The organism is Nitrospirillum karajorum, from assembly GCF_036348415.1.
In the GTDB taxonomy this organism is placed as follows: Bacteria; Pseudomonadota; Alphaproteobacteria; order Azospirillales; family Azospirillaceae; genus Nitrospirillum; species Nitrospirillum amazonense_B.
Genome location: NZ_JAZBQB010000003.1, coordinates 600,007 through 656,209 on the forward strand (window position 1 = coordinate 600,007; position 56,203 = coordinate 656,209).

At 68.0% G+C, this 56,203-nt stretch carries 53 protein-coding genes and 1 pseudogene (2 of these 54 running past the window's edge); 20 read left to right on the top strand and 34 right to left on the bottom strand.

The window, feature by feature from the left end; translation table 11 throughout:
• From UCD39_RS16380 to UCD39_RS16395, 4 genes are all read right to left on the bottom strand, one after another.
• Positions 1-166: the start of an AtpZ/AtpI family protein gene (locus UCD39_RS16380; protein WP_330496999.1), read on the bottom strand. The gene continues 212 nt to the left of window position 1, outside the view; only the first 166 of its 378 coding nucleotides appear in the window; the start codon lies at positions 164-166; the stop codon falls past the left edge of the window.
• Positions 167-373: 207 nt separating this feature from the next.
• Positions 374-892 carry a copper chaperone PCu(A)C gene (locus UCD39_RS16385; RefSeq protein ID WP_330497000.1) on the bottom strand — a complete coding sequence of 173 codons (519 nt, stop codon included), beginning with the start codon at positions 890-892 and terminating at the stop codon, positions 374-376.
• Positions 893-982: 90 nt separating this feature from the next.
• Positions 983-1,654: an SCO family protein gene (locus tag UCD39_RS16390; protein WP_330497001.1), complete on the bottom strand. Its 672-nt coding sequence runs from the start codon at positions 1,652-1,654 to the stop codon at positions 983-985.
• A gap of 127 nt (positions 1,655-1,781) precedes the next feature.
• A complete protein-coding gene (locus UCD39_RS16395) occupies positions 1,782-2,561 on the bottom strand; it encodes a PhoH family protein (RefSeq protein ID WP_186456035.1) in 780 nt (259 codons plus the stop codon).
• Positions 2,562-3,562: 1,001 nt separating this feature from the next.
• On the opposite strand from UCD39_RS16395, the gene minC reads away from it, so the two are divergent.
• From minC to minE, 3 genes are read left to right on the top strand one after another with little or no spacing between them, the layout of a single operon-like run.
• On the top strand, positions 3,563-4,327 hold the full coding sequence (gene minC, locus UCD39_RS16400) for a septum site-determining protein MinC (protein ID WP_330497002.1): 765 nt from the start codon (positions 3,563-3,565) through the stop codon (positions 4,325-4,327).
• Between the two features lie 47 nt (positions 4,328-4,374).
• Positions 4,375-5,190 carry a septum site-determining protein MinD gene (gene minD, locus UCD39_RS16405; RefSeq protein WP_145735995.1) on the top strand — a complete coding sequence of 272 codons (816 nt, stop codon included), beginning with the start codon at positions 4,375-4,377 and terminating at the stop codon, positions 5,188-5,190.
• Positions 5,187-5,495 carry a cell division topological specificity factor MinE gene (minE, locus tag UCD39_RS16410; protein ID WP_330497003.1) on the top strand — a complete coding sequence of 103 codons (309 nt, stop codon included), beginning with the start codon at positions 5,187-5,189 and terminating at the stop codon, positions 5,493-5,495. The genes minD and minE overlap by 4 nt, the downstream gene beginning before the upstream one ends.
• A 154-nt stretch (positions 5,496-5,649) precedes the next feature.
• On the opposite strand, the gene UCD39_RS16415 is transcribed toward minE, so the two are convergent.
• Together UCD39_RS16415 and panB are read right to left on the bottom strand one after the other, a co-directional pair.
• Positions 5,650-6,537 (bottom strand): hypothetical protein, encoded by an 888-nt coding sequence (locus tag UCD39_RS16415; RefSeq protein WP_330497004.1) that lies wholly within the window; start codon positions 6,535-6,537, stop codon positions 5,650-5,652.
• Between the two features lie 75 nt (positions 6,538-6,612).
• Positions 6,613-7,442, bottom strand: a pseudogene (gene panB / locus UCD39_RS16420) (3-methyl-2-oxobutanoate hydroxymethyltransferase).
• Positions 7,443-7,629: 187 nt separating this feature from the next.
• Here panB and UCD39_RS16425 point away from each other — a divergent pair.
• Positions 7,630-8,943, top strand: coding sequence for an Nramp family divalent metal transporter (locus UCD39_RS16425; protein WP_330497005.1), 1,314 nt, complete (start codon positions 7,630-7,632; stop codon positions 8,941-8,943).
• 3 nt (positions 8,944-8,946) lie between these two features.
• Here UCD39_RS16425 and UCD39_RS16430 read toward each other — a convergent pair whose 3' ends face one another.
• From UCD39_RS16430 to UCD39_RS16445, 4 genes are all read right to left on the bottom strand, one after another.
• Positions 8,947-11,112 (bottom strand): tetratricopeptide repeat protein, encoded by a 2,166-nt coding sequence (locus UCD39_RS16430; RefSeq protein WP_330497006.1) that lies wholly within the window; start codon positions 11,110-11,112, stop codon positions 8,947-8,949.
• A gap of 110 nt (positions 11,113-11,222) precedes the next feature.
• Complete coding sequence (locus UCD39_RS16435; RefSeq protein WP_145735985.1) at positions 11,223-12,188, bottom strand: ribonucleotide-diphosphate reductase subunit beta; 966 nt, start codon at positions 12,186-12,188, stop codon at positions 11,223-11,225.
• A gap of 39 nt (positions 12,189-12,227) precedes the next feature.
• Positions 12,228-12,881 (bottom strand): EF-hand domain-containing protein, encoded by a 654-nt coding sequence (locus UCD39_RS16440; protein ID WP_330497007.1) that lies wholly within the window; start codon positions 12,879-12,881, stop codon positions 12,228-12,230.
• 71 nt (positions 12,882-12,952) lie between these two features.
• On the bottom strand, positions 12,953-14,794 hold the full coding sequence (locus UCD39_RS16445; RefSeq protein WP_145735981.1) for a ribonucleoside-diphosphate reductase subunit alpha: 1,842 nt from the start codon (positions 14,792-14,794) through the stop codon (positions 12,953-12,955).
• A gap of 368 nt (positions 14,795-15,162) precedes the next feature.
• On the opposite strand from UCD39_RS16445, the gene UCD39_RS16450 reads away from it, so the two are divergent.
• Positions 15,163-16,494, top strand: a complete 1,332-nt coding sequence (locus UCD39_RS16450; protein WP_330497008.1) for a CRTAC1 family protein — start codon at positions 15,163-15,165, stop codon at positions 16,492-16,494.
• Between the two features lie 23 nt (positions 16,495-16,517).
• Here UCD39_RS16450 and UCD39_RS16455 read toward each other — a convergent pair whose 3' ends face one another.
• Positions 16,518-17,345 carry a hypothetical protein gene (locus UCD39_RS16455; protein ID WP_330497009.1) on the bottom strand — a complete coding sequence of 276 codons (828 nt, stop codon included), beginning with the start codon at positions 17,343-17,345 and terminating at the stop codon, positions 16,518-16,520.
• Between the two features lie 119 nt (positions 17,346-17,464).
• On the opposite strand from UCD39_RS16455, the gene dgcA reads away from it, so the two are divergent.
• Together dgcA and UCD39_RS16465 are read left to right on the top strand one after the other, a co-directional pair.
• Complete coding sequence (gene dgcA / locus UCD39_RS16460; protein WP_330497010.1) at positions 17,465-18,466, top strand: N-acetyl-D-Glu racemase DgcA; 1,002 nt, start codon at positions 17,465-17,467, stop codon at positions 18,464-18,466.
• A 161-nt stretch (positions 18,467-18,627) separates the two neighbouring features.
• Positions 18,628-20,568, top strand: a complete 1,941-nt coding sequence (locus UCD39_RS16465; protein ID WP_330497011.1) for a hybrid sensor histidine kinase/response regulator — start codon at positions 18,628-18,630, stop codon at positions 20,566-20,568.
• Here the strand turns inward: UCD39_RS16465 and UCD39_RS16470 are convergent.
• Positions 20,525-21,010, bottom strand: a complete 486-nt coding sequence (locus tag UCD39_RS16470; protein ID WP_330497012.1) for a YajQ family cyclic di-GMP-binding protein — start codon at positions 21,008-21,010, stop codon at positions 20,525-20,527. The genes UCD39_RS16465 and UCD39_RS16470 overlap by 44 nt on opposite strands.
• A 347-nt stretch (positions 21,011-21,357) precedes the next feature.
• Here UCD39_RS16470 and UCD39_RS16475 point away from each other — a divergent pair, with 347 nt between their 5' ends.
• The 3 genes from UCD39_RS16475 to UCD39_RS16485 are packed head-to-tail and all read left to right on the top strand — an operon-like array spanning position 21,358 to position 24,247.
• Entirely contained in the window at positions 21,358-22,176 is an 819-nt protein-coding gene (locus tag UCD39_RS16475; protein ID WP_145735969.1) for an N-acetylmuramoyl-L-alanine amidase family protein, read from the top strand.
• 57 nt (positions 22,177-22,233) lie between these two features.
• A complete protein-coding gene (locus UCD39_RS16480; protein WP_330497013.1) occupies positions 22,234-22,833 on the top strand; it encodes a BON domain-containing protein in 600 nt (199 codons plus the stop codon).
• Positions 22,820-24,247, top strand: coding sequence for a tetratricopeptide repeat protein (locus tag UCD39_RS16485; protein WP_246130865.1), 1,428 nt, complete (start codon positions 22,820-22,822; stop codon positions 24,245-24,247). The genes UCD39_RS16480 and UCD39_RS16485 overlap by 14 nt, the downstream gene beginning before the upstream one ends.
• A gap of 141 nt (positions 24,248-24,388) precedes the next feature.
• On the opposite strand, the gene panE is transcribed toward UCD39_RS16485, so the two are convergent.
• Both panE and UCD39_RS16495 read right to left on the bottom strand, forming a co-directional pair.
• A complete protein-coding gene (gene panE / locus UCD39_RS16490; protein WP_330497014.1) occupies positions 24,389-25,312 on the bottom strand; it encodes a 2-dehydropantoate 2-reductase in 924 nt (307 codons plus the stop codon).
• Between the two features lie 39 nt (positions 25,313-25,351).
• A complete protein-coding gene (locus UCD39_RS16495; RefSeq protein WP_330497015.1) occupies positions 25,352-26,266 on the bottom strand; it encodes a LytTR family DNA-binding domain-containing protein in 915 nt (304 codons plus the stop codon).
• Between the two features lie 159 nt (positions 26,267-26,425).
• Here UCD39_RS16495 and UCD39_RS16500 point away from each other — a divergent pair, with 159 nt between their 5' ends.
• Positions 26,426-26,935, top strand: coding sequence for a DUF6622 family protein (locus UCD39_RS16500; RefSeq protein ID WP_330497016.1), 510 nt, complete (start codon positions 26,426-26,428; stop codon positions 26,933-26,935).
• Positions 26,936-27,013: 78 nt separating this feature from the next.
• Here UCD39_RS16500 and UCD39_RS16505 read toward each other — a convergent pair whose 3' ends face one another.
• Both UCD39_RS16505 and UCD39_RS16510 read right to left on the bottom strand, forming a co-directional pair.
• The gene (locus UCD39_RS16505; RefSeq protein ID WP_330497017.1) at positions 27,014-28,138 is read right to left on the bottom strand and encodes a CobW family GTP-binding protein; all 1,125 of its coding nucleotides are present in this window, start codon (positions 28,136-28,138) and stop codon (positions 27,014-27,016) included.
• A 77-nt stretch (positions 28,139-28,215) separates the two neighbouring features.
• Positions 28,216-28,650 carry a Fur family transcriptional regulator gene (locus tag UCD39_RS16510; protein WP_246130863.1) on the bottom strand — a complete coding sequence of 145 codons (435 nt, stop codon included), beginning with the start codon at positions 28,648-28,650 and terminating at the stop codon, positions 28,216-28,218.
• 359 nt (positions 28,651-29,009) lie between these two features.
• Here UCD39_RS16510 and UCD39_RS16515 point away from each other — a divergent pair, with 359 nt between their 5' ends.
• Both UCD39_RS16515 and panC read left to right on the top strand, forming a co-directional pair.
• Complete coding sequence (locus tag UCD39_RS16515; RefSeq protein ID WP_330497018.1) at positions 29,010-29,801, top strand: DUF6134 family protein; 792 nt, start codon at positions 29,010-29,012, stop codon at positions 29,799-29,801.
• Positions 29,802-29,861: 60 nt separating this feature from the next.
• Complete coding sequence (gene panC / locus UCD39_RS16520; protein ID WP_330497019.1) at positions 29,862-30,761, top strand: pantoate--beta-alanine ligase; 900 nt, start codon at positions 29,862-29,864, stop codon at positions 30,759-30,761.
• 450 nt (positions 30,762-31,211) lie between these two features.
• Here the strand turns inward: panC and UCD39_RS16525 are convergent, their stop codons facing one another.
• The 5 genes from UCD39_RS16525 to pdxH form a co-directional block, all read right to left on the bottom strand.
• A complete protein-coding gene (locus UCD39_RS16525; RefSeq protein ID WP_330497020.1) occupies positions 31,212-31,520 on the bottom strand; it encodes a hypothetical protein in 309 nt (102 codons plus the stop codon).
• Between the two features lie 34 nt (positions 31,521-31,554).
• A complete protein-coding gene (locus UCD39_RS16530) occupies positions 31,555-32,808 on the bottom strand; it encodes an ArsB/NhaD family transporter (protein ID WP_330497021.1) in 1,254 nt (417 codons plus the stop codon).
• A gap of 72 nt (positions 32,809-32,880) precedes the next feature.
• The gene (locus tag UCD39_RS16535; RefSeq protein WP_330497022.1) at positions 32,881-33,801 is read right to left on the bottom strand and encodes an MBL fold metallo-hydrolase; all 921 of its coding nucleotides are present in this window, start codon (positions 33,799-33,801) and stop codon (positions 32,881-32,883) included.
• Positions 33,802-34,006: 205 nt separating this feature from the next.
• Entirely contained in the window at positions 34,007-34,987 is a 981-nt protein-coding gene (locus tag UCD39_RS16540) for a cation diffusion facilitator family transporter (protein WP_330497023.1), read from the bottom strand.
• A complete protein-coding gene (gene pdxH / locus UCD39_RS16545) occupies positions 34,984-35,580 on the bottom strand; it encodes a pyridoxamine 5'-phosphate oxidase (protein WP_145735954.1) in 597 nt (198 codons plus the stop codon). The genes UCD39_RS16540 and pdxH overlap by 4 nt, the downstream gene beginning before the upstream one ends.
• Positions 35,581-35,834: 254 nt before the next feature.
• Between pdxH and UCD39_RS16550 the strand changes: the two genes are divergently transcribed.
• Together UCD39_RS16550 and UCD39_RS16555 are read left to right on the top strand one after the other, a co-directional pair.
• A complete protein-coding gene (locus tag UCD39_RS16550; RefSeq protein ID WP_040842529.1) occupies positions 35,835-36,305 on the top strand; it encodes an RT0821/Lpp0805 family surface protein in 471 nt (156 codons plus the stop codon).
• 156 nt (positions 36,306-36,461) lie between these two features.
• Positions 36,462-37,352, top strand: coding sequence for a DnaJ C-terminal domain-containing protein (locus tag UCD39_RS16555; RefSeq protein WP_330497024.1), 891 nt, complete (start codon positions 36,462-36,464; stop codon positions 37,350-37,352).
• Between the two features lie 113 nt (positions 37,353-37,465).
• On the opposite strand, the gene UCD39_RS16560 is transcribed toward UCD39_RS16555, so the two are convergent.
• From UCD39_RS16560 to UCD39_RS16570, 3 genes are read right to left on the bottom strand one after another with little or no spacing between them, the layout of a single operon-like run.
• On the bottom strand, positions 37,466-38,461 hold the full coding sequence (locus tag UCD39_RS16560) for an aldo/keto reductase (RefSeq protein WP_330497025.1): 996 nt from the start codon (positions 38,459-38,461) through the stop codon (positions 37,466-37,468).
• A gap of 57 nt (positions 38,462-38,518) precedes the next feature.
• Complete coding sequence (locus UCD39_RS16565) at positions 38,519-39,196, bottom strand: dienelactone hydrolase family protein (RefSeq protein ID WP_330497026.1); 678 nt, start codon at positions 39,194-39,196, stop codon at positions 38,519-38,521.
• A gap of 37 nt (positions 39,197-39,233) precedes the next feature.
• Positions 39,234-40,625 (bottom strand): YihY family inner membrane protein, encoded by a 1,392-nt coding sequence (locus tag UCD39_RS16570; protein WP_330497027.1) that lies wholly within the window; start codon positions 40,623-40,625, stop codon positions 39,234-39,236.
• Positions 40,626-40,750: 125 nt separating this feature from the next.
• Here UCD39_RS16570 and fabI point away from each other — a divergent pair, with 125 nt between their 5' ends.
• Positions 40,751-41,623: an enoyl-ACP reductase FabI gene (gene fabI / locus UCD39_RS16575; RefSeq protein ID WP_330497028.1), complete on the top strand. Its 873-nt coding sequence runs from the start codon at positions 40,751-40,753 to the stop codon at positions 41,621-41,623.
• Positions 41,624-41,629: 6 nt separating this feature from the next.
• Positions 41,630-42,709 (top strand): chorismate synthase, encoded by a 1,080-nt coding sequence (aroC, locus tag UCD39_RS16580; RefSeq protein ID WP_330497029.1) that lies wholly within the window; start codon positions 41,630-41,632, stop codon positions 42,707-42,709.
• Between the two features lie 95 nt (positions 42,710-42,804).
• Here the strand turns inward: aroC and UCD39_RS16585 are convergent, their stop codons facing one another.
• From UCD39_RS16585 to pabB, 4 genes are all read right to left on the bottom strand, one after another.
• Positions 42,805-43,266, bottom strand: coding sequence for a spore coat protein U domain-containing protein (locus UCD39_RS16585; protein WP_330494960.1), 462 nt, complete (start codon positions 43,264-43,266; stop codon positions 42,805-42,807).
• 314 nt (positions 43,267-43,580) lie between these two features.
• Positions 43,581-44,057, bottom strand: a complete 477-nt coding sequence (locus tag UCD39_RS16590) for a Csu type fimbrial protein (RefSeq protein WP_330497030.1) — start codon at positions 44,055-44,057, stop codon at positions 43,581-43,583.
• 269 nt (positions 44,058-44,326) lie between these two features.
• Positions 44,327-45,130: an aminotransferase class IV gene (locus tag UCD39_RS16595; protein ID WP_330497031.1), complete on the bottom strand. Its 804-nt coding sequence runs from the start codon at positions 45,128-45,130 to the stop codon at positions 44,327-44,329.
• Positions 45,127-46,230, bottom strand: a complete 1,104-nt coding sequence (pabB, locus tag UCD39_RS16600; protein WP_330497032.1) for an aminodeoxychorismate synthase component I — start codon at positions 46,228-46,230, stop codon at positions 45,127-45,129. The genes UCD39_RS16595 and pabB overlap by 4 nt, the downstream gene beginning before the upstream one ends.
• A gap of 597 nt (positions 46,231-46,827) precedes the next feature.
• Between pabB and sppA the strand changes: the two genes are divergently transcribed.
• From sppA to UCD39_RS16620, 3 genes are all read left to right on the top strand, one after another.
• Positions 46,828-48,630 (top strand): signal peptide peptidase SppA, encoded by a 1,803-nt coding sequence (gene sppA, locus UCD39_RS16610; protein ID WP_330497033.1) that lies wholly within the window; start codon positions 46,828-46,830, stop codon positions 48,628-48,630.
• 132 nt (positions 48,631-48,762) lie between these two features.
• Positions 48,763-49,869 carry a TerC family protein gene (locus tag UCD39_RS16615; protein WP_330497034.1) on the top strand — a complete coding sequence of 369 codons (1,107 nt, stop codon included), beginning with the start codon at positions 48,763-48,765 and terminating at the stop codon, positions 49,867-49,869.
• A gap of 122 nt (positions 49,870-49,991) precedes the next feature.
• Positions 49,992-50,945, top strand: coding sequence for an IS481 family transposase (locus tag UCD39_RS16620; RefSeq protein WP_330497035.1), 954 nt, complete (start codon positions 49,992-49,994; stop codon positions 50,943-50,945).
• A gap of 26 nt (positions 50,946-50,971) precedes the next feature.
• Here UCD39_RS16620 and UCD39_RS16625 read toward each other — a convergent pair whose 3' ends face one another.
• The 6 genes from UCD39_RS16625 to UCD39_RS16650 form a co-directional block, all read right to left on the bottom strand.
• Positions 50,972-51,766 carry a TlyA family RNA methyltransferase gene (locus UCD39_RS16625; RefSeq protein WP_330497036.1) on the bottom strand — a complete coding sequence of 265 codons (795 nt, stop codon included), beginning with the start codon at positions 51,764-51,766 and terminating at the stop codon, positions 50,972-50,974.
• Positions 51,766-53,682, bottom strand: a complete 1,917-nt coding sequence (gene dxs, locus UCD39_RS16630) for a 1-deoxy-D-xylulose-5-phosphate synthase (protein ID WP_330497037.1) — start codon at positions 53,680-53,682, stop codon at positions 51,766-51,768. Before dxs ends, UCD39_RS16625 begins: the two co-directional genes overlap by 1 nt.
• Positions 53,683-53,707: 25 nt before the next feature.
• Complete coding sequence (locus tag UCD39_RS16635) at positions 53,708-54,607, bottom strand: polyprenyl synthetase family protein (RefSeq protein WP_330497038.1); 900 nt, start codon at positions 54,605-54,607, stop codon at positions 53,708-53,710.
• A 31-nt stretch (positions 54,608-54,638) separates the two neighbouring features.
• Positions 54,639-54,890, bottom strand: a complete 252-nt coding sequence (locus UCD39_RS16640; protein WP_145613231.1) for an exodeoxyribonuclease VII small subunit — start codon at positions 54,888-54,890, stop codon at positions 54,639-54,641.
• A gap of 174 nt (positions 54,891-55,064) precedes the next feature.
• Positions 55,065-55,994, bottom strand: a complete 930-nt coding sequence (locus UCD39_RS16645; RefSeq protein WP_330497039.1) for a histone deacetylase family protein — start codon at positions 55,992-55,994, stop codon at positions 55,065-55,067.
• A gap of 115 nt (positions 55,995-56,109) precedes the next feature.
• A protein-coding gene (locus UCD39_RS16650) for a sulfurtransferase TusA family protein (protein ID WP_330497040.1) crosses the window boundary here: on the bottom strand, positions 56,110-56,203 show its end. Its footprint extends 134 nt past the window's final position; the window shows 94 of its 228 coding nt (coding positions 135-228); the start codon falls outside the window, past its right edge; its stop codon occupies positions 56,110-56,112.

Sequence of the window (56,203 nt, forward strand, 5' to 3'; positions counted from 1 at the left end):
AACCGCCACCGACGCCGACCACCATCGCCGCGACCAGCTCGGCGCCGATGCGGAACGCGACACCCAGGAAACCGTTGCCCGCCTCATCTTTCCGCTGTGTGGGAGAGGAAGAGGAAGACTCGGCGCCCCGTCGCGCTTCCCGCAAGCGGGCCTCAAGCTCATCCAAGGAAGGCGGGGGTGTCTGGTCCGTCAAGGTCTAAACCCCTGGAGGTATGCCCCTTCCGCCGCAATGGAGTCGTCGCCATGCGAAAGCGGCGGCACCATACGGGGCGGCCCACCCCCTGTCAAGTCGCAAAAGCACAGGATCAAGTGCATGATTCTAAAGGACTATTTTAGTGCCCCGCGCCGCACGCGCAGGGGTGATGTCCCAAGCTCAGCCCCCGCTCCGCCCGCCACCCTGCGTGGCACCGCCGACCATGCCGGGCTCCGCCCCCGGCGCCAGCACCGTCGCCTCGACGGTGACGGGCGCCGCGGCCTTGAAGCGCAGGGTCAAATGGACGCGCTGACCCACCACCAGCGGCTGGGTCAGGCCCATCAGCATGATGTGCGGCCCATCGGGTTTCAGGGTCACCGTGCCCCCCGCCGGCAGGGCGACACCGTCGATCAGCGGCCGCATGCGGGCGATGCCGTCCACCACCGTGATCACATGCAACTGGGCCATCTTGCCCACGTCGGCGTCGACGCCCACCAGCCGGTCGGCCGGGCCCGCATTGTGCAGCGTGACGAAGGCCACGCCGGCGCGGGCACCGCGGATGGTGGGCCGCGCCCAGGCGGCGGTGGCCTGGACAGCGGGCGCCGGGGCGGCGGCCTCCTGCGCGGACGCGACGGCAGGCAGGGCCGCCGACGCGGCGGCGATCATCAGGGACGCGAGAACGGAACGGACGCGGGCCATGGGCTCAACCCCGGTTCGAGAGAGTGACGGCACGATGTGCCCGGAAGACAGCAGCGGCGCAAGAGGACGGAAGCGCCCAGCCGCCCCGGCCTACTTCCCCGCCGACGCCTTGGCCATGGCCTCGCGGATGCCTTTCACCATGTCCTCCGCCGTGGTGCCCCGGGCGAAGATGGTGGCCAGATGGTTGTCCGGATCCATGAGATAGACGTAGGTGGAATGATCCATGAGGTAATTATCCGGATCGTCGCCGGCGACCTTGGCGGCATAGACCCGCCAGGCGCGCGTCGCCGCCGCCACCTGGGCGGCCGTGCCGGTCAGGCCAACCAGCCGGGGATGGAACTGTGCCACATAGTCGGACAGTTGCTGCGGTGTGTCGCGGCCGGGATCGACGCTGACGAAGATGGGCTGCACCTTGTCGCCCTCCGCCCCCAGCTGGTCCATGGCCTGGGTCATCACCTGCAGTTCCGTGGGGCAGATATCAGGGCAGAAGGTGTAGCCGAAGAACATCAGCCGCCAGAAGCCGGTGTAACTTTTCTCCGTCACCGTCTTGCCCGACTGGTCCACCAGGGTAAAGGGGCCGCCCACGGCCACGCCCGGCACGATCTGGCCGCCACCACCCGAGGCTGGGGCGGCGCCCGTGCTGCTGGCGCTGGACGCCGGGCGCGACGAAGGCGGCGCCCCCAGCCACCAGGCGACCAGGGCCGCGAAGGCGAGGGCCGGCACCAGGGTGACCAGCAAGCGGATCAGACGTTTCTTGGCCATGGGAAATACAGCGCCCGCGCGACGGGAGGGAATGCCTCTTTAACTTAGCGCGCCCCGGCCCTGAAAACAAAGGCGGGCGGCACCCGTCGGCGCCGCCCGCCCCTCTCTCATGACTGCGCCAGGCGCTTTACAGCACGGTCAGCATGCTGGCCACCAGCGGGTGGCGGACGATGTCGCGATCATTCAGGCGAACGACGGCGATGCCCTCCACCGCCTCCAGCCGGCGGGCGATGTCGGCCAGCCCGGACAAGCCATTCAGCAGGTCGGACTGGTCCGGATCGCCCGTCAGGACCATGGTGGAATGCCAGCCCAGGCGGGTCAGCAGCATCTTGATCTGGCCGTAGGTGCAGTTCTGCGCCTCGTCGATCACCACGAAGGAGTTGTTGAGGGTGCGGCCGCGCATGAAGCCCACCGGCGCGATCTCGATGGTGCCCTCCGCCATCAGGGTGCGCAGGCGCTTGCCGCCCAGGCGGTCGTTCAAGGCGTCATACAGCGGGCGCAGGAAGGGGGCCATCTTCTCGCCCATGTCGCCCGGCAGGTAGCCGATGCTCTCCCCCGCCTCGATGGCGGGGCGGGACAGGATGATGCGGTCGACACGGCCGGCCTCCAGCGCTTCCACCGCGCTGGAAATGGCGAGATAGGTCTTGCCCGTGCCCGCCGGGCCCAAGGCCAGCGCCAGATTGTGGGTGGCGATGGCCTCCATCAGCACCTTCTGATTGGGGCTTTGCGGCTTGACCTTGCGCACATAGCTCTGATCCCGCCGCTCCTCCACCGGGTCCCAGCCGGAACTGGCCGGCCCGCCGGCTGCCCCATTGGCCGACCGGCCGGGCATGGCATCGGGGAAAAGCGGGCGCACCTTGTCGGAGCTGGAGCCGCCGGGGGGCACCTTCACTGGACGCTTGGCCATGTCTGTCTCCTCAGTCACACCGGATTGCGCCGCGGGAACACCCGCGGCCTGGTTACTAGGCAGGCAGTAAACCGCGTGCCGGGCGACCCCGGGGGTTGGGACCCCGGGCGCCGGAGACCGGGCACGAAAAAACCGCATCCCCAACTCAACGGGGCATGCGGTTTGGTGAGGGCCATCGCGGGGCGCCGGGCGGGCCGTCCGCATCCAAGTGCGGAAGGCCGGCGTGCGGGTCCGGGGGACGCCGGTCCGGGGGACGATGGGGGCCGATCCTGGATCGATCGTTCGAGGGGCGACGGCGGCGGGGGCATCAGGGGAAGGCCCCTCCCCCGGCGTGCATGTCGTGACAAAGGCAGCGGCGCACAGTTTGGCAACACACCGTTCCGTCATTCTCGAGTGACGACCCTGGTATGCACTCTACCGCAGGTGCGAGCGTCTGTCAGCAATCCATGGGGCATACATGAAAGATTCACACCCCATATGTAGTGCCCCGTCCGGAGTGAGGGGTAGGCCGAGTTGGCGGAGGAGGGCGAGGCCGGCGGAACCGAGTCGGCATCCCCCGAGCCTTGGCCGGCGCCGCCAGGGGCGCCCTCTTTCAAGGCGGATTGCCGCGTTGCGGCGGAAACGGCCCCGTGATTCAAGACGCTGGCTCGCCGACCTCCCGACCCCCATGAGGACTGGCCACCCCGAAGGTGCACTAAGACTCAATAAATATTGTGTGGGCTGGCGCTTTCCGCTCAAAATGTGGATCTGAGGATTCCCTTGACGCCCGCGCCCATCTGGTTTTGAAACGCGCCTTCGATGGGTACGGCCTGGGGCGACGTCCTGCCCGCCCCGGATGAGACCGGGGCCCAGGGACGTGCCCCCGCATTTCGAGGACCCTCTGCCCCCCTGCGGGCGATCGGTGGCTAAGTCCGGCTTCGCCGGGGTCCTTGCCGCATTTCCGGTCGGCGCGGGCGGGTGATGGTCAGGAAGCCAAGGGATTGAAGGGGTCAGGGGCGAGAATGAGCAACCAAGTGGCATTCCGGGACGCGCCGTTCCAACTGCGCGGCAGCAACTTCACCATGATGGTGCTGAAGGTATCCGACCCGCATGCCCAGAATTTCTTTTTCGCCCTGTCGGACAAGGTGCGCCAGGCGCCCAATTTTTTCCGCAATGCGCCGGTAGTGCTGGACCTGGACGATCTTCCGCCGGGACAGGGTTTTGATTTCGAGAATTTCTGCGACCTGCTGCGCACCTTGGGCCTGATCGCCGTGGGCCTGCAGGGCGGTACCCGTGAACAGCAGGAGGCGGCGTTGGCCGTTGGCCTGGCCGTGTTCCCGCAAGGGCGCGCGGCGGCGGATGCGCAGCCGACGGCCCCCCGTCCCGTCGCCTTGGCCGACGCCCCGGCCGCCGCGGCGCCCGCCGCCGCCCCGGCGCACGACCTGCCCTACCAGAAGGCCACCCTGCTGGTCAGGGAGAACGTGCGTTCCGGCCGGCAGCTGTACGCACAAGGCGGCGACCTGGTGGTCATCGGGTCGGTGTCGCCGGGGGCCGAGCTGGTGGCCGATGGCAACATCCATGTCTATGGCTCGCTACGCGGCCGCGCGCTGGCGGGCATGGCGGGCGACCGCAACGCCCGCATCTTCTGCCAAAGCCTGGAGGCGGAGATGGTCTCCATCGCCGGGCTGTACCGGGTGAGCGAGGATCTGGAGAAATCCGTCCTGCGCCGCCAGGTCCAGATCTACCTGGACCAGGGTTTCCTCCACATCGATCCGGTCACCGTCTGACGCACGGCCGGTTTTCCCAGTAACCTTCTTTTCCAAGGGAGACGTTCTTGGCCAAGATCATCGTCATGACATCGGGCAAGGGCGGCGTCGGCAAGACCACCTCATCCGCCGCCTTCGGCACCGGCCTGGCCTTGCGGGGGTTCAAGACCTGCATCATCGATTTCGACGTGGGCCTGCGCAACCTGGACCTGATCATGGGGTGCGAGCGCCGCGTGGTGTTCGACTTCATCAACGTCATCAACGGCGAGGCGCGCCTCAGCCAGGCGTTGATCAAGGACAAACGGGTGGAGAACCTGTACATCCTGCCCACCTCGCAGACCCGCGACAAGGATGCCCTGACCGAGCAAGGCGTCGAGAAGATCTTGGAAGAGCTCAAGAAAGAGTTCGACTACATCATCTGCGACAGCCCGGCCGGCATCGAGCGCGGCGCCCTCATGGCGCTGTACTTCGCCGACCACGCCATCATCGTGACGAACCCCGAGGTCTCCTCGGTGCGGGACAGCGACCGCATCCTGGGCGTCATCCAGGCCAAGTCGCGCCGTGCCGAAAAGGGCGAGTCCCCGGTGCAGGAGCACCTGCTGGTCACCCGCTATGACCCCGAGCGGGTTGAGAAGGGGGAGATGCTGAAGGTCGAGGACGTGCTGGAGATTCTGGCCATCCCGCTGCTGGGCATCATCCCGGAAAGCCCCGCCGTGCTGCGCGCCAGCAACGTCGGCATGCCCGTGGTGCTGGACGACAAGTCCAACGCCGGTCAGGCCTATTCCGACGCCGTCGGCCGCTTCCTGGGCGAAAAGATCGAGCACCGCTTCGTCAAAGTGGAGAAGAAGGGCTTCTTCGACCGGCTGCTGCGGAGGACCGCATGAGCATTTTCGATTTCTTCCGCACGCCCAAGAAGGCGTCCGCGGCCGACCAGGCCAAGGAACGCCTGCAGATCGTCCTGGCCCATGAGCGGGCTGGCCGTGACAGCCCCGACTTCCTGCCCCAGCTGCAGAAAGAGCTGCTGGACGTCATCAAGAAGTACGTCTCCATCGACGACGACAAGGTGGCGGTGAAGCTGGACCGGGCCAGCGGCTATTCCACGCTGGAGGTCAACGTGGAACTGCCCGCCCCAGCCAAGGGGGCGGCCCGCGCCGCCGCCGGCAAGGTCGTCGCGGCCGGAAACGCTTGATCGTTTTCTCTCCGGGCGGCCGCATCCGCGGCCTTGGCTATCCTCGTTCCGCCCTGCGGTGCTCACTCCGGGGCCAGCGGTCGCTGGCCTGAGGAGAGCGGGGTGGATGTGAACTCGGCAAAGGCCGGTCCGTTGGGGCCGGCCTTTGTCGTTCTCAGGCGGCGTCCGCCCGGCTTTCCTGCTGATTAACCATCTGCTGGCGCAGCTTGACCGCCAGCGCCGTGGCCTGGGCGTCGTCGAAACCGTCCAACGCCTCCAGTACCGCCTCCCGCAGCTCGGGATGACGAGCCGCACGGCGCAGGGCCACCAGGCTGTCGGCGTCCACGCCGACATGGTCCATGACCGAAACCAAGGCCGCCACCGTCTCCCGCGTCGGCGCCGCCGTCACCAGCTGCGCCAGATCGGCCCGCACGGTGGGGCGGCCCAGCCGGCCCAAGGCGCAAACCGCGCCAGTGGCCACCGCCCGGTCGGGATCGGCCCGCAAGCGTTCCAGGGCGTCGACGACGGGAAATTCCGCCTGGCGCACGCACCGGCAAGCGGCGGCCCGCGCCGCCGCATCGGCATTGCCCAACAGGCGCAGCAGCACCTTGCGATCCAACGCCACCTCCAGCCGAACGGCGGCGCCCAGCGCCGCCACCTCCACCGGCCCGGCCAAGCCGGCGCCACTCAGCAGGCCGGCGACAATGGCGGTCGCCTGTGGTCCCCCGATGGCGGCCAGCGCATCCAGCACCGCCACCGGCTCCCGTCCACTGAGCCCATAGCCGGCCAAACGCTTGAGGCGCTGCCCCAGCAGGGGAACGGCTGCCGTCAACCGGCGGCGACCCGCCTCCGCGATCAGGGGCAGGGCCTTGCTGAGCGGGGAATCGGGCAGCCGCGCCAACAGGGTAGCGTCGTCCAACTCGGTCGGGGCCGGCTCGGCGGGGGAGCGGGGCCGCAGCGGCGTGGGCGGGTTAAGGGCCGCTGGCGCGGGCGCCCCGAAAAGATCCATCTGAGTCTGAAGGGAGGCGTCGCCCGCCTTGGCCTTGCGTGTCCTGTTCACCATGGTTCCCTCCTGCCCCAGAACGGAACATGATGAGAACATAAGCAGGCACAAATGGCAACATCGTCCCCAACGGCATCACACCTTCACCGGCCTCTCGGCGAAGGTGTGCTCGGGCCCCGGGAAGCGCCGGGCCCGAACGTCCTCGGCATAGGCCTGGGCGGCGGCGCCGACTTGGCTGGCCAGGTCGGCGTAGCGCTTCACGAATTTGGGCGTGAAATCGGCGAACAGACCCAGCATGTCATCCGACACCAGCACCTGGCCGTCGCAGGCGGCGCTGGCGCCGATGCCGATGGTGACCACGGGCACCAACTCAGTCACCTGGCGGGCCAGCGGTTCCACCACCCCCTCGATCACCAGGGAGAAGGCGCCAGCCTCGGCCACGGCCCGGGCATCGCCCAGGATCTTGGCCTGCTCCGCCTCGCTCCGCCCGCGGGCGCGATAGCCGCCCAGGGCGTTCACCGCCTGCGGCGTCAGGCCGACATGGCCCATGACGGGGATGCCCCGGCGCACCAGGAAGTCGATGGTGGGGGCCATCTCCTCCCCCCTTCCAGCTTCACGGCGGCGGCACCCGTCTCCGCCAGGATGCGGGCGGCGGTGCGGAAGGCCTGCTCCGGGCTTTCCTGATAACTGCCGAAGGGCAGGTCCACCACCACGGCGGCACGGGTGGAACCGCGCACGACGGCGGCACCATGGGCCACCATCATGTCGACGGTGACGCCCAGCGTGCTGGGCAGGCCGTACAGGACCATGCCCACGCTGTCGCCCACCAGCAACAGGTCGCAATGCGGATCCAGCAGACCCGCCATGGGGGCGGTGTAGGCCGTCAGGCAAACCACGGGCGTGCCCCCCTTGCGGGCGGCGATGTCAGGCACGCTGAGGCGTTTCACGGCGGTGGTGGCGCTCATCCCGGTACCGATCCTTCGAGGACGTTTCGGGCCGCATCCCTACACCAAAGCGCCGGCAGGCGCCAATGAATGGAGACAAGGTCGCACCGGGCGCAGCACACCCCCACTCGTGACGCGCCGGGAACTTCGCTATGGTCGTCTTTCTTCCTCATCGCTCTTCCCCCGATCCAGTACGAAAAGGCGGCGCATGCAGTCCGCGGTCGACGCGAGCAAAGACAAGTGGCCAGGCCCCTCGGCCGGGTCCACGGCCAGCGTGCCCATAGCCGGCGGGTTCTGGCGTAAGCTGCTGGCCTTCTCCGGCCCCGGGTACCTGGTGGCCGTGGGCTATATGGACCCCGGCAACTGGGCGACCGACATCGCCGGCGGGTCGCGGTTCGGCTACACCCTGCTGTCCGTCATCCTGCTGTCCAGCCTGATGGCCATGCTGCTCCAGGCGCTGTCGGTGCGCCTGGGCATCGCCAGTGGCCGTGACCTGGCGCAGCTGTGCCGGGAGCGCTATGGAGTCCGCACCGCCTTCTTGCTGTGGGTGTTATGCGAGATCGCCATCGTCGCCTGCGACATCGCGGAGGTCATCGGTTCCGCCATCGCGCTGAAACTGCTGTTCGGCCTACCCCTGATCGTGGGCGCCATCATCACCGCCTTCGACAGCCTGTTGATCCTGGCCCTGCAGAATCGAGGGGTGCGCCGGCTGGAGGCCTTCATCCTGGGCCTGATCACCCTAATCGGCCTGTGCTTCCTGGCGGAGGTGGCGTTGAGCCGGCCAGCCTTGGGCGCCGTCCTGGCCGGTTTCGTGCCCACGGCCGACCTGCTGAGCGATCCGGCCAAGCTCTACGTGGCCGTGGGCATCCTGGGCGCCACCGTCATGCCCCACAACCTCTACCTCCATTCCGCCGTGGTGCGCACCCGCGCCTTCAACCAGGATGAGACGGGCCGGCGCGAGGCCATCCGCTTCGCCACGCTGGACAGCACCGTGGCGCTGTCGATCGCCTTTTTCATCAACGCCGGCATCCTGATCCTGGCGGCCGCCGCCTTCCATGGCCAGGCGCTGGTGGACGATATCGAGGAAGCCTACCGCCTGCTGTCCCCCATGCTGGGGGCGCCCCTGGCCAGCTTGCTGTTCGCGGTGGCCCTGCTGGCGGCCGGCCAGAACTCCACGGTCACGGCCACGCTGGCGGGACAGGTGGTGATGGAAGGCTTCGTGGCCCTGCGGCTGAAGCCGGTGTGGCGGCGGTTGGTGACCCGCCTGCTGGCCCTGGTGCCCACGGTACTGGTGTTGGCCCTGGCCGGCGAGTCGGCCGCCACGACGCTGCTGATCTTCACCCAGGTGGTGCTGAGCCTGCAGTTGCCCTTCGCCGTCATCCCCCTGGTCCGGTTTTGCGGCGACCGGCGCATCATGGGCAACCTGATGGCGTCCCGCGCCACGCTGGCTGCCGCCTGGGCGGTGGCGGGCATCATCGTCCTGCTGAACGGGATGCTGATCGTCCAGACGGTCACGGGCTGAGGGCTACAGCCCGAACAGGCGGGACAATGCCTCCTGGTGGGTGACCGGGTCGCTCGGCCGCGCCACCTGCTCGCTCAAGGCGGCGGCGATGCCGGCTATGGGGCCGGACCAGTCGTTCATCCGCGTCTGCCGGAACAGGCGGGCCGTGGGATACCACGGGCTGTCCGTCCGATCGCGCATCCAGCGCCAATCGGGACGGTTGGAGATCAGCAGCCAGACGGGCTTGCCCATGGCGCCGGCCAGATGGGCGACGGAGGTGTCGACGGTGACCACGATGTCCAGGTGCGCGATGACCGCGGCCGTGTCGCCATAGTCTTGCAGGCGACCGCTCAAATCCACCACCTGGCCAGGCGGCAGCTTTTCCACGTCGGCGGCGCGGGGACCGACCTGCAAGCTGTACCAGCGCACACCCGGAACCGCCCAAAGCGGCGCCAGGGCGCCCAGGTCGTGAATGGAGCGGTGGCGGTCACCCCGATGCCCGGGATTGCCGGCCCAGACCAGGCCGGCCCGAAGCGGACGCGCGCGCCCGGTCGTCCGGCTTCCATCCGCCTCCGCCGCGAACCAGCCGCACCAGCGGTCCATGGCCGCGTCCGGCGGCCTCATGTAGGGTATCGCGGCCGGTATGGTTTCCAGGGTCGTGCCCAACAGGTGGGGCAGGCTGAGCAAGGGGGCGTGAACATCGCAGCTGTCCGGCAGCTCATCATCCACCAGCAGGGCGTCCACCCCCGCCACGGTGGACATCACGCCGGCCAGCGCCCGTGGAACGCGCAGCACGATCTTGGACGGTGGGCCGGAACGGCCGGCACCGCCCCACCACCGGCGGTCGGCGTAGCGGCTGAATTGGATGAGATCGCCGATGCCCTGCTCACAATGCAGGATCAAGGCGCGGCCGGTGATGTCCTCCCCCGGGCGCCAGGCCCGTTCGGGCATCACATCCCACAACCTGATCTCATGCCCGTCCCGCAGCCGCCATTCGTATTCCGCCCAGCCTTCCGTCAACTGGCCCATCTGCAGGCAGGCCATTCCCAGGTTCATGTGAGCGGTGGCGAAATCGGGCTTGCAGGCGATGGCCTGGCGCAGCGACGCCTGGGCCTCCGCCATGCGGCCGGCATCCATCAGCACGATCCCCAGGGTGTTGTGCAGGTCGGCGTTCCGGGGGGCCAGCGCCACCCCGCGCACCGCGACGGCGATGGCCTCGTCCTGGTGGTCCAGCCCGTGCAGGGCCGCGGCCGCCACATTCAGCGCCAGTTCATTACCCGGCTGCATCGCCAAACCCTGCCGGGCATAGCCCAGCGCCTCCTCCAGCCAATTCTGGCCCTGGAGGGCGACGGCCAGGCAAACCAGGGCATCAAGGGACTGGGGATTCCGCAGCAAGGCACGGCGCCCCAACGCCTCCACCTCGTCCCAACGCCGACGCTCCATCAGGCAGCCCGAGAGGGCGTGAATGGCATCGGCCAAGCCCCCGTCCAGGTCCAGGGCCCGCTTGAAGGCCTCGATGGCGCCGTCCAAATCCTTCAGATCGCGCAGGGCGATCCCCAGGCAGGCGTGGGCCAACGCCATGTCGGGCCGAAGCTCCAGGGCGCGGCGCGCGGCGGCGGCGGCCTCCGCCAGGAGGCCGGTGGCCTGCAGCGCCATGCTGAGGTTGCACCAGTGGCCGGCTTCGTCTGGCGCCAGGGTCACCGCCCGTCGGTAGGCCGCCACGGCCTCCTCCATCCGCCCCAGGGCTCGCAGCGCGTTCCCCAGGTTCCCCTGCGCATCGGCATAGTCGGGCCACAGGGCCAGCGCCTGGGCATAAGCATCCGCCGCCGGCTGCCAGCGCGCCGCCGCGAAATGGTCATTGCCGGTGACGTTCAAGGCGACCGCCGCGTCGCGCCCCGAAAGCTGCGCCGCCGCCGGCTTTTCGGGACGGGGCGTGGCGGCCGGTGGGGCGCCCGTCCGGGCCAGGGCCAAATCCAGGTTGGCGCGGGCGGCCGGATCGTCCGCTTGCGCCGCCAAGGCGCGCCTGAAAGCGTCAACCGCGGCCTCGCCATAGCCCATGCCCATCAGCGCGACGCCCAGATTGTTCCAGGCGGAGGCGTTATCGGGCGCGGCGGTTACGACACGATGGAAATGGGCCGCCGCCTCTTCCCACCGGCCGTTCACCAGCAAATCATAACCCTCGTCACCCACGACCGCCCCTTTTCCACCGTCTGCCGGTCGCCAACATTGTAATGCAACAGGGCGCCGATGATAGCATCGACGCCCCGTCCATTAGCATTTCCGCAATACTGCGAAAAAGGTCAATCAAACGCCTCGTCCCAGCTGCCGCCGGTGGCGGCCTTGCTGTATTCCGTGGCGCGGTTCTCAAAGAAATTGGCGTGTTCCACGCCGTTCAGCATGACGTCCATCCAGGGCAGCGGGTTCTTTTCCACGCGATAGATGGGCTGCAACTCCAGCTGCACCAGGCGACGGTCAGCGATCCAGCGGATGTACTGCTTCACGTCCTCGGCGGTCAGGCCCTGGACCCCGCCCATCTCGAACGCCAGGTCGATGAAGGCGTCCTCATGCGCCACGATGGTGGAGCAGGCGACGTAGAGTTCCTTCTGGAACGCCTCCGTCCAAATCTCCTGGTTCTCCGCGACGAAGGTGCGGAACAGCCGGATGGCGGATTGGGTGTGCAGCGTCTCGTCACGCACTGACCAGGTCACGATCTGCCCCATGCCCTTCATCTTGTTGAAGCGCGGGAAGTTCATGAGGATGGCGAAGGAGGCGAACAGCTGCAGGCCTTCGGTGAAGGCGCCGAACACCGCCAGGGTCTTGGCGATGTTGGCGGGGTTGTCCACCGTGAATTCCTGCATGTAGTCGTACTTGTCCTTCATCTCCTTGTAGTGGAGGAAGGCGGAGTACTCGACCTCGGGCATGCCGATGGTGTCCAGCAGGTGGCTGTAGGCCGCGATGTGGATCGTCTCGATGTTGGAGAAGGCCGAGAGCATCATCTGCACCTCGGTCGGCTGGAACACCGCCGCGTACTTCTTCATGTAGCAGTTGTTCACCTCGACGTCGGCCTGGGTGAAGAACCGGAAGATCTGGGTCAGCAGGTTGCGCTCGCCATCCGATAGCTTCTGACGCCAGTCCTTCACGTCGTCGGCCAGCGGCACCTCCTCCGGCATCCAATGCAGGCGCTGCTGCGTCAGCCAGGCCTCATAGGCCCACGGATAACGGAAGGGCTTGTAGACGGGGTTCGGGGTCAGAAGCTGGCTGGGCACGGGCGAAATCCGTTCGTCTAAACGTCGTTGGTAAAAGAATCAGAACCAGCCTGACGACTTGGTCAGCGCCTCGAAGGGCGCCATCATCGCCGTCAGGAACTCATCGGCGGTCACTTTGCCGTCATGGTCGGCGTCCCACTGGTCGAACTTGCGCAGCGATTGGGCGCGCAGTTCCTCCCGCGTCACCCGGAAATCGCTGTCGGTGTCGGCCGACATCACGGGATCCAAACCCACCTGCAGCCGCACCCGCGACCCCTGATACCGCTGCCCTTCCGGCGCCGCTTCCACGGAGTCCGGCTGGACGGTGCGGGCCTGGGCCCCGAGTAGGGATGTCACCGGGTGGGGCTGCGGCCGGAAGGGCTGGGACAGGCGGTACTTTTCCAGTTCGGCCGAGGTGATGCTGCCGTCATGGTCCAGGTCGAACAGGTCGAAGCTGCGGTCCGCGTCGGCCAAAACCTCGTCCCGGGTCAGGACGCCGTCGTGGTTGGCGTCCGTCTTGTGGAACCACAGCAACAACACCGTCTTGTACTGCAGCTGGCTGCCCGAGGGCGGTCCCAGGATTTGCCCGGACGGGCTGACCGGCACCAATTGGAGGTAGGGGTTGACGGGCATGTCGTGCCCGCCGCATCCCACCAGACCGACGCCCATGGCGCCCGCCAAGGCGGCCCCGGCCAGTACCCTCAAAACCCGCATGCGACATCCCCGCCAGCATCGATGAACCGACCGGACGACCGGCCCGTTGCGTCGACCGGTGAACCGGTCGATCACTGGCAGGCCAGGCATTCCTCGTAATTGTTCGTTTCCACGGCCGCCGGGGCGCTGGCTTTCGCTTCCGTCTTCTTGGCCACCACGGCGCCGATGTCGGCTTCCGCCCGCTGGATGGACATGGAGCGGAGATAATAGAGGCTCTTCACGCCCTTCTTCCAGGCCTGGAAATGGATCTGGTGCAGATCGCGCTTATGCACGTCGGCCGGCAGGAAGATGTTCAGGCTCTGCGACTGGCAGATAAAGGGGGTGCGGTCGGCCGCATGCTCGATCAGCCAGCGCTGATCCAGCTCGAACGCCGTCTTGAAGATGTCGCGCTCCATGTCCGACAGGAAGTCCAGGTGCTGGACGGAACCGCCGTTCAGCGTGATGGACGACCAGGTGTCCTCGTCATTGCGGCCATAGGTGGCCAGCGTCTGCTCCAGGTACTTGTTACGCACCGAGAACGACCCGGACAGGGTCTTGTGGTTGAAGGCGTTGGCCGCCAGCGGCTCGATGCCCGGCGAGGCGCCGCCGCAGATGATGGAGATGCTGGCGGTGGGCGCGATGGCGATCTTGTTGGAGAAGCGCTCCTCCGAGCCATAGTCGGCGGCGTCGGGGCACGGGCCGCGTTCGCGACCGAGCTTCAGCGACGCCTCGTCGGCCTGGCGCTTGATGTGGGCGAACATGCGCTTGTTCCACACCTTGGCCATGACGCCCTCGAGCGGCAGGCCCTGGCTTTGCAGGAAGCTGTGGTAGCCCATGACACCCAGGCCCACCGAGCGCTCCCGCATGGCGGAATAGCGCGCGCGCTCCATATCGTCCGGCGCCTTCTCGATGAAGTCGCTCATGACGTTGTCGAGGAAGCGCAGCGTGTCCTCGATGAAGGTGGGGTGGTCCTGCCACTCCAGGAAGTATTCCAAATTCAGCGACGACAGGCAGCATACAGCCGTCCGCTCCTTGCCCAGCTGGTCCAGCCCCGTGGGCAGCGTGATCTCGCTGCACAGATTGGACATCTTCACCGACAAGCCGGCCAGCTTGTGGTGCTCGGGCATGGCGCGGTTCACATGGTCGATGAACAGCAGGTAGGGCTCACCCGTCTCGATGCGGGCGGTCAAGATGCGGATCCACAAGGACCGCGCGGAAATGCGGCGGATGACCGAGCCGTCCTTGGGGCTGGTCAGTGCCCACTCCCCGTCCGCCTCGACCGCACGCATGAAGGCGTCGGGGATGACCACGCCGTGATGCAGGTTCAGCGCCTTGCGGTTCGGGTCGCCGCCGGTGGGGCGGCGCATCTCGATGAATTCCTCGATCTCGGGATGCGAGACCGGCAGGTAGGTGGCGGCCGAACCGCGGCGCAGGCTGCCCTGGCTGATGGCCAGGGTCAGGCTGTCCATGACGCGGATGAAGGGCACGACGCCGGAAGTCTTGCCATTGCCGCCGACCTTCTCACCGATGGAGCGCAGGTTGCCCCAGTAGCTGCCGATGCCGCCCCCGCGCGAGGCCAGCCAGACATTTTCGTTCCAGAGGTCGACGATGCCCTTCAGGCTGTCGTTGCACTCGTTGAGGAAGCAGCTGATGGGCAGGCCGCGCGAGGTGCCGCCGTTGGACAGCACGGGCGTGGCCGGCATGAACCACAGCTTGGAAATGTAATCATACAGGCGCTGGGCATGGGCCGCGTCGTCGGCGTAATAGCTGGCCACGCGCGCGAACAGATCCTGGAAGCTTTCACCGGGCAACAGGTAGCGGTCGGTCAAGGTGGCCTTGCCGAACGCCGTCAACAGATCGTCACGGGAATGATCCACAACGACCGCCGGACGGTTAGCAACTTGAATCCTGCCGAAAACGTCTCCGTCCCGCATGACTTATCCCCAGGCTGTGTATGAATTGCGCTGTGGATAACCGAGGACCGGACACCACATCTAGCGGCAACGAGCGCTGATCCTACCAAATCGTGACAGCCCGCCAACTGAATTTAAGGAATAGGACTCAAAAAAATTTGTTGCACGGCGCCGGTGTTGCCGTTCAGCCGCGAAACGCCCCGCTGTGTCGGAATTTCCCAGGCAAACCGCGGCCCGCATGCACTATCCTAGAGCGGGCCATGGTTAACGACGGCGCGGCCTTCCCGCGGGGCGGGCGGGCCACCCTGTACCCTGGAGATAGCCTGATGTTCATCGCGTGCTCGAATCTCATCGTCCCCAACCCCCCTATATCTTGTGCGGGAATCGCCGTGGGGGACATAGATGGTGATGGCCGCTTCGATTTCGTGGTGATTTGCGCCGACGCGCCCAATCGGGTGCTAAGCTGGGACGGCGGCGCCCTGGTGGAGCATCCCGCCGGCCCCCTGGCCGACGCCAGGGCGTGCGCCCGGGCCGCGCTGTTCGCCGACATGGACGGCGACGGACGCGAAGAGCTCTACATATTGAACGATCCGACGGCGCCAGGGGTGGCCGGCGCCCTGCCCACCCCGGACCGGCTGTTCGCCTGCTTCGGCAACCGCTGGGTCGACCTGGCCGCCCTGCCGGAGAATTTCGCCGCCGCCAACCGGGCACCCGGCACCACGCTGGCCTGCCTGGATCGCCTGGGCAGTGGCCGCTATGGCATCGTCGTCGGCGGCCAGGGCACGCCGCTGCAATTGTTCGAGCTGGATCGCCGCGGGCGCCTGCGCGAAATGGCCGAGGAGGCCGGGCTGGATATCGAGGCCGATGCCCGCCTGTTGCTGGGCTCCTGCCTCACCGGCTCATTGCCGGACCTGTTCGTCGGCTGCGCCAACGGCCCCAACCTGCTGTTCCGCAACCTGGGTGGCGGCCAGTATGAGGAGGTCGCGGAAGAGTTGGGGCTGGACGACCCCATCGCAACGGCAAGCGCCGCCACCATCCTGGACGCCGACGGCGACGGCTTGGTGGACCTGGTCCTGGGCACCGTCGATGGGGCGCAGCGCCTGTTCCAGCATCGCGCGGGCGGTGGATTCGTCGACGTCACGCCGTCGGAAATGGCACAGCCGGGCCCCGTGCGCGCCGTCATCGCCGCGGACTTCGATAACGACGGCTATGAGGAGCTGTTCTTCAACCTTCATGGCCAGCCCAACCGGCTGTTCGCCTGGCGGGAAGACCGCTGGGTTTCCATCGATGTGGGCGACGCCGCGGAACCGGATGGCCTGGGCACGGCCGCCGTCGTGGCCGACATCGATGGCGACGGCCAGCTGGAACTGCTGCTGGGCCATGGCGATGGCGAGGCGCAGCCCCTCTCGCTGTTCCTGGCCTCCCCCACCGGCAACAACTGGCTGCGCGTCCTACCCCTGACGGCGGGCGGGGCGCCGGCCCGCGGCGCCACCGTCTGCCTGACGGCGGGCGGCCGGCGCCAGCTGCGCAGCATCACCAGCGGATCGGGCGGTCCTTATCAGCGCGAGCCGGTGGCCCACTTCGGACTGGGGGATCTCACCCAGGTGGACCTGCTGGAGGTCACCTGGCCCGATGGCGCCACGCTGAAGCTGGAACAGCCCGACCTGTGCCGGCTCATGGTGGTGCATCACCCCAGCCTGGGGCAGCAGCCGACCTGCTGACCCCCGGCAGGTGGCCCCTGCCGTCAGGACGGCGCCACCACCGGCGCCGACCGGCGGGTGCGGCCCAGGGTCAGCCCGTAGAACCGGGCCACCATGACGGCATAGGCGCCCCAGGCGACGCCATAGAGGCCGACGCTGACGGCATAGCTGGCCGCGATCTCGACGGGATCGGTCAGGCGGCTGAAGACCAGGGTGATCAGGGACGGCAGCACGGTCAGCAGGCTGAGCGCCGTCAGCCGCAGAGAAACCCCACGGGTGGCGACCCAGCCTTGGCGGAACGAGGCGACGCCACCGACCGCCAGGGGCACCACCCCCACCATCAGGCGGCCGTAGATGCCCGCCATGACCAGGACCGGCGGCAGCGCGGCCATCACGGCCAGGCCGTTCATGGCCGACGTCGGCATCTCCATCCCCAGCGCCACCAGGGCGCTTTGGATCAGGCTCAGCAACGGCAGCAGGAAGAGCAGGACCGGCAAGGTGGTCACGGCCGCCGCCAACGACCAGGTGAAATAGGCCAGTTCGCGACGCCCCAGGCTGGGGCTGAGAAAGGCCACGCGATCATCGGCCAGCAGCACCCACCGCGCCCACCACACCTGCATGCGGATGAAAAACCAGGCATTGAAGAAGGTGGGAATGAGGTAGAGGGGCAGGACCTCGTTTTCCCACGCGTCCTCCAGCGCCGGGTTGGCCGGCCGCGGATAGGTCAACGCCAGGATGACGTACAACGCCATCATCACCAGGGCCGGCATCCCGGCGAAACGCGCGGTCCGTCCAGGGTCGGACAAGACCTCCCGGAACGCGGCCGCCGCCTCATGCCAAACCACCGGCTTGCGCCGTCCATCCTCCATCACCACCCAACCCTCGACTACCGTCCCGCCGCCCCCGAGAATGCCGGATCGCACCGGCCGTGGCGAAGCGTTATGTTGCCGCGCCCCGCCGGCGGCGGCACCTTTCGCCAAGGTATATCCTGATGCCCCAGCCTGTTCTCGTCATCCGTGCCGAAACTTTCCCCATCCGCGGCACCTTCCGCATCTCCCGCGGCGCCAAGACGGAGGCCCGGGTGGTTGTGGCGGAGGTGACCGCGGAGGGACCGCGCGGCCCTGTCACCGGCCGGGGCGAATGCGTGCCCTATGCCCGCTATGGTGAGACGGTGGCGGGGGTGATGGCGGCGCTGGACGCCCAGGCCGCTGCCGTCGCCACCGGGTTGACCCGCGCGGAATTGCAGAGGCGCATGCCGCCGGGCGCGGCGCGCAACGCGCTGGACTGCGCCCTGTGGGATTTAGAGGCCAAGCTGACGGGCACGCCGGCCTGGCGCCTGGCCGGGTTGGCGGCGGCGCCGGGCCCCCTGTCCACCGCCTTCACCCTGTCGGTGGACACGCCCGAAAACATGGGTCGGGCGGCGGCGGCGGCCAGGCACTACCCCTTGCTCAAACTGAAGCTGACGGGGGACGGGGATCTGGAGCGGGTGGCGGCGGTGCGGGAAAACGCGCCCCTGTCCCGACTGATGGTGGACGCCAACGAGGGCTGGAGCCTGGATCAACTGGACCGTTACGCCCCGCGCCTGGCGGCCTTGGGCGTGGAACTGCTGGAGCAGCCCCTGCCGGCCGGCCGTGACGCGGACTTGACCAACTACAGGTGCCCCATCCCCCTGGGCGCCGACGAGTCCGTGCATGGCCTGGACAGCCTGGCGGCCCTGGTGGGCCGCTATCAGGTGGCCAACATCAAGTTGGACAAGACCGGCGGCCTGACCGAGGCGCTGGCCCTGAAGGCGGCATGCGAGGCGGCGGGCCTGCAGGTCATGGTGGGATGCATGGTGGCCACCTCCCTCTCCATGGCGCCGGCGCACCTGCTGGCCCAGGGCGCCGCGTTCGTGGATCTGGACGGCCCACTGCTGCTGGCCCGGGACCGGTCGCCGGGCATCGCCTATGACGGCACCACGGCCGCGCCGCCGTTGCCGGATCTGTGGGGATAAAGGCCGCGGCGGGCTTCGGCCGGCCGGCGGTCCCCCGCGACCCTTTCCCGCACCCCCGCCAAATGGCCTCCCCCTGCGGGCCTACGCCCAAGGGCGCACTTCGCTTTTGGCCTAAAAGAGGATTAACTCCCAGCCTGGCAAGTAAAACGTCTGGTAGGGCTATGTTAAATCGCATTCTGGGCCGGGAGCCGGGAGAGCAGCGGGAAGAATTGGCCCGCCTGCGCGCCGAAAACGCCGCGCTCAAGGCTGAAAACGCCTTACTGAACCGCCTGTCGGCCCCAGCACCCTTGCTGGCGTTCGTTCAGGACGGCGACTTGCGTTATGTTTGGGCCAAGGGTCCGGTGGCCGCCTTCGGTCCCGGCGTACTGGGCCTGACCGACCTGGACATCCGCAACGGCCGCGGAAAAAGCGCCGAAGGCTTCACCACCCTGCACGCCATCAAGGGCCGCATCCTGGAAACCGGCCGGGGTGAGCGGCACATGTTCCGCCTGGAAATCCCCGGCGAGACGGAAAGCCGCTTGTACGACCTGGTGCTGGAGCCCCATCGCGAGGCCGATGGCCGCGTCGTCGGCATCGTCGGCCTGGGCCTGGACATCACGGTGGAGGCGGCACGCCGCGGCGCCGTGGCCCTGGCCGAGGCGCAGGCGGTGAAGGCGGAGGCGGAACGCGCCAACCGGGCCAAGTCCCGCTTCCTGGCCGCCGCCAGCCATGACCTGCGCCAGCCGTTCCAGGCCATGCGCCTGTTCCTGCACCTGCTGGAGGCCCGCCTTACCGAGGATGCCCAGCGCGACCTGGCGGCCAAGCTGACGGAGTCGCTGGACGCCACCGAGGATCTGCTGAACGCCCTGGTCCAGATCTCGGCGCTGGAGGCGGCGACCGTCACGCCCACGCCGACGCGCTTTGCCCTGTCCACGGTGATGGAACGGCTGGCCGGGGAGTTCAGGCCGTTGGCCGCGGCCAACGGCGTCCGCCTGCGCTGCGTCGGTACCAGCGCCCAGGTCGACAGCGACCCGGTGCTGATCGACCGCATGGTGCGCAACCTGATCGTCAACGCCGTGCGCCACACCCGCGAGGGCGGCATCCTCATCGGCTGCCGCCGGCAAGGGGGCAGCGTGCAGTTGCAGGTGTGGGACACCGGCTGCGGCATCCCGGCGGACCAGTTGCCCTTCATCTTCGATGAATTCTATCGGGGCGACACGGCGGCCTGCCCCGCCGGCGGCCCGGCGAAAGGCGCCCACAACAAGCGGGACACCCAGCACGGGCTGGGCCTGGGCCTGGCCATCGTCAAGAAGACGGCGACCCTGCTGGGGTTGACCGTCACGGTCGTCTCGACGCCCAACCGGGGCTCCGGCTTCACCATCACCCTGCCCCTGGCTGAACCGGCCCGGCCCGCCGCCGCCCCTCTCGCCTTGGGGGCCACCCTGGGGCCCGTCCTGGTCACCGGGGCGCGGCCCACGGCCGACACGCCGGTCGCCGACACCCCGGTCAGGGAACCCCCGTCCGCCCCACCCCCGATGCGGGAGCCCGCCGGCGAACCGCCGGTGACGGAGCCCCCGGAAAAGGAACCCGCCAAGGAAAAGGAAACACCGGCCGGCCAGACCGGGCAGCCAGCCGGGGGCGGCCCGCTGGTGGCCTTGCTGGAGGACGACCCGCTGCAGTTGGCGGCGTTGGAGGCCATGGTGGAGGATTGGGGCTGCATACCCCTGGCCGCCCCGACGCCCGAGGCGCTGTTCGAGGGGCTGGCCAAGGCCGGGGCGGCGCCGCGCCTGGTCATTTCCGACAACCGCCTGCCGGGGAATCGGCGCGGCATGGACATCATCGCCGACATCCGGGCCCGCTACGGCGCCGACGTGGGCGGCATGCTGGTCACGGGGGACACCGACCCCCAGTTGATGGAGCAGGCCGCCGCTGTGGACGTGGTCGTGGCCCACAAGCCCATCGCCCCACCCCGCCTGCAGCGCATGGTGGCGGACGCGCTGGCGCACGGGACTGGGCATCATGGGACCGGAGATCGTGGGACGGGCGGCGGCCAAGGGGCCACCGCACCGGGCCCGGGCGTCAGTCCCGGAAATTCTCGTATTGCAGGGGCTGTTCGATCTTGAGGCCCTTCACCAGGCGGATGGCGTCCTGAAGATCGTCGATCTTCTTGCCGGTGACGCGCAGCTCTTCACCCTGGATGGCGGCCTGAACCTTCATCTTGCTGTCCTTGATGGCCTTGACGATGGTCTTGGCCAGTTCCTTGTCGATGCCCTGCTTGACCTTGACTTCCTGACGGCGGGCATCGCCGGCGGCGCGTTCGTCGGTGCCCCAATCCAGGCATCCCACATCCAGCTTGCGCCGGGTCAGATGCACCTTCAGCATTTCCTGCATCTGCGACAGCTTGGGCGCGTCATCGGCCACGATGGTGATGACGTTGTCCTTGTGCTCGATGGTGCACTTGGCGCCCTTGAAGTCGAAGCGCTGGCCCAGTTCACGCACCACGCCGGCCACGGCGTTGTCCACCTCGGCTTTGTCGGTCTTGGAAACGATATCGAAGGACGGCATGGCAATCAGGCTCCCACATAAACGGTGATCAACGGCGCCGCAGCGATGGCGCACCTTCCCCGGTTTTAGCACGCCCCCACGGCCCGGCGCACCCCCGGGCGCGGGAGGCGCCCGCGCAAAGGTGGGACGCGTCGTCCGGGCGCAACACCTGCCCGTGTTTCTGTGGCCGGGCCCCAAGATTTTGTTGCGATACGCCAGGGGGCGGGTCAAACATACCGCATGCGGAAAGGTCCGGCCTTTCCAGGCGCCGCCGTGCGCGGAACGCGGTTGCGCTGCGGAATGGCGATGCACGCGCAAGCAGAGTCCACACACAGAGTTCACACAGTTTTTCGGGCGGATTTAGTCTCATGGATCGCAGGGCCATACTCCGGCTTGCCGTCGGAATACCGTTCCTGGGCGTCGGCGGCATCGTCCGCCCAGGACAGGCCGAGCATCTGGTGAAGCCGGTCGCGGCCGCCGCCCGCCCCCCTGCGGCCCTGCGGACGCCCCGGCTGGTGATGATCGATCCCGGCCATGGCGGCAAGGACCCGGGCGCCATCGGCCACGCGGGCACCTATGAAAAGGACGTGACGCTGGACCTGGCCAAGGAGCTGGCCCTGCAACTGCGCAAGACCCAGGGCCTTAACGCCGGCCTGACCCGAGAGGACGACCACTTCCTGGAGTTGGGGGAGCGGGTGGACGTCGCGCGGGAGGCGAAGGCCGACCTGTTCCTGTCCATCCATGCCGACAGCGCGCCCAACGCCAACGCGCGGGGCCTGTCCGCCTACACCCTGTCGGAAAAGGCGTCGGACGCCTTCTCCCAGGCGCTGGCGGACAAGGAGAACTATGCCGACCGCCTGGGCCTGGACCTGAAGCACACCAAGCCGGTGGTGGCCGATATCCTGATGGACCTGGCCACCCGGCGCACCAAGGCGGCCTCGCTGGTCGCCCGCCAGGGTATCGTGCGCGGTGCCGGCCGCGACCTGCGCCTGCTGGAAAACCCCATGCGCTCCGCCAACTTCGTGGTGTTGAAGGCGCCGGACATCCCCTCAGTCCTGGTGGAGACGGGCTTCCTGTCCAACCGCCAGGATGAGGCGCTGCTGCGCGACCCGGCCCAGCGCAAGCGTATCGCCGGCATCCTGGCGCGGGAGTTGGCGACCTTGCTCGCCTCCCCTACTTTCGCCTGATTTCCTTTTTAGCCTGTCGACGCGCATTTCCAAAAAACAGGGACCAAGGCACCGCTGATGATCTCCGTCCGCCCCCTCCGCCAGCGCCGCCCCGTGACGGGCACCGTCCTTCTGTTGCTGGCGGGCATGGGCACGCTATTGGCGGGATGCCAATCGCCGGGCCGCGAGTTGCCGGAATTGGCACGCCAGCGGGCGGAGGCGGCCGCTGAAGCGCCGACCGTGCCCGACAGCCAGATCGATGAGCAAATCCATCGGCTGTGGAAGGAAAAAAGCCCGGAGATGAACAGCCGGCTGAACGTCACCGTCGATAGGGGCGAGGTGCTGCTGACCGGCAATGCCCGCGACCCTGATATGCGGGTGGACGCGGTACGTTTGGCCTGGCAAGCCGATGGCGTGCGCAAAGTTCTGAATGAAATCAAGATCGCAGACGAAAGCAGCCTGTCGGACAGCGCCACCGACGCCTGGATCAACACCAAGCTGTGGGCGGCCCTGCTGCTGGATGGGCAGGTCAAATCCAGCAACTACAGCATCGAAACCGTCAACCAGGTGGTCTACATCATGGGCGTCGCCCGTAGTGGGGTGGAACTTGAGGCCGTGCTGCAGCATGCCCGTGAGTTGCCCCGCGTCCGCCAGGTTGTGAATTATGTCCGTCGTTGAGCGTGTTGCCGTGGGTTCCTCTGCTTTCCGGGGCCGTCTCCCGGGTCTTTCGGTCCTAGCGGCCCCCCTCCTGGCCCTGACGCTGGCCCTGGCGCCCGCGGCTCCGGCGGCGGCCCAGCCAATTCCCGGCCTGGCCGGCAACCAGACCCTGCCCGACGCCCAGGCCATGGCCAACCGCCAGTTCGTCCAGGCGATGGAGGCCATCCGCAAGGCCGACCAGAGCTATGACCTACAGGAACAGACCAGGCTGCTGCTGCAGGCGGACAAGCTGCTGTCCAACATCCTGGTGCAGAGCCCGGAAAGCCCGCTGGCGGTGCAGCTGTCGACCAATCAGTTCGTGGGCGATTTCGACTATAACGACTTCAAGTCGCGCATCCGCAGCCTGGCCTGCAACGACGCGCAGTCCACCGGCTGCTTCCTGTACCGGATCGAGGGGCTGATCCAGCCCGTGGACTATCCCATCACCGCCCCGCGCTGGGACTGGCTGTCGCTGGCCGTCGCCCACTACCACCTGGGCGACAAGGACCGCACCAAGCAGATCATCGCCCCCTTCATCGCGGCCTTCCGCCGCGCCCCGCCGGTGACGGACACCGGCCGCGACCTGTTCCTGGGCCGCGCCCTGTCGCTGACGGGCGAGGTGGACATGGCGCTGGACATCACCCGGCGAATCAACGACTGCTCCACCCGCATCTACAACTTGACCGACATCAGCCAAGCACTGATCTGGAAGGGCGACAAGACCCAGGCCAACAAGCTGGTGGAAGAGGCGGCGGACTACGCCCAGGCCAACAACTGCGCCTGGGAACTGGGCCTGGTCGCCGAGGGCTTCTACAAGGCCGGTAACGTGGCCCGCGCCCACACCATGTTCCTGAACACGGTGGAGGAGCAGTTCAGCCGCTTCAAGGACCGAAAGGGCAATTGCTGCGCGCCCGAGTTGGCCGTGGCGGCCGGCGACCTGGGCGACCCCAACCTGGCGCTGGGCCTGCTGCGCACGGTGCAGCAGGAAAGCCCCTGGACCATCCCCGCCGTGCTGGGCCGCCTGGGCGCCCGGGGCGAGATGCAGTTGGCCACCACCTATGCCGAGCAGGTGCAGGACACGGACATCAAGGCGGAAACCTTCGTCCAGCTGATGGCCGACGCGCTGAAGACCGGCGACCGCAAGCAGGCGGAGGCCCTGTCCGGACGCATCGACAAGCTGCTGTCGACGGGCACCGATCCCAAGCCCCTGATCCTGGCCCAGCGCGCCCGCGCGGATAAATTGCTGTTCAAGGATCAACGCTGGCGCACCACCTATCTCGCCGGCCTGTCGGCGGCGGAACGCAGCAATAGCGGCGACACCCAGCGCAAGGACTTGGCCGTGCCCATGCTGGCGGCCCTGGTGGAAATCGAAACCGGCACGCCCATGCTGCAGTAATGAAAAAGCCCCGGATATCCTCCGGGGCTTTTTGTTGTTCCCTCAGACGCCGGACGCCGGAATCCCACCGGCTTGGCTTCCTCGCGTTCCAGTCCGCCGACGCTCCCCAAAACGCTTAGGCGCCCCGCTCCGATGAGGTGGTTACGAGGCCGTGCGCCGCGCCTCATAGGCCCGCAAGTGGGTGGCGGCCAGGGTCAGCAAGGGCAGCTCCAGACCCAGGTCGCGCCCCCGGCGCAGCATGTCGCCCACGATATGCTCCCCCTCCGTCGGGCCGCCCTTTTCGATATCGCGCATCATGGAGGCGGACAGGCTGCTGTCCTCCTTGGTCAGGTGATAGCGGGATTCGGCGTCGCGCTCGGCGCTGGGCGGGTGGCCCGCGGCGGTGGCGACCCGGGTGCATTCTTCCAGCAGGCCGGTGATGAAGGCCAGGCCGTCCGGCGCCTTCAGGATGGCGCCGATGGGTGCCCGCATCAGGGTGGTGGCCCCCGCCAGAGTGGCCAGGAAATAGAACTTCTCCCACATCTCATGGACGATGTCGTGGCTGTTGACCACGGTGATGGGGCACTTGGCGTAAGCCTCCGCCAGCGCCGCCGCCAGGGCCGCTTGGGCGGGGTCGCGCGTGCCGAAGGTCAGGCGGTTGAAGGCGTGCAGATGGCGGATGGTGCCGTCCGGGTCCATGGTGATGGTCAGGTGACACAAGCCGCCCATCACCCGCTCCGCACCGAAGGCGGCGTCCAGCCGGTCCAGGTGGCTGAGGCCGTTCAGCACCGGCAGGATGCGGGTCTCCGGTCCCACGGCCGGGCGGATGGCCTCGATGGCGGCGTCCAGGTCATAGGCCTTGCACGACAGCAGCACCAGGTCGAAGGGCTTGGTGACGCGGGTCACGGCCTGGGCCGGCAGGATGATGTTGCCCACGGGGCTGACCACCACCAGGCCGCTCTCCATCAGCTGGGCATGGCGCTTGGGCCGCACCAGGAAGGTGACGTTCTCCCCCGCCATCATCAGGTGACCGCCGTAGAAGCCGCCGGTGGCGCCGGCGCCCAGGACCAGGATACGCATGGTCATCGCATCAAACCCTTTCTCCATCCTGGGCCCGTGGCCCAGTCAATTCTTACCACCGTCCAGCCAGCCGGCGGCCCGCAAGCGCGGCAGGGCGGTACGGCTGACCGGCACCACCGTTCCATCGCTCAGGCGCAGCTGCCCCACCTGGCCCCGCACCGTCACCTCCACCACCGCGTCGCGCGCCACCCAGAAGGACCGGTGGACCTGCATCCCCAGCCCTTCGCCCAAATCGGCGATGGCGTCGCGCAGGCGCATCAGCACCAGGTCGGACCCGCGATCGGTATGAACTCGCAGATAATGGTCCTCCGCCTCCACCGCCAGGAGCCGCGCGCCGGACAGGCGCGGACAGGCGCTGGCGAGAAAGGCCCCCGCTAAATCTGGAGCGGCAATATCAAGAGCAGGCAAAACCGGGGCCGGTTCCGGAACGACAATGACCGGCTCGGGCGCCGGCGCCTCGGTCGGCGGCGCCATCGGATCCCGGCGCCCCAGGATGACGGCGAAGACCATGCTGGTCACGATCACCTGCGGCCAGACGCGCCAGAAATGCAGCGCGGCCAGGGGTACCTTGGCGCACAGGCTGAACAGCAGGATGATCCACAGCGTGGCGGGCAACGATGCCAACAGGGCCGACACCCCGCGCCGCTGCCAGGCGGGCCAGGCGGCCGCGATGGGCCAGCGGCGCAAGGCCGCATGGACCGCGCGCGTCATGGCCGCGATGCCCAGGGCCGACGCGCACCAAAAGGCCACCCGCGACAGGCTGTCCATGGACAGGAAGGTGCCATAGGGCCCGAACATGGCCAGCACCAGGGACAGCGCCACGACGCCGCCCCAACTGCGCACCCAGTCGGGCAGGTCGACGGTGACGATGCCGGCAAGGCTTCCCGGTGGCCGCTTTCCAGCGCGCCCCGCGTCGGCCCCCTGCTGCACCCCGCGTTCCGCCGTCAACACCGGCCTCATCCGTTCGCGCTTCGTGAACGGCCTTTATCAGCCACTCACGAAATCCGTCAAGCGGGCCGCGAAGGGCGCGTTGCCCGCAGCCAGCCGCCTGGGTGAAGGCTAGCGCCATCAACCCCTTGGCCACGCCGCCCGGCGCACCATCCTGGAGCCCATCCCGTCATGGAAATCCTTTCCCGCATCATCAGCCACACCCCCGTCTGGATCTTCGCGCTGTTCGCCTTCCTGGTGTTCATGGGGGCGCGGCGCCTGCGGACCACGGTACAGCAGACGGGCCGCGTCTGGCTGATCCCCGGCGTCTTCATCATCTGGGGCCTGTACGGCCTGGTCACCCGCCCCGGCCCCCCGGGCCCCGTGTTGCTGGACTGGGCCGTGGGCGCCGTCATCGGGCTGGGCCTGGCCAGTCTGACGACCGTGCGCATCGAGGTGGACCGTAAGCGCGGCCTGGTACGCCAGCCGGGCAGTTGGGTGCCCCTGGTCCGCAACCTCTTCCTGTTCGGTTCCCACTACGTCCTGAACGTCATGGCCGCCACTCGCCCCGAGCTGCACGACACCGCCATCGCCCTGGACATTGGCGTATCGGGCTTCAGCGTGGGCTACTTCGCCGGCTGGTCCTGGCGCTTCATCCAAAGCTACCGCCGCGCGCCGGAGGTGGCGCTGGCCGCCGCTTGAGCCGCGCACCCAAGAAAAAAGCGGCAGAAGGCATTTCCCCCTGCCGCTTTCAGCCTTTCCAGGCGCGGGCTCCAACCCTCAGCCCACGCTCTTCCCGGTGCAGCTGGCGTACAGCGTCTCCACCACCTGGCGGCTGACGTTGCGGGTGATGAAGACGATGCGGCTGCGGCGGTCGTCGCTGGGCCAGGCGTCCAGTTGCACCGGCGGGTGGAACAGGTGCTGGACGCCGTGGATGACGATGGGCTGGTCGCTTTCCTGGACGTTCAGCACCCCCTTCACCCGCAGCACGTCGGGCCCACGCAGGCGGGCCAGCGTTTCCAGGAAGCCCACCAGCTCATCCCACACCAGCGGCTGGGTGAAGGTCAGGCAGAAGGCGCCGATGGCCTCGTCATGGCGGTTGGCGTCATGATCATGGTCCTCATGCTCGCAATGGCCATGCTCATGGTCGCACTCGGCATGGTCATGCCCGTCACCATGGTCATGGTGATGATGATCGTGATGATGGTGGTGGCCATGGTCGTCATAGGCCTCCGCCCGCAGCCAGCGCTGCACGTCCAGGCTCTTGGTCTCCGGATTGTACAGGCCGGCGTCGAACAGCAGCACGGGCAGCGCGTCGTCGGTCTGGGCATCCACCACCAGGGCGGCGGGGTTCAGCTGCTTCAGCCGTTCCCTCAGATACTCGACCGCCTCGGGCGTCGCGATATCGGTCTTGGTCAGCACCAGGCGGTCGGCCACGGCCGCCTGCTTCAGGCTTTCCTCCTGCGCGTCCAGCTGGCCCATGCCGTGCACGGCATCCACGGTGGTCACCACGCCGTCCAGGCGGAAGCGCGCGGCCACCAGCGGGTCGGTCATCAGGGTGTGCAGGATGGGGGCCGGATCGGCCAGGCCGGTGGTTTCGATGACCACGCGGTCGAACTCCGGCACCTCGTCCCGCAGGCGGCGCATGTAGAGGTCGCGCAGGGTATCGGCCAGGTCGCTGCGGATGGTGCAGCAGATGCAGCCCGAATCCATCAGCACCGTGTTCTCATCCGCCTTGGCCACCAGCAGGTGGTCCAGCCCGACCTCGCCGAACTCATTGATGATGACGGCGGTGCGCGCCATGCGCGGGTCGCGGATGATGCGGGACAGCAGCGTGGTCTTGCCGCTGCCCAGGAAGCCGGTCAGGACGGAGATGGGCAGGCGGGCGGAGGAAACAGCGGTCACGGCAGGCGTTCCTTGATCAATCGCGGACAAAAGGGATGGGGCGGTCTGGACGGTGGTGACTTCCGGGCGGTGGTGACTTAGGCCGCGGACTGGCAGGCGGGGCACAGGCCCAGCACCTCCACCGTCTGGCGCAGGACACGGAACCCACGGGCGGCGGCGCCGTTGGTGATGGCGTTGGTCACGGCGGGTTCGTTCAGCTCGGTGGCGTCGCCACAGCGTTCGCAGACCAGGAACTGCCCGGCATGGGCCTGTCCGGGTTCCGGGCAGCCGACATAGGCGTTCAGCGACTCGATGCGATGGACCAGGCCCTGTTCCACCAGGAAATCCAGGGCGCGATACACGGTCAGCGGGGCCACGCGCTTGCCGTCCACCGCCATCTCTTCCAGGATGGCGTAGGCGCCCCGGGGCCGGTGGCTGGACCAGACCAATTCCAGCACCCGTTCGCGCAACGTGGTCAGGCGAGCGCCCCGCGCCTCGCACAGGCTGTGCGCCCGGGCCAGGGCGTCACCCACGCAGGCCTTATGGTCATGCCCGCCATGGGCATGGGAGGGGCCAGCATGGGATGGGCCGGCATGGACATGCGGGCTAGGGCTAAGGGGGGCGACCGGCATTGACGCAAGCCTTTCTCGAACTGCCATTAAGGCGGACCATAGCACGGAAGGAAGGGTGTGCGGTTCGCCCACGTAAACCAAATCATGTTACCGTTCGTATTGGCTTCCGGGAATAAGGCACCCCGGCAGGGCCGAAACCGGGGGGCACCACCGCATCGAAGGGACGCGCGATGCCATATGACATCCTTGCTCCGATCCTTCCGAACCACGCTCGGCCAAACCACGCTTGGCCAAACTTCGCCTGGCGCGCCGGCGCGGCGTTGATCCTGGGCGCCACCTTGATATGGGGCGGGTCAGCCGCCCCCGCCAGTGCGGCGACGCGCGCCGTGGAGCGGGGCGGTGTCCCGGCCGCGACGATGCCCGGCACGCCCGGCACCACCGTGGAGCGGTCGCTGGACTTCGCCGCGCATTATGGCCGTGACACGCCCCTGGGCCATCACCGCGTCACGGTGGCCAAGGCGGCCAACGGCGACACGGTCGTGGATGTCGACATCCAGTTCGAGGCCAAACTGCTGATGATTACGGCCTACCACTATCACCATGTCAGCCACGAGGTCTGGCGCGACGGGCGCCTGGTGTCGCTGGATAGCACCACCGACGACGATGGCGAAAAGGACTGGGTGAAGGGGCATGCGGTGGCGGACGGCTTCGCGGTCGAAAGCTCGCACGGGTCGGTCACCGCACCCGCCGACATCATCCCCACCAGCTATTGGAACCCCGCCATCCTGACGGCACCGCGCCTGCTGGACACCATTCGCGGCGTGGTCATGGACGTGAAGGTGGACCGCGAGGGGCAGGAGATGATCCGCGCTGGCGATGCCACCGTGGCCGCCACCCACTACACGCTGGGCTTCGTCACCAATCCGCCGCCGGCCACCAACAAAGTGGACTTCTGGTACGATGAGTCCGGCCATTGGCTGAAGCTGGCCTTTCATGCCCGGGGGCATGATGTCGCCTATGCCCTGCAAGGCACGCCCGCGACGACCGGCACCATGGTCGCCTCCCCCAGCGGGTCAGAGACCGGCTTGCCGGCGCCGGAACGGCGGGATTGAGCGGAGATATGGTGGGAAAGCGCTTGCCCGGTCACCGGCCCCGTCGCTAAATGCCGGGCCATGAGCACGGACACCGCCGCCATGGCCCCGCCTTCCGCCCAGTCCCCCCTCGCCGTCGCCCGGACCCCGGACGATCTGCGTGCCCGTGTGGCCGCCTGGCGCAAGGAAGGACTGCGCGTCGGCCTGGTGCCCACCATGGGCGCCCTGCACGAGGGGCACCTCACTCTGGTCAAATACGCGCGCGAACTGGCCGACCGGGTGGTGGCGAGCGTCTTCGTGAACCCCACCCAGTTCGGACCCAACGAGGATTTCAGCCGCTATCCCCGGGATGAGGCGGGCGACGCCCGCCTGCTGGCCGGCGCCGGCTGCGATTTGCTGTACGCGCCGGGGGTGGAGGCGATCTATCCGCCGGGCTTCACCACCACGGTCGACGTGGGGGCCGTGGCCGTGCCATTGGAGGGGCATTTCCGTCCCGGCCATTTCCAGGGCGTGGCCACGGTGGTGACCAAGCTGCTGCTGCAAGCCCTGCCCGATGTCGCCTGCTTCGGGCAGAAGGATTACCAGCAGTTGGCCGTCATCCGCCGCCTGACGGCCGACCTGGACATCCCCGTGCGCATCGAGGGCGTGCCCACGGTGCGGGAACCCGACGGCCTGGCCCTGTCGTCCCGCAACCGCTATCTGTCGGCGGAGGAGCGGCGGCAAGCCGTGACCATCAGCCGGGTTCTGAACCAGTTGCGCGACACGCTGGGCGATGGCAGCCGGCCCGTGGCCCCGGCCATCACCCAGGCGACGGAAACGCTGACCGCCGCCGGCTTCACCCGCATCGACTATGTCGCCGTGGTCGACGCCGACACGCTGGCGCCGCTGGAGCGGGTGGACCGCCCCGCCCGCGCCCTGATCGCCGCCTTCCTGGGCCACACCCGCCTGATCGACAATTTGGCGCTGGGGCCGGGGGTCTGAGGTTTACAGGGCGATCGGCCTAATAGGCTGGACGTACCAACCCTGAAGCGCCATGCAATGCAGCACCGCATTGTGCCGATCCGTGTCAATGAACCAGCCTGAGAGCGGATACCCGCGACCAGCCTCAACGTCAGGCAGGCGGTCAGGATCGTTCGCCGCCACACAAGAATGCAGGGTTTCGGGAAACCGCCGCCTCATGTCTTCCCAGGCGGCGGACGCTGGGAGCGATCCGTGTTGATATGGCCCATGCGCCAGCACCCAGCGCCGCTCCATGGTGTAAAAGCAACCGGTCAGCAACAGGCAAGCCGCGAAGGCGCCCCATTGTCTTGCTCGCATATTGCCCCTGCAGCCCTGAGCCATGTGGACGCCGGTCTATATACCCCGGATGGCAAAAATATGGCCTTCCACTATTTGAAGCGGTGCCTAATCTGACGCTGCGAGCGATGAGCCTTACGGCGACAGGCGGCTGGTGGAGGTGGCCACCCAGCCCTGGTCGCGCATGCAGGCCATCACGGCGTCGTGGGCGCGGCCCACATGCCAGTCGGAAATTGGATAGCCCCGGCCCGCGTCCAGGTCGGGCAAACGATCAGGGTCGTTGGCGGCCACGCAGGCGCGCAGGGTTTCGGGGAAGTGCCGCTCCTTCTCCCGCACCAGGTCCTGCTGAGCCGCCAGCGACGGATTTCCCCGCGTCAGGAGGGCCATGTCGACGTTCCAGCGCCGATCGCCCGTATAGGCGCAGGCGGCCAACGTCAAGCCCATCCCCATTATCACCAGCCGCCGCATCGCCATCCCCTCACACCGCCGCGATATAGCCCATCGCCACCAGCCACACCGCAGCCAACAGCAGGGATAGCACGGTCATGGGCACGCCGCAGCGGGCGTGCTCGCGGAAGCCCAGGGTGACACCGGCGGCGGCGGCGCGCTCCACCGTGATGATGTTGGCCAGGCTGCCGGGCAGCAGCAGGTTGCCAGCCAAGGTGGAGAACAGCGCCAGGGCATAGAGCGCCCCCTCCGGCGGATGGGCCCACACCTTCATCAGCAGCACCACGGCCGGCACGTTGCCGATGCTGTTGCTGGCCAGGACGGAGAAGGCGCCGAGGAAGGGCAAGCGGTCCAGGGGCAGGCCGGACGCCGCCAACTGGTCCACCAGGCGGCCGGGCAGTCCGGTATCCGCCAAGGCGCCGGTCAGGATGAACAGGCCGGCGAACAGGGCCAGCAGGTGCCAGTCGACCAGGCCCAGCATGTCGCGGCTGGCGAAGCGGCGGCTGACCAGCATACAGCCGGCGATGCCCAGCACGGCCACGTCGCGGGGAAAGGGCGTGGTGAAGGCGACCAACAGGACGACGACCCCGATCAGGCCCTTGGAAAGCTGCCAAGTCCCCGGCGGACCGGGGGGCTGTCCATCGCCGTTCAAACGAGTTGGTATCGGTGACGCGCCACCGTCCACCAGCCGACCGCGCCAAACCCGCGCCACCACCCAATAAACGATGATCAGCGAGAGGAAGGCAGGCACGCCGCAGGCGAACAGGAAGCGCCAGAAGCCCAGATGACCCATCTGGCCGATGAGGATGTTCTGCGGGTTGCCGATAACGGTGGCGGCGGAGCCGGCGTTGGCCGCCCCCGCCAAGGCGATGAGGTAGGGCCGCACGTCCAGGCCCCGCGCCCGCAGGCCGGCGCACAACAACGGGGTCATGGCGAAGACCACCACGTCGTTGGCCAACAGGGCGGACAGGCCGCCAGCCACAGCGACAACGGCGGCCAGCAGCGCCTCCGGCCGCCAGGGCACGTTGGCCAGGCGCCAGGCGCACCAGTCATAGAATCCGGACAGCGCGAACTGCGCCGACAGGATCATCAGGCCCAGCAGGATGAACAGGGTGGGGAAGTCGATGGCCTTGATGGCCGCCCCTTCGGTCACCGCGCCCGCCACCAGCAGGACGATGGCGCCCAGCATGGCGATGCCGGTGCGGTCCACTCTCAGCCGGGGGAGATGGCCGATGGCCATGCCCAGATAGACGACGGCGAAGGTGATGAGGATCAGCAAGGTCATGGGCGTCAGCGCTACAGGGCGCGCGCCCGGCCGGCAAGCGTGAAATAGGCCTAGGATATCAGGCGGAAACGGTTAGGCCGCCACCCCGGTCCCCTTGGACGGGGCGCCCTTGGACAGGTCGGCCTTGGGATCGTCCTTCTGGCCTGCGGCGGAGCCCAGGTCACGCTGCGCCACCATGTCCACCTGCAGGCCCTCCCGCGCGGCGAAGCAATGGCTCCACTCCTGCTGCGCCTCGGCCTCGATGGCCTTCATGCGCGCATCGTCATGGTCGGGGTCATGGTGGAACAGGCACAGCCGGCCCACGCCCGCGGCGCGGGCCAGGCGCAACCCTTCCCGCCAAGTGGAATGCCCCCAGCCCCGGCGGCCGGCGAATTCCTCATCGGTGTAGGAACTGTCGTACGCCACCAGGTCGGCACCCTGGATCAGGCCCAGCACGTTGGTGTCCATGCGGTCCGGATCATGCTCGGTATCCGTGACGTAGCAGAAGCTGCGTCCCTCATAGTCGATGCGGTAGCCCGTGCCACCCCCCGGATGGTTCAGGGGGGCCGTCCGCACCGTGATGCCATCGCCCAGGTCCAACGTGGCGCCGGGACGGAAATCCTCAAACACCAGGGAGGCGCGCAGCTTCTGCAGCGGCACTGGGAACAGGCAGGAGTCCATGGGTTTTTCCATGACGGACTGGATGCAGTGGGCACCCTGGCAATGGCCCGCCATCACCCGCATGGAAAAGTCGGGGCAGTAACACGGCTCGAAAAACGGGAAGCCGTTGATGTGGTCGATATGGGTGTGGGTCAACAGCAGGGTCACGTCGCAGACGCCCCGCGCCCGCAGGCTTTTACCCAAAGACCGCAGGCCGGTGCCGGCATCCAGCACAAGCGTGCGGTCGCCCGCCGTCACCTCGATGCAGCTGGTGTTGCCACCATACTCAAGATGACTGGCCATCGGACAGGGGACAGTCCCGCGGACACCCCAGAAGGTAACGGTGAAACCCATAAACCAAGCCCCGAATTCCATCGCGGCCAAGCTAACCCCACCTTATACGCAGGTCTGTGACGTGTCGCACAGGACAAGGGGCGCTTGCGCACAACTGAACAGCGCTTGTCAAGTGATGTTCGCTAAGCGAACGCGCAATTACCCCTTAAGGGCCGCTCCGTCACCCGGGGACGCCCTCTTGAAATCGGTATCGTGCAACCCGGGCTCAGTGGCGGCGCGGGCGCAGCCGGTGGTCCAGCCGCTCATCTTCCAGGCCGGCGGGTTCCTGGTGGATGGTGATCTCAGCATTGGGGAAAGCGGCGCGCAACGATGATTCGATTTCATCGGTGATGTCGTGCGCCTGCGTCAGGGTCAGGTGGCTGTCCAGTTCCAGGTGGAACTCGATATGCTGGCCCATGCCGGTCGATCGCGTGCGCAAATCATGCAGACCACGCGATGCCGGGTGGGCATTGACCAAATCCACCACCCGGGTCCGCTCATCATCGGGCAACTCACGGTCCATCAGCACATCCAGTGCGGTGCGGGAGATGCCCACGGCACCCCAGGCCAGGAAGGCGGCGATGCCCAGGCCGAACAGCGGATCCCAGAAGGCCTGGCCGGTCCAGCGGCCCAGCAGCAGCGAGACAATGACGGCGGCGTTAAGCAGCATGTCACCGCTGTAATGCAGGCTGTCGGCGCCGATGGCCAGCGACGCCGTGCGCCGGATGACCCAGCGCTGGAACAGCACCAGCACGAAGGTCAGGGCGATGGCGGCGGCCATGACCCACAGGCCAATGCCGATATCGCCCACCGGCCGTGGCTCGAACAGGCGGCCCAGCGATTCGTAGCACAGGAACAGGGCCGAGCCGACGATGAAGGCGGATTGGATCAGGGCCGCCAGCGGTTCGGCCTTGCCATGGCCGAAGCGGAAGGCGAAGTCAGGCGGCTTCAGGGCCCGGGCGACGCTGATGAGCGTGACCACCGACGCCAGCGCGTCCACGCTGCTGTCGATCAGGGAGGACAGGATGCTGACGGAATTGGTGGCCAGGTAGGCGCCGAACTTGCCGGCGATGAGAATGGCGGCCACGGTGACACTGGCGTAGGTGGCGCCCCGGCGCCACCGGCCATCCGGATCCCCGGCGGACTCGCCCTCCACCGGAAGGGGCGCGCGGGAGGGATCCGGGTCCACCTTGGCCGACATCGTCATGGGTAGAGGCGTTCCGTGGTCCAGGTTTGGGCGTCACCCTGCCGAGTATAGACCAAGCGGTCATGCAGGCGAAACTCCCGATCCTGCCAAAACTCCATGCGCAGGGGGGTGACGCGATAGCCCGACCAGTGCGGGGGGCGCGGAATGTCGCCATCGCCGAAGCGGGCCGTCTCTTCCGCCACCCGGCGTTCCAGGGTGGCGCGGCTGTCCAGCGGCTGCGACTGCTGCGACGCCCAGGCGCCGATCTGACTGCCGCGCGGGCGGACGCGGTAGTAATCGTCCGCCTCCTGCGCCGTGACCGGGGCGACATGGCCGTCCACCCGCACCTGGCGGCGCAAGGTCTTCCAGTGGAAGCATAGGCCCGCCACCGGATTGGCCGCCAGTTCGCGGCCCTTGCGGCTGAGGGTGTTGGTGTAGAAGACGAAGCCGCCGCCATCCACGCCCTTCAGCAGCACGATGCGGACCGCCGGGATACCATCGGCGCCGATGGTGGCCAGCGACATGGCGTTGGGATCATTGGGCTCGGTGCGCGACGCCTCCTCCAGCCAAGACTGGAACAGGGCGTAAGGGTCGGGTGCGACAACAAAATCCATGGTGGTAATCCGTGTCATAGATATGCCGGAATTGCCGCCTACCATACGCCACACTACATCCTTGTCCACGCAGGACGCCGCATGGACGACCCGCATGGCGCCGGATGATTTTTGGGGTGGTTTGTTGCCCCAGATCATTGGCGGTGGCCCCGAAAGGGGTGGATGCGGGACAGTGTCGGGGATGCGAGACCGGATTGCGCAAGGCCATGCCGCGGGAAAGCGCGGCGCAGGAGAGGAAAGAAGGACTAAGAATCATGAAGAAAGTCATCATCGCGTTGATGGCGTCCAGCGTCCTGTTGAGCGCGTGTGACACCACCGGGGGCAAGAACCAGACCGTGGGCATGCTGGGTGGTGCCGCCGCCGGCGGCCTGCTGGGCTCTCAGTTCGGCCATGGCGGCGGCAAGCTGGCCATGACCGGCCTGGGCGTGCTGCTGGGCGGCCTGGCCGGCAGCGCCATCGGCAAGCGCATGGACGATTCCGACCGCGCGGCCATGGAGCGGAACACGCAGATGGCCTACACCGCCCCGGTCGGCCAGCCCATCGTGTGGAACAACCCCAACAACGACCATCAGGTCATCGTGACGCCGGTGCGCGACGGCACCCGCGGCGACGGCGCCTACTGCCGCGAATTCCAACAGACCATCGTGGTCGGCGGCGAGCGCCAGCAGGGCTACGGCACCGCCTGCCGCCAGCCCGATGGCAGCTGGAAGATCGTGAACGACTGATCCCGGTTACCGGATTAAAGCCTCCTGGCCGCCCATGGCGCCGTCAGGGGGCTTTTTCGGCTGGGCCGGTCCCCGAAATAGCCAGGGTCCGCATGCTTGAAGCGGCGGGCGCGTTGCGCATATTGTGGGGGCAGACCGGCAATAGATAGTGCGACCATGCGCGATCCCTACCAAATCCTTGGCGTCGGCCGCAGCGCCAGCGCTGAGGACATTAAGCAGGCGTATCGCCGCCTTGCCAAGCAGTACCACCCCGACCTGAACCCCGGGCGGGCCGATATCGAGCTGAAGTTCAAGGAAGCCAACGGCGCCTACAGCCTGTTGTCGGACCCGGACAAGCGCGCCCGCTATGACCGGGGCGAGATCGACGCCAGCGGTGCCGAACGGCCAGACCGCTCCTTCCGTCGCGCCTATGCCGGGGCTGGCCGCCCGGGCGATTTCGATTACGAGGACGATCCCTTCGCCGACATCTTCGGCGCCGCGCGCAAGCGCACCAGCGGCGTGAAGGCGCGGGGCAGCGATGTCGCCTATTCCGTGACCGTGACCTTCACCGAGGCTTGCCTGGGCGCCAAGCGGCGCCTGAACCTGTCCACGGGCAAGAGCATCGACATCACCATCCCCCCCGGCACGCAGGACCAGCAGAAGCTGCGCCTGAAGGGCCAGGGCCTGCCCGGCCTGGGCGGCGCGGGGGCCGGTGACGCCATCGTCGAGGTGCACGTCAGCCCCCACGCCTATTTCGTACGGCGAGAGGACGACATCCACCTGGACGTTCCGGTCACCCTGCAGGAGGCGCTGCTGGGCGCCACCATCAAGGTGCCCACCCTGGACGGCGCGGTCCAGGTGAAGGTGCCCAAGGCCGCCAACTCCGGCACCACCCTGCGCCTCAAGGGCAAGGGGGTCGCCAATGCCGAACGCGGCACGCAGGGCGACCAATATGTGAAGCTGACCGTCGTCCTGCCCGACCGGCCGGATGCGGAGTTGCAGGCCTTCATCGAGAAGTGGGCCAAGACCCACGACTACGATGTCCGCCGCAAGGCCGGGTGGGGTTAAGTCCGCTCAACCGCCGGGCGCGGCCATCCGGCCGCTTGGCCGCCGCAATCGGGGCCTATGGCGGCATGAGTTAAATCTCATGCCGCCAACATAAGCGCTCTATCCCGGGCTGATCAGCGGTCCACCATGGCCATGGCACGTTCGCCATAGCGGGGCCCGGCGACCTGGTGGGTTTCCAGCGCCCCGTCCAGGCGGGCCACGTCCACCGCCGACAGCGTCAGCGTATCGGCCGCCAGGTTTTGCTCCAGGTAGGTGCGGCGCTTGGTGCCCGGAATGGGCACGATGTCCGGCCGCTTCTGCAGCAGCCAGGCCAGCGCCACCTGCCCCGCCGTGGCGCCATAGCCCTGGGCGATCTCGCGCACGAACGCCGCCAGCCGCATGTTGGCGTCGAAGTTGGCGCCCTGCAGCCGCGGGTCGTTCTTGGAACGGTAGTCGCTGTCCGGGTACTCCTCGGCCCGCTTGGCGATGCCGGTGAGAAAGCCGCGCCCCAGGGGACTGAACGGCACCATGCCGATGCCCAACTCCGTCAGCAGCGGCAGAACGTCCTGCTCCAGGTTGCGCTCCCACAGGGAATATTCGCTTTGCAGCGCCGTGACCGGCTGCACCGCGTGGGCCCGGCGGATGGTGTCGCACCCGGCCTCCGACAGGCCGAAATACAGCACCTTGCCCTCCTGGATCAGGTCCTTGACCGTGCCCGCCACATCCTCGATGGGCACCTGGGGGTCGACGCGGTGCTGGTACAGCAGGTCGATGCGGTCGGTGCGCAGCCGCGTCAGCGAGGCCTCGACCACGGCACGGATGTGCTCGGGCCGGCTGTCCGTGCCGCCCAGGGGCGTCGCCCCCTCCCCGATGACGAAGCCGAACTTGGTGGCGATCTGCACCTGGTCGCGCCGCCCCTCCAGGGCACGGCCCAGCAGCTCCTCATTGGTGTAGGGGCCGTAGACCTCCGCCGTGTCCAGGAAGGTGCAGCCCAGCTCGATGGCGCGATGCAGGGTGGCGATCGACTCCGCATCGTCGGGGCTGCCATAGGCATGGGTCATGCCCATGCAGCCCAGGCCCAAGGCCGAAACCTCCAGGCCCTGCCGGCCCAGTTTGCGCCGTGTCAGCATGTCCAACTCCCGTTCATGATCCGTATGAAACGCCGGGACCTTGCCGGTCCGCATCGGCTATCGCGCGTTGGCGCGGAACAGCTCAACCGTGCGCTGGCGCGCCAGTTGCGCATCCTCGCGGTTGGAATCCGGGCGGCCGTCATTGTTGAAGCCGTGCCCCGACCCCTCATAGATGTAAACCGGCACGTCCGGACGGGCTTTCCGCAGGGTTTCCACCACCTGGTCGGCGGGGATGTGGGGGTCCTTGCGGCCAAAATGACAGATGATCGGGCAGGCGGGGACCAGATCGGCCAGGCCGGCCACGCCGCTGCCGTAATAGCTGGACACCGCCGCCAGCCCCGGCACCTGGGCGGCGGCCCGCCAGGCGACCGTGCCGCCATAGCAATAGCCCACCAGGAAGACAGGCCCCTTGTCCTTCAGCGCGTCGACGCAGGCCCGCACGTCGCCCACCGGGTTCTCCACCCCATTGGCCCGGGCGTAGGCCAGCCCGGTGGCGTAGCCCTGCTCGTCATGGCCGGCGACGAAGCCCTTCTGCTGGCGATCGAACATGGACGGGGCGATGACCTCGAACCCCAGGGCGGACCAGCGGGCCACGTCTTCGGTCACATAGGAGTCGAGGCCGAAGATTTCCTGGATGACGATGACACCGCCCTGGCGGACACCTTGGGCGTCCTCCCGCAAGGCGGTGAACGCGAAGCCGTCGACGGCGGAGCGCAGCATGATGGTTTCGGCCATGTCGGCCTCCTCTTGATCTGAAAGGAAAAGAAAGGGGTCATGCCCCCGTGGACTGGATGCCCGCCCGCTTGCGTGCGGTCCCGGACGGCGGCTCCGCCGCCATCGGCTCACCGGGAATGGTTTGCCCCCCTTGAGCTTCTCCCTCGGGGGCCAGCAGCTTCGCCAGCGGGGTATCCATGAGCGCGCCGGCATCGCGCCGTGCCCGCTCGAAAATGGCATGCACCTTGGTTTGCCAGGGCGCCTGCAAATGGCCGACCGACAGCAGATCGCCCCACATGCCGAAATCCAGCGCCAGGTACAGGTCGCTGAGGCTGGATTCATGCGGATCGCGGGTGGCGACCCAGGCGCCGTCGGCGGTGCGGATGGTCCAGTTGGCGGCGCACAGTTGTTCCAGCATGCCATCCACGGCAACGGCGCCCACCGGCACCCGGGCGATGATGTCCGCCCGTTTCAGGGCATGCCCCTCCCGGGAGGCCAGCATCAGTTCGCGCAGGATGGCGAGGGCCACCACCAGGCGCTGAGCCGGCGACAGCCCGGCGGGGCCCAGTTCGGTGATGCGGCCCGACCGCCATTCCGGCAGGGCCGCCGTCACCTCCGCTCCGAACAGGATCAGGCACCACACCAGGTACAGCCACAGCAGCACCGTGGGCAGCACAGACAGGGCGCCATAGATGGTGGTGTAGGTGTGGACCTGGCCGATATAGACGGCGAATCCGACCTTGGCCGCCTCCATGGCGGCACCGGCCACCACCCCGCCCACCAGGGCGTCCTGCCAGCGCACCGGCCGGGTGGGGATGGCGAGATAGGTCAGGCCGAAGAACCCGCTTTCCAGGATACCCGGCAGCACCCGCCGCACCAGTTCCACCACCACGGAGCCCTCGGCCCCCAGGTAGGAAACCGCGACGGAGGACAGCGACAAACTGACGCCCAGCAGCAGAGGAGCCATGGTCAGCACCGCCCAGAAGGACAGCACCCGCACCAGGACGGAGTGCCGTTCCCGGCTGCGCCAGATGGCGTTGTAGGCCCCCTCGATGGAGAAGAACAACAGGATGGAGGTGACGGCGAGGCCCAGGACGCCCACCCCCGTCATGGCGCCGGCGTTGCTGACGAACTGCTGCAGGCGCTCGGTCAGGTTCTCCCCCACCTGGGGAACCAGGTTTTGCAGCAGCAGCATTTCCGCCTCCGCCCGCAGGGTCTGGAAGGCCGGGAAAGCCTGGAAAATCGCGAAACCGACGGTCAGCAGGGGCACCACCGCCAACAGGCTGGTATAGGTCAGCGAACCCACCGCCTGCAGACAATTGTCCCGGTAGAAGCGGCGCACGGCATAAGTGGTGACACCGATGACCGCCAGCACGACATGGCGCACGGCGGATGGCAGTCGATCGGCCAACCGCACCCAGCGAGAGGATCGTGCCCGCGTCTCAGTCATGGGAACCTGCCAAGGGAAGACCTTTCCGGCGTGTATTCTAGGTGTGCGCAAATATAGGGTGGGTGGCCTTTGACCGTAAAATCGGTTCGTGTAGGATGCGCGCCTAATTTTCCGGAGAGAGACGGATGACCACTTCGACGGCAACCCCCGCCCAGGGGCCCGCCACCGGGACCCTGATGGCCGGCAAGCGCGGCCTGATCATGGGCGTGGCCAATGACCGGTCCATCGCCTGGGGCATCGCCAAGGCGGTCGCCGCCCAGGGTGCCGAACTGGCCTTCACCTATATGGGCGACGCGCTGGCCAAGCGCGTGAAGCCCCTGGCGGAGCAGTTGGGCGTGCCGCACGTCCTGCCCTGCGACGTCACCGACGAAGCCAGCATGGACGCGGTGTTCGCGACCCTGAAGGAACAGTGGGGAACGCTGGACTTCGTGGTGCATGCGATCGGCTTTTCCGACAAGAACGAGTTGGATGGGCTGTACCTGAACACCTCCCGGTCCAACTTCGCGTTGACCATGGATGTTTCCTGCTACTCGTTCACCGCCATCGCCCAGCGGGCGGTGCCGATGATGACCAACGGCGGCAGCCTGCTGACGCTCAGCTATTATGGCGCCGAACGGGTGATGCCGCACTACAATGTGATGGGCGTGGCCAAGGCCGCGCTGGAGGCCAGCGTGCGCTATCTGGCGGCCGACCTGGGCCCCCAGAACATCCGCGTCAACGCCATCTCCGCCGGCCCCATCAAGACCCTGGCGGCCAGCGGCATCGGCGACTTCCGCGCCATCCTGAAGTGGAACGAGCTGAACGCCCCGCTGAAGCGCAACGTCACCATCGGTGAGGTCGGCAACTCCGCCCTCTACCTGCTGAGCGACCTGGGCAGCGGCGTCACCGGTGAGGTCCACCACGTCGACAGCGGCTACCACACGGTGGGCATGCTGGCGGTGGACAGCGCCGCGGAAACCTCGGCCCTGTTGCAGAGCCTGGTGAAGTCGGAAGGGTAAACGGCCATGGCCGGTAACGGCATCGGAACCCAGTTCCGCTTCACCACCTTCGGCGAAAGCCATGGGGTGGCGCTGGGCTGCGTGGTGGACGGCGTCCCGCCCCTGCTGGACCTGGATGAGGCCTGGATTCAGGCATTCCTGGACCGGCGCAAGCCGGGGCAGTCGCGCTTCACCACCCAGCGGCGCGAACCGGACACGGTGCGCATCCTGTCGGGCGTGTTCGAGGGCAAGACCACGGGCACGCCCATCTGCCTGATGATCGAGAACGAGGACCAGCGGTCCAAGGACTACGGCGACATCAAGGACAAGTTCCGGCCGGGCCACGCCGACTATACCTATTGGGAACGCTACGGCATCCGCGACTATCGCGGCGGCGGACGTTCATCGGCGCGCGAGACGGCGGCCCGCGTGGCGGCCGGCGCCGTGGCCCGCCGGGTGCTGGAGGCGGTGCCGGGCGGCGTGACCATCCGGGGCGCCCTGGTGCAGGTGGGCCCGCACAAGGTGGACCGCGCGCGCTGGGACTGGGACCAGCTGGACCAGAACCCCCTGTTCTGCCCTGACGCGGTGACGGCGGAGGAGTGGGCCGCCTACCTGGACGGTATCCGCAAGAACGGTTCGTCCGTCGGTGCGGTGATCGAGGTGGTGGCGTCCGGCGTGCCGGTTGGCCTGGGCGAGCCCATCTACGACAAGCTGGACAGCGACCTGGCCCGCGCCATGATGACCATCAACGCTGTGAAGGGCGTTGAGATCGGCGCCGGTTTCGCCGCCGCCGAGCTGACGGGCGAGGACAACGCGGATGAGATGCGGGCGGGCCCCGACGGCAAGCCCGTGTTCCTGTCCAACCACGCCGGCGGCATCCTGGGCGGCCTGTCGACCGGCCAGGACATCGTCGTCCGCTTCGCGGTGAAGCCCACCAGCTCCATCCTGACGCCCCGCCAGACGGTGGACGTGCATGGCAATGAGACGGAAATCCTGACCAAGGGCCGTCACGACCCCTGCGTCGGCATCCGCGCCGTGCCGGTGGGCGAGGCGATGATGGCCTGCGTGCTGGCCGATCACTGGCTGCGCCTGCGGGCCTACAGATAAGACCGCGCCACCGCCGGACGCCCTGATGGCCCGGAATCGACAACGGCCCCGCCTGGCTGACCAGGCGGGGCCGTTTTGCTTTGGGGGAAGAAGCGTCACTTTCCCTGGATGGTGATGGTCAGGGTGTCGGTGTAGCTGCCGGCGATGGCCTGTGCGTTGGCGGGGACGGTGACGGCGACGGTGGCGGTCTTGTTGAACTGGGCGGAGGAGCGGACGACGTTGACGCTGCTGCCGCTGGACTGGCCGTCGTAGATGGGGGTGTAGCTGATGGGCTGGGCGCCGGTGGCGTTGGACTTCAGGGTGCCGCCGTTGGCGGAGGTGACGCTGATCTGGTAGCCGGCGCCGTCGTTGCAGGTCTCGACCACGCTGCCGACGGTGACGGCGTTGGAGCCGGAGAGGATGTTCAGCTGGGCGCCGGCGTCGGTGACGGCCACGGTGCAGGTCTGGGCGACGGTGCTGTTCAGCTGGATGGTGCCCGAGGCGCTGGCGGCGGCGAAGGCGGGGGCGGCGGCCAGGGAAGCGGCGGCGATCAGGGCGGCGGCGGCGAAGCGGATCATGACGGTGGTTCCTATCGGTTCGGCTGGGCTTGTTGCCCGTTTGCTTGATGGAAGGAATAAGAGCAAACGGGGTGCCAGAACCGGGGCCGCGCCGGGCCAATTTGTTAATGTGTTGATAACGTTAATATATCTTATTTATACCGGCCGGGCCCGCCGGGCGCGGCAGCCCAACCATTGCGTTCCGCAGTGGGCGGAAGGCCAGGAACGCAAGCGAATCAATGCATTAGGATTTGCCGTTCGCCAGGGCCGGCCCGGACGCGCGAAAGGGCGCCCCGGTCGGGGGCGCCCTCTGGCACGGCGAAGAAGGGGTCGGCTTACTTGCCGGCGATGGTGATGGTCAGGGTGTCGGCGTAGCTGCCGGCGATGGCCTGGGCGTTGGCCGGGACGGTCACGGACACGGCGGCGGTCTTGTTGAACTGGGCGCCGGAGCGGGTGACGGCGAAGCTGGAGCCCGAGCCGCTAGTGCCGTCATAGCTCGTGGTGTAGCTGATGGCCTGGGCGCCGGTGGCGCTGGACTTCAGGGTGCCGTTGTTGGCCGAGGCGACAGTGATGGTATAGCCGGCGCCGTCGTTGCAGTTCTCGACCACGCTGCCGACCGCCACGTTGCTGGAGCCGGACAGGATGTTCAGGGTGGCGCCGGCATCGGTCACCGCCACGGTGCAGGTCTGCGCGACCGTGCTGTTCAGCTGGATGGTGCCCGACGTGCCGGCGGCGGCGAAGGCGGGGGCGGCGAACAGGGCGCTGGAGACCAGGGCGGCAGTGGCGGCGGCGGTGGCGATGCGGCGGATCATGGCAGAGGTTCCTATCGGTTCGGGGGGCGGCTTCAGCGCCCGGGCTTGTTCATGCCTGGTTATAAGCACCCGGCATGCCAAGTGAGGCCCCCACCCCCTGCCAAATAGGAAAATTGAATTAATAACAATTCATTAGCCAATAATCCGCCGCGTGGTTGAAAGTGATGCGGGGCGATACCCCCTCGCGGGCTACCCCGGTTGATGCATCGCGCATCGAGCCTTATGGATAGGGTCAGCGGTTATCATTGCGTTGATACATGCAAAACGCATCACGCCTGACTGAGAGCCGCCACAGCCACGGGGCCAGGTCTGCCCTCCCCCACGGTCTGGCCGTTGACCGCCACCACGGGACGCACCATGAGGCTGGAGGTGAGGAACAGCTCTGTCGCCCGCCTGAGATCCGACGGCGCCAAAATCCGCTCTTCCCCGCCTAAGGCGGCCAGGACGGCGGCGCGGCGCGTGCCCGGCAAGGCGCCGGAGGCCAAGGGCGGCGTCACCAGAGCCCCGTCCAGGACCGCGAACAGGGTGGCGGCGGTGGCGCACGCCACATGGCCCACGGTGTTCAACAGCAGCGCGTCATCGGCGCCCCGCGTCACCGCCTCATTGCGGGCCAGGATCTGGTCCAGATAGGCGAGGCTCTTGATCCCGCTGAGGGGGGAGTGCTCATTACGTCGGGTGATGGTGGCGATCAAGACACGGGCGGGGGCCAACGCCGGCCCGGACGGCGCGGCCGTCACCAGGACGGTGGGTGTGGGCGTCGCCGGGCGGGGCAGCCCCCGGGCCCCCGGCCCCGCGCTGACCGTCAGGCGCAACGCGCCGTCCACCAAGCCGTTGGCCGCGGCCGTGTCGGCCAGCGCCGCCGCCAGGGTGGCGGCCGGAGGCAGAGGCAGCCCCAGCACGGCGGCGCCCCTGACCAGCCGGGCCAGATGGGCCTCCAGGCGCACCACGGCCCCGCCCCGCCAGCGCAGCGTCTCGAACACCCCGTCGCCCAGCAGGAAGCCGCGGTCGCTGACGGTGATGCCGACAGCCTCGGCCGCTTGCAGGCTGCCATTCAGCCAGACCAGGCCGCTCATGCCGCCGCACTCCCCAGCACGGGGCAGGCTGCTGGCACCGGCGGCCAGGCCATGTCCGGATCCAGCGCCGTCAGCAGCGCGCGGGCCTTGACCAGGCTTTCCTCGTACTCCGCCGCCGGGTCGCTGTCGGCGACGATGCCGCCGCCGGCCTGCACCACCACCTCGTCACCGGCCACAGCCAGGGTGCGGATGATGATGCTGCTGTCCATGGCGCCGTCCCATCCCAGCCAGAGGACGGAGCCGCAATAGGGACCGCGCCGCGCCGGCTCCAGTTCATGGATGATCTCCATGGCGCGGATCTTGGGGGCCCCGGTGATGGAGCCCCCCGGGAAGGTGGCGCGCAACAGGTCGACGGCGCCCTGGCCGGCGGCCAACCGGGCCGTGACCACGCTGACCAGGTGGTGGACGGTGCGATAGCTTTCCAGGCCGCACAGCGTGGGCACGGCGACGGACCCCACGGCCGACACCCGCGACAGGTCGTTGCGCATGAGGTCGACGATCATCAGGTTTTCCGCCCTATCCTTGGCGGACCCCAGCAACTCGGCCGCCAGGGCGGCATCACGGGCGGAGTTGGCATCGCGGGGACGCGTGCCCTTGATGGGCCGTGTCTCCACCGCGCCCCCCGCGTCCACGGCCAGGAAACGCTCAGGCGATACGGACACGATGGCCCGGCTGGCCCCGCGCTCACCCGGTCCCAGATCCAGCAGGGCGGAGTACGGGGCCGCCGCCCGGGCGCGGACGCGGGTGTAGAGGTCCAGTGGCGTCACCCCCGGCGCCAACCGGGCCAGGAAGCGCTGGGTGATGTTGGCCTGGTAGATGTCACCGGCGGCGATGTAATCGACCGTGCGGGCCACGGCGGCCTCATGCGCCGCGCGGCTCCACCCCGCCCGCCAACCGGGGGCAAGCAGGCAGGGCCCGGCGTTGGATATGGACACCGCCAGGGGGGTGGCCCCGAGAAGAATCGCCCAGTGCCGCGCCCCCTCTTCCGCCCGCTGCCGGCGGGCCATGGCATCCCGCTTCGGCAGGCCGGAAGACAGCACCCAGGCGCGGCCCTCGGCATGGTCGATGGCGACGATGCGGTCATAGAAGCCGACCGCCATGTCCGGCAAATCCACCCCCTCGCCCCGGGGGGCGGCAGCGTCTCCAACTGGCCGCCCAGCTCATAGCCCAGGAAGCCGACCGCGCCGCCCCGGAAGGGAGGCAGGCCGGCAGGTGCCGCGGCGACGTCCAACACCTCCCGTCCCGCCTTCAGCAGCGCGGCCAGCACGCCCAGGGCATCGCCCGGCACCGGCCGCCCATCCACCGTGACGGTACCCCCCACACACTCCACCCAGGCATGGGGCGCGGCGCCGACATAGCTGTAGCGGGCGCGGGCCGGGTCAGCGGCGCCCCCGTCCAGCAGGAAGGGCCGATCCAGGCCGCTCAGCCGGGCATAGACCGCCACCGGGTCGGCCAGGGGAATTTCCAGGGCGACGATGCCGCCGGGAAGCGTGGGGTCATGGGGTGTCATGGTGGCCGGACCTTACCCCCGTCGCCCCCGCTTCGCCAACGCCGGTTCAGCCGAAAGGAATGGGCGAAAGGAATGGACCGAAAGGAAAGGGTCCGCTTAGCCGGCCCTACCGCCCGGCCGCCTTGGCAAGGCTCACGCGCTGTGGTGGTATGGCCTCTGGATTTTACGGCTTCCAGGAACCGCGTCCATGCGTTTCATCGTTCGTCTGTTCGCCCTTATCGGCCTGTTCGGCGTCCTGCTGACGGCGGGGCTGATCCTGCTGGCCATCAAGGCGAAGGACAAGCAGCCCACCTTGCCCCAATCCGTGGTGCTGGAGTTCAACTTCGAGCGGCCCCTGCCCGAAGCGCCGGGCGAGGACGGCTGGTCCAGCCTCATCGCCAGCCGCCACGGCAGCGTGCGCGAGATCATCGATGCGCTGGAACAGGCCAGCCGCGACCCCAAGGTGAAGGGCCTGGTCGCCAAGGTCGGCAATGCCAGCCAGGGCATCGGCACCACCCAGGAACTGCGTGACGCCATCGCGCGTTTCCGCGCCACCGGCCGATTTGCCTACATCCACGCGGAAAGCTATGGCGATGGCGGCAGTGGCATGAGCCCCTACTACCTGGCCAGCGCCTTCGACCAAGTCTGGCTGCAGCCCGTGGGCACGGTGGGCATCACCGGCGTCGCCGTCACCCAGACCTTCTTCCGGGGCGCCCTGGACAGCATCGGCATCCAGCCGCAGATCTCCAAGCGCGCCGACTACAAGACCGCGGCCGAGACCTTCGCCGAGAAGCAGGCCACCCCGGCCAACCGGGAGATGACGGAAAGCCTGGCCGGCGATCTGTACGACCAAATGGTGCTGGGCATCGCCGATGGCCGCCACCTGAACCCCGATGCGGTCAAGACCGCCATCGACCACGCCCCCCTGCTGGACAGCGAGGCGCTGGCGTCCAAGCTGGTGGACAAGCTGGGCTATTTCGATGAGGTGGAGGCCGCCGCCAAGGAACGGGCCGGCGGCAAGGCGGCCGGCGCCGACACGGTGGACCTGCTGACCTATGGCAAGATCGCCGGCTCCGCCTTCCAGGACGGCCCCACCGTCGCCCTGATCGTGGGCGAGGGTGAGATCGTGCGCGGCGGCAAGGGCAGCGGTGGCTTCAGCGATGAACCCTCCTTCGCCGCCAACCGCATCGCCGACGCCTTCGACACCGCCATCGACCAGCCCAACGTCAAGGCCATCCTGTTCCGGGTCAACAGCCCGGGCGGCAGCCCCGTGGGCTCCGAAACCGTGCGCCATGCCGTTGACCGGGCGCGCAAGGCCGGCAAGCCGGTGGTCATTTCCATGGGCGACGTGGCCGGGTCCGGCGGCTACTGGGTGGCCATGGACGCGGACCGCATCGTCGCCCTGCCGGGCACCCTGACCGGGTCCATCGGCGTGCTGGGCGGCAAGTTCGTGGCCAAGGGCCTGGCCGACAAGCTGGGCGTGGGCGTGGACCAGATATCGCGCGGCGCCAACGCCACGATCTGGAGCCCGGCCAGCCCCTATACCGACAGCGAGGCAGCCCGCCAGGACGCCATGCTGGACGCCATCTACACCCAGTTCACCGACGGCGTGGCCAAGGGCCGCAAGCTGGATATCGAGAAGGTGCGCCAACTGGCCAAGGGCCGCGTCTACACCGGCCGCCAGGCCAAGGACCTGGGCCTGGTGGACGCCCTGGGCGGCTACGACATCGCATTGCAGCAGGTGCGCCAGGTGGCGGGCATCCCCAGCAACGCCAACCTGCACATCGTCCAGTTCCCCAAGCCCAAGACCGGGTACGAACTGGTGATGGACCTGTTCAACGGCAACGCGGCGGCGGAAATGGCCAGCGTGGCCGAGGCGCGCGGGGCGGAAAAGGTGCTGGCCGACTACGGCCCCCTGCTGGACATGGCCCAGCCCATCGTCCGCGCGGCCAAGCGCCAGGAGCAGGTGCTGATGATGCCGGACCTCAGCGTCAACAGCCCGATCCGCTGACCGATGATGATGGGAAAGCCCCCGGCCCGGTTGCACCGGCCGGGGGCTTTCTGTTGAATTTGCGCGACTTGCCCTGGCGGGTGCGACAAATCGTCCCTATCTCACAGGCTCACAACGAACAGGGCCCCCCTGATGGACTTCCTTGCCGATCCCGGCATCTGGCTCGGGCTGCTGACCCTGGTCTCGCTCGAGGTCGTCCTCGGCATCGACAATCTGGTCTTCATCGCCATCGTCGCCGACAAGCTGCCGGCGGAGCAGCGCAACCGCGTGCGCCTGGTGGGCCTGTCGCTGGCGCTGATCATGCGCCTGCTGCTGCTGTTCTCCATCTCCTGGATCGTGACGCTGACCGAGCCGCTGTTCAGCGTCGCCGGCTTCCCGCTCTCGGGCCGCGACCTCATCCTGGTGCTGGGGGGCGCCTTTCTCTTGGCCAAGGGCACGATGGAGCTGCATGAGCGGCTGGAGGGCGGCGCGGCGCACCACGGCCCCAAGGCCGGCACCGCCGCCAACGCCTTCTGGCGCGCGGTAGTGCAGATCGTGCTGCTGGACGCCGTGTTCTCGCTGGACAGCGTCATCACCGCCGTCGGCATGGTCGACGAACTGCCGGTCATGGTGGCCGCCGTCTGCATCGCCATGGTGGTCATGCTGGTGGCGTCCAAGCCGCTGATGGCCTTCATCTCCCGCCATCCCACCGTCATCATCCTGGGGCTGGGCTTCCTGCTGATGATCGGCTTCAGCCTGGTGGCGGAAGGCCTGGGCCTGCACATCCCCAAGGGCTACCTGTACGCCGCCATCGGCTTTTCCATCCTGATCGAGGCGGCCAACCAGATCGGCGGGCGCAAGCAGGCCAAGCCGGGCGCCGCCGCCCCGGGCGAGGCCACCATCGCCACAGTAATGACCCCGCGCGACGCCGTGGAATGGGTGGATCTGTCGGCAGGCCAGGATGAGGTGCGCGAGGCGGTCCTGGCGCTGAACCACAGCCACGTCATCCTGGGCCGCGATGGGCTGGACACCGTGCTGGGCTTCGCCGCCAGCCATGACCTGGTGAAGCGGGTGATGGCGGGGGAAATGGTCACGGGCGACGAGGCCCTGGCCCCCGTGGTGGCCCGGCCGGATCAGTCGGCACGGTCGGTGCTGGCCCTGATGCGCGACATGGGGGCGGAACTGGTGGTGGTCATGGACGCGCAAGGCCAAGTGCTGGGCGTCGCCACCCCGGCCGATGCGCTGAAGCTGCTAGCTTAGGCGCCCTCAAGCGCCGGGTGGCCCCAGTCGAGGCCTAGATGTGAGTTGCCAATAGGTTGTCCACTCGATCCTGCCGGAGGAAGCTGAGGTTGCGAAGCTTCAGCAATCCTCGGGAGGATCGAGTGAACGTGCACAAGAATGCCCGATTGACGCCAAGGGGTCGAGCCGAGTTGGTTCGGCGAGTGCTCGCCGGCGACGGCGTTCAGGCCGTGGCGACAGCCTTCGGCACGACGGCGAAGACCGTCAGGAAATGGGTTGAACGGTACCAGGCCATGGGCCTGCCCGGCCTGGAGGACCGGTCCTCCAGGCCGCACCGACTGCGCAAGCCCACACCGCCGGCCGTGGTGGAACAGATCATCGCTTCGCGCCGGCAGCGCTTGGTCGGGAAGCAAATCGCCCAGGAAGCTGGGGTCTCCTGCTCAACGGTCAGCCGTGTCCTCCGGGCTGCGAAACTCAGCCGCGCCAAAGACCTTCAACCGCAGGAACCGGTCATCCGCTATGAGCGCAAGGCACCAGGCGAACTGATCCATCTGGACATCAAGAAGCTGGGCCGCTTCGAGAAAGTCGGCCATCGCATCACCGGCGACCGTACTGGCCAGAGCAACAGCCGAGGCGTCGGCTGGGAGTTCGTCCACGTCTGCATCGATGACGCCTCACGCTTGGCGTTCAGCCAGATCATGAAAGACGAGACAACCCAAAGCTCCGTCCCGTTCCTCAAGGCCGCGGTCGCCTACTACGCCAGCCTGGGCATAAAGGTCACCCGCGTCATGACCGATAACGGTTCCTGCTACAGGGCCTTCGCCTTCCGCGACGCCTGTGCCGAGTTGGGCCTGAAACACATCAGGACAAAACCCTACACCCCGAAAACCAACGGCAAGGCCGAGCGCTTCATTCAAACCGCCCTGCGGGAGTGGGCCTACGCAAAGGCGTATCCCTCCTCAGACGGGCGCGCCGCCGAATTGCCCGCCTGGCTGCACCGATACAACTGGCATCGACCACACAGCAGCCTAAAATCATTGCCGCCCATCAGCCGCATCGGCCTCGATCGGGACAACCTGATGACACTCCACACCTAGAGCGGCATGAATCTCATGCCGCTGTATCAATCCCGCCGGGCGCCGATCAGGAATTCCTTGTTGCCCTCGGGCCCCAGGATGGGGCTGGGGTCCACGCCCAGGACGGTCCAGCCGGGACGGGCGGACAGCCAGGCGACGATGGCGTCGCAAACCTCCTGGTGCAGTTCCGGCTCGCGCACCACGCCGCCCTTGCCCACGCGGCCCTTGCCCACCTCGAACTGCGGCTTGATCAGGGCCACCAGCGCACCCCCGGGTCGCACCAGGTCCAGGGCCGCCGGCAGCACGGTGGCGAGGCCGATGAAGCTGGCGTCGCACACCACCATGCCGATGGGGTCGGGGATGTCGGCGGCCGTCAGGTGCCGGGCGTTGGTCTTTTCCATGACCACCACGCGCGGGTCGGTGCGCAGCTTCCACGCCAACTGACCATGGCCGACGTCCACGGCATAGACCTTGGCGGCCCCCCGGGTCAGCAGCACATCGGTGAAGCCGCCGGTGCTGGCGCCCACGTCGATGGCGGTCACGCCCGTCGGATCGAGCCCGAAATGATCCAGGCCATGCACCAGCTTCAGCCCGCCGCGCGACACCCAGGGATGATCCTGGCCCTTCAGGGTCAGGGGCTTGTCGGCGGGAATGGTCTGGCCCGGCTTGTCGATGCGCAAGGTGTCGGCATAGACCAGGCCGGCCAGCACCAGCGCCTGGGCCCGGGCGCGGCTTTCCACCAGGCCGCGTTCCACCAAGGCCTGGTCCACCCGGATCTTTCCCGGCTTTTGGCCCGGCTTCTTGCCAGGCTCCTGGGCCTTCTGCGGGGTATCGTCCGACATCAGGCGTTGGGCGTCCGCGCCGCCGCCTGACTGCCCAGCGCCTTGATGACGGTATCGACGATGCCGTTGGCGTTGAGGCCGGCCTCGTCATACTGCTTGGCCGGGTTGTCGTGTTCCTGATAGTGGTCGGGCAGCACCATGGGGCGGAACTTCAGGCCGGCGTCGAACAGCCCCTCCTCCGCCAGGAACTGCATGACCTGGGCGCCGAAGCCGCCCACCGAGCCTTCCTCGATGGTCACCAGCACATCGTGCTCAACCGCCAGGCGACGCACCAGTTCCTTGTCGATCGGCTTGGCGAAGCGCGCGTCCGCCACCGTCGTCGACAGGCCCCGCACCGCCAGATCCTCGGCCGCCTTCAAGGCCTCACCCAGGCGGGTACCCAGGCTGAGGATGGCCACGGTGTTGCCCTCACGCACGATACGACCCTTGCCGATGGGCAGAATCTCGCCCTTCTCCGGCATCTCCACGCCCACGCCCTCGCCGCGCGGATAGCGCAGCGCGATGGGGCCGGCGTCATAGGCCACGCTGGTCGCCACCATGTGCACCAGCTCCGCCTCGTCCGCCGCCGCCATCACCACCATGTTGGGCAGGCAGCACAGATAGGCCAGGTCGAAGGCGCCGGCATGCGTGGCGCCATCCGCCCCCACCAGGCCCGCCCGGTCCATGGCGAAGCGCACGGGCAGGTTCTGGATCGACACGTCGTGCACCAGCTGGTCATAGCCGCGCTGCAGGAAGGTCGAGTAGATGGCCACGAAGGGCTTGTAGCCCTCCGTCGCCATGCCGGCGGCGAAGGTCACGGCATGCTGCTCGGCGATACCCACGTCGAAGGTGCGCGTGGGGAAGGCCTGGCCGAACAGGTCCAGGCCCGTGCCAGACGGCATGGCCGCCGTGATCGCCACCACCTTGTCGTCGGCCTTGGCCTCCTTCATCAGGGCTTCGGCGAAGACACGGGTGTAGGTCGGCGCGTTCGCCTTGGCCTTGGCCTGGGCGCCCGTCACCACGTCGAAGCGACCCACCGCGTGCAGCTTGTCCGCCGACGCCTCGGCCGGCGCGTAGCCCTTGCCCTTCTGCGTCACCGCGTGGATCAGAACCGGGCGGCCGTTCGGCTCATCCCGGATGTTCTCCAGGATGGGCACCAGCTGGTCCAGGTCATGACCGTCGATGGGGCCGACGTAGTAGAAGCCCAGCTCCTCGAACAGCGTCCCGCCCATGACCATGCCCCGGGCGTATTCCTCCACCCGCCGCGCCGCGTTCTGCAGCGGACGGGGCAGGTGTTCCGCCACCTGGCGGCCGATGTTGCGCAGGTGGCGGTACTGGCTGCTGCTGACCAGCTTGGCCAGGTAGCCCGACACGGCCCCCACCGGCGGCGCGATCGACATGTCGTTGTCGTTCAGGATCACCACCAGGCGCGAGCCCAGGGCACCGGCGTTGTTCATCGCCTCATACGCCATGCCGGCGGAGATCGACCCATCGCCGATCACGGCGATGACATGGTTGTTGCCGCCCGCCAGGTCGCGCGCCACCGCCATGCCCAGGCCGGCGGAGATGGAGGTGGAACTGTGCGCCGCCCCGAACGGGTCGTACTCGCTCTCCGACCGCCGGGTGAAGCCCGACAGACCACCGCCCTGCCGCAGCGTGCGGATGCGGTCCCGACGACCCGTCAGGATCTTGTGCGGATAGGCCTGATGACCCACGTCCCAGATGATGCGGTCAGCCGGCGTGTCGAACACGTAGTGCAGCGCCACCGTCAGTTCCACCACCCCCAGGCCAGCGCCCAGGTGACCACCCGTCACCGACACCGCGTCGATGGTCTCGGAACGCAGCTCGTCCGCAACCTGGCGCAGCTGCTCTGGACGCAGCGCGCGCAAACGGTCAGGCGTCGGACACTGGTCCAACAACGGGGTCTTCGTCGCCATTCATCGGCTCCCAGTCAAACTTTTCTTAAGATCGCCGATCCACAACGAAGCGCGCCACCGCCTGCAACATCGACGCCCGGCCCTCGAAAATTTCCAGGTGGCGCGTGGCCTGGTCGGCCAGGCGGCCGGCCTGATCACGCGCCCGCTCCAGCCCAAGGATGGACACGAAGGTCGCCTTGCCCGCCGGCTTGTCACGGCCCACGGACTTGCCGGTCTCTGCCTCCGTCCCTTCCACGTCCAGAAGGTCGTCGGCGATCTGGAAGGCCAGGCCCAGATCATGGGCGTAGGCCTGAAGGGCGTGGAATTGCGGCGGGGAGGCGCGGCCCAGGATGGCGCCGGCGGTGGCGGAGAAGGCGATCAGCTCGCCGGTCTTCATCCGCTGCAGCCGGGTGATGGCGCCGATGTCCAGGGACTGGGTTTCCGCGATCAGGTCCAGCATCTGGCCGCCGACCATGCCGCGCGGGCCGGACGCCTTGGCCAGCGCCGACACCAGGGCGCAGCGCACGCGCGGGTCCTCGTGAGTCTCGGCATCGGTCAGGACCTCGAACGCCGCGGTCAGCAGGGCGTCGCCCGCCAGGATGGCGGTGGCCTCGTCGAACTCGCGATGCACAGTGGGCCGGCCCCGGCGCAGGCTGGCGTCGTCCATGGCCGGCAAATCGTCATGAACCAGGGAATAGCAGTGGACGAACTCCACCGCCGCCGCCACCCGCAGGGCGCAGGCCGGGCTGACGCCGAACAGGCGGGCGCTTTCCATGACCAGGAAGGGCCGCAGCCGCTTGCCCCCGCCCAGGCAGCCATAGCGCATGGCCTCATACAGCTTGGCTTCCGCCATGCTGCTACGGGGCAGCAGGATGTCGATGGCGGTTTCCACCTGTTCGACGGTGTCCGCCATGGCGACGGTAAGGGTTTTGGGCAGGCTGGGCATCAGGGCACACTCGGGGCGTAAGGGTACGGGCTTAATCGATGCGGGCCGGTTCCATGCCCACCGTTCCGTCGCCGCCCAGGGTGATGCGGTCGACCTTTTCCTGCGCCTCCCGCAGCTTGCCCTCGCAATGGCGTTTCAGCAGCGTGCCGCGCTCATAAAAACCGATGGCGTCGTCCAGCTTGGCCTTGCCGTCCTCCAGCTGGCGCACGATACGCTCCAGCTCACCCAAGGCGTCCTCGAAGCTCATGGCCTTGATATCGGCCGGCAAGGTCAGTTCGGTCATGAAGGGTCCACTATCAACGCGAGGGAAACAGGCAACGCCGAAAAAACAGGCTGGGCGCGCGGGCGCGTCCAAATCACACGCGGGTGACTGTAGGACCGGGCGGCCCCCGCCCGCAAGCACCGTGGCCGGGAGGCTGTCCTACCACGGGTGGCGGGCGTGTGTCCCCCGCCTGCCTCAAACCTCCATCAGGGTACCCACATGGGCGGCGACGCAGGACGCCAGCGCCATCGGATCATAGCCCCCTTCCAGGGTGGAGACCAAGCGGCCCTGGCAATGGCGGGCGGCCAGGGCCGCGATCTCCGCCGTTATCCAGGCGAAATCATCCTCCACCAGCCCCAGGTCGGCCAAGGGATCGGCGCGGTGGGCGTCGAAACCCGCGGAAATGAAGATAAGTTCCGGGGCGAAGGCGTCCAGGGCCGGCAGCAGGCGGGTTTTCATGCCCTCGCGGAACTCCGCCCCGCTGGAGCCGGCGCGCAGCAGCACGTTCACCACCGTCCCGTAATCACCCGTGTCACCCAACGCGCCGGTACCGGGATAGAGCGGCCATTCGTGGGTGGACCCATAGAACAGGTCGGGGTCGTGCTCCGCCAGGGTCTGGCTGCCGTTGCCGTGGTGGACGTCGAAATCGACGATGGCGACCCGGCGCAGGCCATGGGCGAAGCGGGCATGCTCCGCCCCCACGCCGACATTGTTGAACAGGCAGAAGCCCATGGACTGGCCCGGTTCGGCATGGTGCCCCGGCGGGCGGACCGCGCAGAAGGCGTTGCGCACCTCCCCCGCCATCACCGCGTCCACGGCGGCGCAGACGGCACCGGCGGCGTGCAACGCCGCCTCGAAGGAGCCGGGGGACAGGACGGTGTCGCCATCCAGCGACACGATACCGGTGATGGGAATGGAGGCCTGCAGGCGGGCCACCAGATCCGGCGTGTGCACCCGCTCGATCTGGTCCAGCGTGGCGCGCGGCGCCTGCCGCCGGTCCAGGTATTGGAAGCGTTCGGCATCCAGCGCGCGCAGCACGGCCGACAGGCGGGCCGGACATTCCGGGTGGCCCGGTCCCGTCTCATGTTCCAGGCAGGACCAGTGGGTGAACAACGCCGTCGCCATGGTGACCGTTTCCTCGCATGCCCGCTTATTATTGCCCGCATCATCACAGATGCGGCGGATCGGCCGCCAGTGCCTAACCGGCGTGCCGACTTTAGAATGATCCAAATCAGGGGGTTCAAGCCCGGCGTATCGTGAAGGTCAGCACCCCGTCCGCCTCATCCACCGCCACCAGGGCATGGCCGGCCGACTGGCAGAAGGCCGGCACGTCC

Excerpts from the sequence above, each read along its gene's own strand:
- UCD39_RS16385 (WP_330497000.1), bottom strand. The coding sequence starts at position 892 with ATGGCCCGCGTCCGTTCCGTTCTCGCGTCCCTGATGATCGCCGCCGCG.
- UCD39_RS16390 (WP_330497001.1), bottom strand. The coding sequence starts at position 1,654 with ATGGCCAAGAAACGTCTGATCCGCTTGCTGGTCACCCTGGTGCCGGCC.
- UCD39_RS16395 (WP_186456035.1), bottom strand. The coding sequence starts at position 2,561 with ATGGCCAAGCGTCCAGTGAAGGTGCCCCCCGGCGGCTCCAGCTCCGAC.
- minC (WP_330497002.1), top strand. The coding sequence starts at position 3,563 with ATGAGCAACCAAGTGGCATTCCGGGACGCGCCGTTCCAACTGCGCGGC.
- minE (WP_330497003.1), top strand. The coding sequence starts at position 5,187 with ATGAGCATTTTCGATTTCTTCCGCACGCCCAAGAAGGCGTCCGCGGCC.
- UCD39_RS16415 (WP_330497004.1), bottom strand. The coding sequence starts at position 6,537 with ATGGTGAACAGGACACGCAAGGCCAAGGCGGGCGACGCCTCCCTTCAG.
- UCD39_RS16425 (WP_330497005.1), top strand. The coding sequence starts at position 7,630 with ATGCAGTCCGCGGTCGACGCGAGCAAAGACAAGTGGCCAGGCCCCTCG.
- UCD39_RS16440 (WP_330497007.1), bottom strand. The coding sequence starts at position 12,881 with ATGCGGGTTTTGAGGGTACTGGCCGGGGCCGCCTTGGCGGGCGCCATG.
- UCD39_RS16445 (WP_145735981.1), bottom strand. The coding sequence starts at position 14,794 with ATGCGGGACGGAGACGTTTTCGGCAGGATTCAAGTTGCTAACCGTCCG.
- dgcA (WP_330497010.1), top strand. The coding sequence starts at position 17,465 with ATGCCCCAGCCTGTTCTCGTCATCCGTGCCGAAACTTTCCCCATCCGC.
- UCD39_RS16465 (WP_330497011.1), top strand. The coding sequence starts at position 18,628 with ATGTTAAATCGCATTCTGGGCCGGGAGCCGGGAGAGCAGCGGGAAGAA.
- UCD39_RS16470 (WP_330497012.1), bottom strand. The coding sequence starts at position 21,010 with ATGCCGTCCTTCGATATCGTTTCCAAGACCGACAAAGCCGAGGTGGAC.
- UCD39_RS16475 (WP_145735969.1), top strand. The coding sequence starts at position 21,358 with ATGGATCGCAGGGCCATACTCCGGCTTGCCGTCGGAATACCGTTCCTG.
- UCD39_RS16480 (WP_330497013.1), top strand. The coding sequence starts at position 22,234 with ATGATCTCCGTCCGCCCCCTCCGCCAGCGCCGCCCCGTGACGGGCACC.
- UCD39_RS16485 (WP_246130865.1), top strand. The coding sequence starts at position 22,820 with ATGTCCGTCGTTGAGCGTGTTGCCGTGGGTTCCTCTGCTTTCCGGGGC.
- panE (WP_330497014.1), bottom strand. The coding sequence starts at position 25,312 with ATGACCATGCGTATCCTGGTCCTGGGCGCCGGCGCCACCGGCGGCTTC.
- UCD39_RS16495 (WP_330497015.1), bottom strand. The coding sequence starts at position 26,266 with ATGAGGCCGGTGTTGACGGCGGAACGCGGGGTGCAGCAGGGGGCCGAC.
- UCD39_RS16500 (WP_330497016.1), top strand. The coding sequence starts at position 26,426 with ATGGAAATCCTTTCCCGCATCATCAGCCACACCCCCGTCTGGATCTTC.
- panC (WP_330497019.1), top strand. The coding sequence starts at position 29,862 with ATGAGCACGGACACCGCCGCCATGGCCCCGCCTTCCGCCCAGTCCCCC.
- UCD39_RS16525 (WP_330497020.1), bottom strand. The coding sequence starts at position 31,520 with ATGGGCTTGACGTTGGCCGCCTGCGCCTATACGGGCGATCGGCGCTGG.
- UCD39_RS16530 (WP_330497021.1), bottom strand. The coding sequence starts at position 32,808 with ATGACCTTGCTGATCCTCATCACCTTCGCCGTCGTCTATCTGGGCATG.
- UCD39_RS16535 (WP_330497022.1), bottom strand. The coding sequence starts at position 33,801 with ATGGGTTTCACCGTTACCTTCTGGGGTGTCCGCGGGACTGTCCCCTGT.
- UCD39_RS16540 (WP_330497023.1), bottom strand. The coding sequence starts at position 34,987 with ATGACGATGTCGGCCAAGGTGGACCCGGATCCCTCCCGCGCGCCCCTT.
- pdxH (WP_145735954.1), bottom strand. The coding sequence starts at position 35,580 with ATGGATTTTGTTGTCGCACCCGACCCTTACGCCCTGTTCCAGTCTTGG.
- UCD39_RS16550 (WP_040842529.1), top strand. The coding sequence starts at position 35,835 with ATGAAGAAAGTCATCATCGCGTTGATGGCGTCCAGCGTCCTGTTGAGC.
- UCD39_RS16555 (WP_330497024.1), top strand. The coding sequence starts at position 36,462 with ATGCGCGATCCCTACCAAATCCTTGGCGTCGGCCGCAGCGCCAGCGCT.
- UCD39_RS16560 (WP_330497025.1), bottom strand. The coding sequence starts at position 38,461 with ATGCTGACACGGCGCAAACTGGGCCGGCAGGGCCTGGAGGTTTCGGCC.
- UCD39_RS16565 (WP_330497026.1), bottom strand. The coding sequence starts at position 39,196 with ATGGCCGAAACCATCATGCTGCGCTCCGCCGTCGACGGCTTCGCGTTC.
- UCD39_RS16570 (WP_330497027.1), bottom strand. The coding sequence starts at position 40,625 with ATGACTGAGACGCGGGCACGATCCTCTCGCTGGGTGCGGTTGGCCGAT.
- fabI (WP_330497028.1), top strand. The coding sequence starts at position 40,751 with ATGACCACTTCGACGGCAACCCCCGCCCAGGGGCCCGCCACCGGGACC.
- aroC (WP_330497029.1), top strand. The coding sequence starts at position 41,630 with ATGGCCGGTAACGGCATCGGAACCCAGTTCCGCTTCACCACCTTCGGC.
- UCD39_RS16585 (WP_330494960.1), bottom strand. The coding sequence starts at position 43,266 with ATGATCCGCTTCGCCGCCGCCGCCCTGATCGCCGCCGCTTCCCTGGCC.
- UCD39_RS16590 (WP_330497030.1), bottom strand. The coding sequence starts at position 44,057 with ATGATCCGCCGCATCGCCACCGCCGCCGCCACTGCCGCCCTGGTCTCC.
- UCD39_RS16595 (WP_330497031.1), bottom strand. The coding sequence starts at position 45,130 with ATGAGCGGCCTGGTCTGGCTGAATGGCAGCCTGCAAGCGGCCGAGGCT.
- pabB (WP_330497032.1), bottom strand. The coding sequence starts at position 46,230 with ATGGCGGTCGGCTTCTATGACCGCATCGTCGCCATCGACCATGCCGAG.
- sppA (WP_330497033.1), top strand. The coding sequence starts at position 46,828 with ATGCGTTTCATCGTTCGTCTGTTCGCCCTTATCGGCCTGTTCGGCGTC.
- UCD39_RS16615 (WP_330497034.1), top strand. The coding sequence starts at position 48,763 with ATGGACTTCCTTGCCGATCCCGGCATCTGGCTCGGGCTGCTGACCCTG.
- UCD39_RS16625 (WP_330497036.1), bottom strand. The coding sequence starts at position 51,766 with ATGTCGGACGATACCCCGCAGAAGGCCCAGGAGCCTGGCAAGAAGCCG.
- dxs (WP_330497037.1), bottom strand. The coding sequence starts at position 53,682 with ATGGCGACGAAGACCCCGTTGTTGGACCAGTGTCCGACGCCTGACCGT.
- UCD39_RS16635 (WP_330497038.1), bottom strand. The coding sequence starts at position 54,607 with ATGCCCAGCCTGCCCAAAACCCTTACCGTCGCCATGGCGGACACCGTC.
- UCD39_RS16640 (WP_145613231.1), bottom strand. The coding sequence starts at position 54,890 with ATGACCGAACTGACCTTGCCGGCCGATATCAAGGCCATGAGCTTCGAG.
- UCD39_RS16645 (WP_330497039.1), bottom strand. The coding sequence starts at position 55,994 with ATGGCGACGGCGTTGTTCACCCACTGGTCCTGCCTGGAACATGAGACG.